The following is a 42,525-nucleotide window of genomic DNA, read 5'->3' as shown; positions in this document are numbered from 1 at the left end:
GAGCACGAGGTACTGGAGGAGCTCGAACTCCTTGTAGGTGAAGGGGGTGCTCGTCGTGTCCGTCAACGGTCAGGGATGGGCTGCGGTTCGGTGCGGACGTCGGAGGCAGCAGACGGGGCGTCCTGGGTCAGGAGAGAGTCGTGCGGAGCGCGGGCGGGCGCGGCGACGGGCGGGGCGGGGCGGCTCAGGGAGGATTCAGGAAAGAGAGGGTTGCGTCGTTACCGGGTCGTTATATAGTTCAAGTGCGTCGACCGTTTGCTGTGGCGGGAAGCGCGAGAAGTGATTGCAGGACACTCTTGGTGCAAGGGAATGAAGGCCGGCCGCTCGCCTCAGCGGCCGGCCTTCTGTCGTTCCCCCGGCCCCCTTCCTCCGACTCCCCTCCTCCCAGCACCCCGGCGTAGGCTGTACGGCGTCTGGATGTCAGGGAACCGCTTCCTGAGTGCCGTGAAGGAGGACCAGTGGGGTCGAGAGAGGCCGTCGCCGCCTGGGAGTCGCTCTTCCGCGCCCAGGTCCAGGTGATGCGCACCCTGAGCACCGAGTTCCCCTCGCGGGAGATCTCGATGAACGAGTACGACGTGCTCTTCAACCTCACCCGGCAGCCCGGTCGGCGCGCACGGCTGCGCGACCTGAACCGGCACGTCCTCCTGACGCAGCCCAGCGTCAGCAGGCTGATCGACCGGCTCGCCGCCCGCGGCTGCGTCGAGAAGAGCGAGGATCCGGCGGACGCCCGCGGCACGATCATCGCGATCACCGACGAGGGCTACGCGCTCTTCCGCCGCGTCGCGCTCACCCACATGAGGACCATCTCGGAGCAGGTCGGCGGCGTCCTCGACGAAAACGAGCTGAAGCAGCTGACCGCGCTCTGCGACAAGCTCCGCGACGGCATCGCCTCCGCCTGATCCGTCCCCGCTAGCACGGGCCGCAGCGACCGGCCAGGTCTTCGCCGCGGCGCGGGACTCGCGGATCATGGTGGTCACCATGAGTGACACCTCCCCCACCCTCGTCTGGCTCCGCGACGACCTGCGCCTGGCCGACAACCCCGCTCTGCGCGCCGCGATCGACCGTGGCGGCCCCGTCGCGGTCTGCTACGTGCTCGACGAGGAGTCGGCGGGCATCCGTCCGCTCGGGGGCGCCTCCCGCTGGTGGCTGCACGGCAGCCTCGCAGCCCTCGCCGCCGACCTGCGCGAGCACGGCGCCCCGCTGATCCTGCGCCGCGGGCCGGCCGAGGCCGTCGTCCTCCAGCTCGCCGAGGAGATCGGCGCCGGAGCCGTGCACTGGAACCGCCGCTACGGGAGGGCCGAGCGCACCGTCGACGCGGCGGTGAAGGAATCGCTCCGCAACGGCGGCCTCGAGGCCGAGAGCCACCAGGGCTCGCTGATGTTCGAGCCGTGGACCGTGCAGACCGGCGCCGGCGGCCCCTACTCCGTCTACACGCCCTTCGCCCGCGCCTGCCGCGCCAAGCCGACGCCGCGCGCGCCGCTCCCCCGCCCCCGCTCGCTCGACGGCGTCACGGGAGACATCGCCTCCGACTCCCTCGACGACTGGGAGCTGCTGCCCACGCGTCCCGACTGGGCGGGAGGGCTGCGCGAGCGCTGGGTCCCCGGCGAGAAGGCGGCGGCCGACCGGCTGCGCGCATTCCTCGCGGAGCAGCTCGACGACTACGCCGACGGCCGCGACCGGCCGGCGGAAGACGCCACCTCGAACCTCTCCCCGCACCTGAGGTGGGGCGAGATCAGCCCCTTCCAGGTGTGGCACGCCCTGGAGGAGGCGCACGCGAAGGGCCTGCACCGCGGCGACGGCAGCGACCGGTTCCTCTCCGAGGTGCTCTGGCGCGAGTTCTGCTACCACCTGCTGTTCCACTGGCCGGATCTGGCGACCGCGAACTTCGACACCCGGTTCGACTCCTTCCCGTGGGGACGCCCCGCCCAGGAGGCGATCGACGCCTGGCACCAGGGGCGCACCGGCTACCCCCTGGTGGACGCCGGCATGCGCGAGCTCTGGAGCACCGGCTACATGCACAACCGGGTCCGGATGGTGACCGCGTCGTTCCTGATCAAGAACCTGCTGGTCGACTGGCGGGTGGGCGAGGAGTGGTTCTGGGACACCCTGGTCGACGCGGACCCGGCGAGCAACGCCGCGAACTGGCAGTGGGTCGCGGGCTCGGGAGCCGATGCGTCGCCGTTCTTCCGGGTCTTCAACCCGGTCACGCAGTCGAGGAAGTTCGACCCGGCCGGCGAGTACATCCGCCACAACGTGCCGGAGCTGGACGGAGTCGAGGGCGCCGCCGTGCACGAGCCGTGGACGCTCGAGGACACGCTGACCGGAGGCGCGGACGGCTACCCGGCGCCCCTCGTCGACCTCAAGGAGACGCGGGCGCACGCACTCGACGCCTTCGCGCAGATCAAGAGCGCCCCGCGCGACATCTCGCCGAGGGGCGACGACTGAGCGTCGCCGGCTAGACGCGTCCCGCCGGGCCGGTGGAGCGGCCGGACGCGGCGAGCGGGTCCTCCTCCCCGCCCTGATCGCGCAGATCGCGGGCCGGGATGCCGACGAGCACCGCTCCGTCGGGCGCGTCCTTCACCACGACGGCGTTCGCGCCCACGCTGACGTCGGATCCGAGCACGAGCGGGCCCAGGACGACCGCGCCCGCGCCGACGACCACCCGGTCGCCGAGCGTGGGGTGCCGACGCTCGCGCCGGGCCGACCTCCCGCCCAGCGTGACGGAGTGGTAGAGCATGCAGTCGTCGCCGATCCGCGCGGTCTCGCCGATGACGACGCCCATGCCGTGGTCGATGAACAGACGCCGGCCGATGGTCGCACCGGGGTGGATCTCCACTCCGGTCGCCGCGCGCGCCGCCTGGCTGAGCAGCCGGGCGGGCAGGCGGAGGCCGCGCCGCCACCAGGCGTGCGCGACGCGGTGCACCCAGACCGCATGCACTCCCGGGTAGGAGAGGACGACCTCCACCGCGCTCCGGGCGGCGGGGTCGCGCTCCCGGGCGGTGCGGACGTCCTCGCGGAGCAGGGCGAGGAGCCCGGGACGCTCCGGTCCGGACGGGACGCGGCGCTCCGGCCGACCGTCGCGTCCGGAGCGGGGCGTCCCGCCTCGTCTCGAGGGGCTCAGCTGCGGAGGTCCTCGTACAGGACGGTCGAGATGTACCGCTCGCCGAAGTCGCAGACGATGGCGACGATGGTCTTCCCCGCGTTCTCGGGGCGCTTCGCGACCTCGAGCGCGGCCCACATGATCGAGCCGGAGGAGATGCCGCCGAGGATCCCCTCCTGCGCGGCCATCTCGCGGGCCACCCGCACGGAGTCGTCGAGCGTCACGTCGATGATCTCGTCGTAGACCTCGCGGTCGAGGATCGCGGGGACGAAGTTGGCGCCGATGCCCTGGATCTTGTGCGGCCCGGCGGTGCCCTGGGTGAGGAGCGGGGAGTCGATCGGCTCCACTCCGATGATCTGCACGCCGGGCTTGCGCTCCTTGAGCACCTGGCCGACTCCGGTGATGGTGCCGCCGGTGCCGATGCCGGCCACGAAGACGTCGACCTCGCCGTCGGTGTCCTCCCAGACCTCCTCCGCGGTGGTGCGGCGGTGCACCTCGGGGTTGGCGGCGTTCTCGAACTGGCGGGCGAGGATCGCGCCGGGGGTCTCGTCGACGATCGCGCGGGCGCGCTCGACCGCTCCGCGCATGCCCTCGCTGCCGGGGGTGAGCACGATCTCGGCTCCGTAGGCGCGGAGGAGGACCCGGCGCTCGACGGACATCGTCTCGGGCATCGTGAGGACGACCTTGTAGCCGCGGGCGGCGCCCACCATCGCGAGCGCGATGCCGGTGTTGCCGCTCGTGCCCTCGACGATCGTCCCGCCGGGGTGCAGCTCGCCGGAGGCCTCGGCCGCGTCGATGATGGCGACGCCGATGCGGTCCTTCACGCTGTTCGCAGGGTTGTAGAACTCGAGCTTGGCGAGGACCGTCGCCTGGTCGGCGCCCTCCAGCCGGTTGATGCGGACGAGAGGGGTCCTGCCGACGAGCTGGGTCACGTCGTCGTGGATGCGTGCCATGGTGTGCGCTTTCTGCCGGGGCCGGCCGCCCGGGGCCCTTGAGCGGTGGGTGGAACGGGTGCTGCAGCGCCCCTCGGAGCGGCGCTCCCCCCACGATACGGATGCATCGACCCGAGGTCAGCACCCCGGACGCGCCCGCTCCTGCGCATCACCCGCCAGCTCCTCATCTCCACCGGGAGGAGGACGCCCCGCGGGCGCACCCGTCACGTACCATGAACCCGGGGGATCGCGCGACTGCTCGCGAGGCTTCTCGCCACCCTCCCTCACATCTCCGCGGCCCGGCGCCGCGTCGAAAGGACGACCGCTCCATGGCACTTCCCACTGCATCCCGCCGCTCCGTCCGGCCGCTCGGGATGTCGCTGCGGGCGGTCATGGGGTTCATCGGGATGAGCGCCGTGGCGGGCGTCCTGATCACCGTCGGCGTCACGCCGGCCCTCGCGCTGACGGGCCTGGCGACGAGCAACACGATCGGCATGTTCCAGAACCTGCCGGGCTACCTCGACGTGGGCCAGCTGATGCAGCGCACCAACGTCTACGCGAGCGACGGGACGACCCTCCTCGCCTCCGTCTACGACCAGAACCGCGTCGAGGTCGGCTGGGACGACGTCGCGCAGTCCGCGAAGGACGCGGCCGTCGCCGGCGAGGACCCGCGCTTCTACGAGCACGGCGGCATCGACCTCCAGGGCACGCTCCGGGCCATCGCCGTCACGCTCACGGGCGACGACCTGCAGGGCGGGTCGTCGATCACGCAGCAGTACGTGAAGAACGTCCTGGTGCAGAAGGCGGAGTCGATCACCGACGAGGCCGCGCGCGACAAGGCCTACCAGGAGGCGACGGACCCGACCCCCGAGCGCAAGCTCAAGGAGATGCGCCTCGCGATCGGCCTCGAGAAGGAGGCGTCGAAGGACGACATCCTGCTCGGCTACCTCAACATCGCCCTCTTCGGGGGCACCGTCTACGGCATCGAGGCCGCGGCGAACTACTACTACGGCATCCCCGCGAGCCAGCTCTCGACCTCGCAGGCGGCCGCGCTGCTGGCGATCGTGAACAACCCGGCGAAGTTCCGCTTCGACAACCCGGGCGACGAGGCGAACGGCGCCGCCAACGGCTACGCCGCCACCAAGGAGCGCCGCGACTACATCCTCTCGGAGGAGCTCAAGCACGGTCGGATCGACCAGGCCGCGCACGACGCCGCCGTCGCCGAGCCGATCACCCCGAACATCACGGAGCCCTCGACCGGCTGCACCACCGCCGGCAACGCCGCGTACTTCTGCGACTACGTGCTGAACGTCCTCCGCAACGACTCCGTCTTCGGGGCGACCGACGACGAGCGCTACCAGCGCATCCGCCAGGGCGGCTTCGACGTCGTGACGACCCTCGACCTCGACATCCAGCAGGTCTCGCAGGCGGCGCTCAACGCCTACATCCCCTCCGTCGACCCGCGCTTCCAGGTCGGCGCGACGGCCGCCTCCGTCGAGGCGAAGACGGGCCGCGTGCTCTCCATGGTGCAGAACACGCAGTACAGCCAGGACGAGCAGTTCCTCGCCGCGAACCCCGGCTACAGCGCGATCAACCTCAACGTCGACCTCAGCATGGGCGGCGGCTCCGGCGTGCAGACCGGATCGACCTACAAGGTGTTCACGCTGGCGCAGTGGCTGAAGGCGGGGCACACCGTCAATGAGTCGTTCGCCTCCCCCACCTCCGGCTTCAGCTCCTACCCCCAGAAGTGCAACGTCGAGGGCGACGGCGGCTACTACGGCAGGTTCTCGCCTCGCAACGACGACCCGTCGGAGGACGCGAGCTCGATGAGCGCGCTCGGCGCGACCACGAACTCGATCAACACCGGCTTCATGGGAATGGCGCAGCAGCTCGACCTCTGCGACATCCGCACCACCGCCGAGTCGTTCGGGATGCACCGCGCCGACGGCCGCGAGCTCGCCAACGGGCCGGCCTCGGTCCTCGGGACGAACGAGATCGCGCCCCTGACGGTGGCCAACGCCTACGCGGGGATCGCGAACGACGGCACGACCTGCTCGGCGATCGTCATCGACCGGATCACCGACAGCGAGGGCAACGCCGTCGCCGCCCCGGCATCGGCGTGCACGCCCTCCGTGTCGCCCGAGGTCGCCCGAGGGATGCAGTACGCGATGCAGCGGGTGATGACCTCCGGAACGGCCTACGCCTCGAACCCCTTCGACGGGATCGAGCACATCGGCAAGACGGGCACCACCGACGAGGCCGCCGACGTGTGGACGGCGGGCGCCAGCAAGGCCGCCTCCCTGGCGGTCTGGGTCGGCAGCATCAACGGCTTCGCCGACAACACCAAGCAGAACCTTCGCTTCATCAGCCTGACGGGCGAGAAGGGCACCATCCGCGCCTCCAACGCCCGGCACGCCATCTGGAAGCCGATCATGACGGCGCTCGACGAGAAGTACGGCGGCGACGACTTCACGGCACCGCCGGCCTCGATGCTCGCGTACTCGCCGCGATCGGCGGCGAACTCCGAGGTCCCCGACGTCACGGGCGAGACGGTCGAGAGCGCCACGGCGATCCTCACCGCCGCCGGTTTCGTCGTCGGGATGCACGAGTCGGTCGACTCCGCGACGATCCCTGAGGGCTCCGTCGTGTCGACGACGCCGAGCGCGGAGGAGACGGCGGTCGCCGGCGGGGTGATCCCCCTCCAGGTGAGCACGGGCAAGGCTCCGGCCAATCCGAACGACATCTCGGACCTGAACGGCGACCTGATCGAGTAGAGGCGTCGCCCGTCCCGTGAAGGGGCCGATCCCTCCGGGGTCGGCCCCTTCTGCTGTCGCAGGCGCCGGGCCTGCGCGGGCGCCGTCGCGCCGACTCCGGGCGGACGGGCGTCCGGCGCGGCCGTGGCGCGCCTCGTCGGGGATGTCGCAGGCCTCGCCTAGGGTGCTGGTGCAGCGAGAGGATCCATCCTGAAGCGACCGAACGTCCCCGTCTTCCAGCCCCGTCGAACCGTCCACGGGGCTCTCGGCGCGCTGTTCGGATTCGTGATCGTCAGCGTCCTGGCGGGTCTGCTCGCCTCGCTCGTGGTCGCCCCCGCCGCCGCGCTCACCGGCGCGGCGACCTCCGGCACCATCTCGGCGTTCCAGTCCCTCCCGAGCTACCTCGAGGTCGGGCGCCTGATGCAGAAGAGCGACGTCTACGCGGGCGACCCGGACGATCCGACGCTGCTGGCCTCCTTCTACGACCAGAACCGGATCGAGGTGCCGGCCGACCGGATCGCCGACTCCGTGAAGGACGCGCTCGTCGCGAGCGAGGACCCGCGCTTCTACGACCACGGCGGGATCGACCTGCAGGGCACCCTCCGCGCCATCGCCAGCACCTACCTCCTCGACGGCGACACCCAGGGCGGCTCGTCGATCACGCAGCAGTACGTGAAGAACGTGCTGGTGCAGAAGGCCGAGTCGATCCCGGACGAGGCGGACCGCGACCGCGCGTACGCGGAGGCGACGGCGACCACGGCCGAGCGCAAGCTCAAGGAGATGCGACTCGCGATCGGGCTCGAGAAGGTGTCCTCGAAGGACGACATCCTGCTCGGCTACCTCAACATCGCGCTGTTCGGAGGCACCGTCTACGGCATCGAGGCGGCGGCGGAGTACTACTACGGCATCCCGGCGGCCGACCTCTCCCTCGCGCAGTCCGCCTCGCTCCTGGCGATCGTGAACAACCCCGAGAAGTTCCGCTTCGACCGGCCGGACGACACGGCCAACGGCGAGGCGAACGGCTACGCGCAGACCCGGGAGCGGCGCGACTACATCCTCGACCGGATGCTCGAGACGGGGAGCATCGTCCAGGCCGCGCACGACGCCGCGGCCGCCGAGGCGATCATCCCCGACATCACCCCGCCGTCCACCGGCTGCCAGACGGCCGGCAGCGCGGCCTACTTCTGCGACTACGTGACCCACGTCCTCCGGGACGACCCGGCGCTCGGAGCGACCGACGACGAGCGCTACGCGGCGATCAAGCAGGGCGGCATCAAGGTCTACACGACGATCGATCTCGACCTGCAGAGGACCGCGCAGGAGCTGATGGACGAGCAGGTCCCCCCCTCCGATCCGCGCTTCGACGTCGGGGCGACGGCCGTCGCCGTCCAGAACGGCACCGGGCGCATCCTCACGATGGTGCAGAACAAGCGCTACAGCCAGGACCCGGACGTGATCGCGAGCGGGCCGGAGTTCTCGGCGATCAACCTCAACGTCGACGCGTCCGCGGGCGGCGGCAACGGCTTCCAGACCGGCTCCGCCTACAAGGTGTTCACGCTCGCCGAGTGGCTCGACCGCGGGCACACCCTGCTCGAGCAGTTCGACTCGAAGCAGAAGAACTGGACCGGCTTCGCCGACAGCTGCGAGGGCACCTGGGACTACGACTCCTACAACCCCAAGAACGCCGGCGACGGCGGCTACACCGACACCCAGACGGCGCTGTACTCGACGATCTACTCGCTGAACACGGGCTTCACCGGGATGTCGCACCTGCTCGACCAGTGCGAGATCCGCAAGCAGGCCGAGGCCTTCGGAGTGCACCGCGCGGACGGGACCGCGCTCGTGCAGTCGCCGGGAGCGGTCCTCGGCACCAACGAGATCGCACCGCTCACCATGGCGACCGCCTACTCCGGCATCGCCGCGAACGGCACGACCTGCACCCCCGTCGCGATCACGGCGATCGTCGGAGCGGACGGCCGCGAGATCGAGCCGGTGGAGACGACCTGCAGCCGGGCGGTGTCGTCGAGGGTCGCCTCGGCGATGCAGTACACGATGCTCAAGGTGACCGCCGAGGGCACGGGTGTCGAGGACGATCCGAAGAACGGCATCCAGCACATCACCAAGACGGGCACCACCGACAACTCCGCCGACACCTGGGCCATCGGCGCCTCGACCGAGACCTCCCTCGCGGTCTGGGTCGGCAGCATCTCGGCACGCGCGGACGGCTCGAGGGTGAACCTCGACTCGATCGACTTCGACAGCGGCTGGGCGCCCTCGGCACGCCACCGGATCTGGAAGCCGTTGATGACGGCGATCGACTCCCGCTACGGCGGCTCCGACTTCCCGCAGGCCGACCAGTCGCTCATCGCGGCGCCGCAGGTCACCGTGCCGGACCTGTCGGGCCGGACCAGCGACTCCGCCGCACAGGCGCTGACCGCAGCAGGGCTCACTCCCGGAGCGACGTCGCAGGTCGACTCGACGCAGCCGATGAACACCGTGGCCGGCACCGGTCCGGCCGCGGGCACCCGCGTGGACAAGGGATCGGTGGTGGGCGTGCAGCTGAGCACGGGGAAGGCGCCGCCCGCTCCTGCTCCGGGCGGCTGACACCGCTGGACCGGGATGTCGCCGGTCGGCGAGGATCTGCGACGGGAACGGGTCAGGGGGAACGGGTCAGGGAAGCCGGCTCAGGGCCCGACGGCTCCGGCGGGGAGGAGCCCGAACTCGACGAGCTCGTCGTCGGTGAGCAGTCGGCTGCGGATCATGAAGCGCTTGCCCTCGGGGGCTTCGACGCTGAATCCGCTGCCCCGCCCGTTGACGAGGTCGACGGTGAGGTGGGTGTGCTTCCAGTACTCGAACTGGGAGCGGGACATCCAGAAGTCGATCGGGTCCAGGCCGTCGAGCCGGAGCGACTCGACGAGCACGTCCGAGGCGCCGGTGCGGAACATCCCGGCGGGGAAGCACATCGGGGAGCTGCCGTCGCAGCATCCGCCCGACTGGTGGAACATGAGCGGCCCGTGCAGCGCCGTCATCCGGCGGAGCATGCTTGCCGCCTCCGCAGTGACGTCGACCCTCGTGGAGGTCATGGGTGGTGCTCCTTCGCTCGTTGTGCGGAATGTCTATATGCGCCCGACCGCTGACGGCGGACGCTCCTCCGGGCGGCGTCTCGATACGCCGCTGCGCGGACTACTCGATCAACATGAGGGGGCGCCCCCTCGTCCGATACCTCGCCCGCAGGGCCGAGCACCGTTCTCCCGCGCGCCGTCAGGTGCCTCGCCCGCAGGGCCGAGCACCGTCCTCCCACGCGCCGCCAGGTGCCTCGCCCGCAGGGCCGAGCACCGTTCTCCGGCGCGCCGCCAGGTGCCTCGCCCGAAAGGGCCGAGCACCGTTCTCCCGCGCGCCGCCAGGTACCTCACCCGCAGGGCCGAGCACCGTTCTCCCGCGCGCCGCCAGGTGCCTCACCCGCAGGGCCGAGCACCGTCCTTCCGCGCGCCGCCAGGTGCCTCGCCCGAAGGGCCGAGCACCGAACGACGGATCCGCGTGCCAGCGGATCCGTCTCGGTGCGAACGCTCCCCGCTCCTCCCCACCCGGCCACGTCGGCGAGCCGACCGCGGCACGGGCGACGAGGAACGAGGAGCCCGTGCGAACCAGCTCAGAAGAAGCCCATCGGTCCTTCCGCGTAGGAGACGAGGAGGTTCTTCGTCTGCTGGTAGTGGTCGAGCATCACCTTGTGGTTCTCGCGTCCGATGCCCGACTGCTTGTACCCGCCGAACGCCGCGTGCGCGGGGTACTGGTGATAGGTGTTCGACCAGACGCGGCCGGCTTCGATGGCCCGGCCGGCGCGGTAGAGCTGGGCGCCGTTGCGGCTCCACACTCCGGCGCCGAGGCCGTAGAGGGTGTCGTTGGCGATGCCGATCGCGTCGTCGAAGTCGTCGAAGGAGGTGAGGGCGAGGACGGGTCCGAAGATCTCCTCCTGGAAGATGCGCATCGAGTTGCGGCCCTCGAACACGGTCGGGTTGACGTAGTAGCCGCCGCTGAGCTCGCCGCCGAGGTCGGCGCGGTCGCCGCCGATGAGCAGCTTCGCTCCCTCCTGCTTGCCGATGTCCATGTAGGAGAGGATCTTCTCGAGCTGGTCGTTCGAGGCCTGGGCGCCGATCATCGTGGCGGTGTCGAGCGGGTTGCCCTGTTTGATCCGCCTGACCCGCTCGAGGCCGTCACCGACGAAGTCGTCGTAGATCGAGCGCTGCACGAGCGCCCGCGACGGGCAGGTGCAGACCTCGCCCTGGTTGAGGGCGAAGAACGAGAAGCCCTCGAGCGCCTTGTCGTAGAAGGAGTCGCGTTCCGCGGCGACGTCGGCGAAGAACACGTTGGGGCTCTTGCCGCCCAGCTCCAGCGTCACCGGGATGAGGTTCTCGCTGGCGTACTGCATGATCAGGCGGCCGGTGGTCGTCTCGCCGGTGAAGGCGATCTTGCGGATGCGCGGGTGGGAGGCGAGCGGGGCGCCCGCTTCGAATCCGAATCCGTTGACGACGTTGAGCACGCCGGCGGGGATGAGGTCGCCGATCAGGTCGAGCAGCACGTGGATGGACGCCGGCGTCTGCTCGGCCGGCTTCAGCACTACGCAGTTGCCTGCGGCGAGCGCCGGCGCGAGCTTCCACACGGCCATCAGGATCGGGAAGTTCCAGGGGATGATCTGCCCGACCACACCCAGCGGCTCGTGGAAGTGGTACGCGATCGTGTCGTGGTCGATCTCGGAGACGCCTCCCTCCTGCGCGCGGATCGCTCCGGCGAAGTAGCGGAAGTGGTCGATCGCGAGGGGGATGTCGGCGGCGAGGGTCTCGCGCACGGGCTTGCCGTTCTCCCACGTCTCGGCGACGGCGAGCAGCTCGAGGTTCGCCTCCATGCGGTCGGCGATCTTCAGGAGCATGTTCGAGCGCTCGGCGGGGCTGGTCTTCCCCCAGCTCGCGAACGCTTTCCAGCCCGCCTCGACGGCGCGGTCGACGTCGGCGGCGGTGCCGCGGGCGATCTCGCAGAAGGGCTTCCCGGTGATCGGGGTGATGTTCTCGAAGTACTGGCCGCTCGCGGGGGCGACGTACTCGCCTCCGATGTAGTGGTCGTAGCGCGAGCGGAAGGAGGCGACGGATCCCTCCGTGCCTGGATTCGCGTAGACCGTGGAACCGGGCTCCTGCGGTGCCTGCTCGGCGACCTGGTCGGCGTACAGCGTCATGTGGACCTCCATCGACGTCGTTGTCGTGGGCGCGGGGTGGGCGCCCGGTCCTGACGCTACGTCGCGGGGGGTTGCACGACGTTGCACGGGTCGACGCACCGGCGGGAGCGGCGAGGACGGAGGCCGGACCGGCCGGGCGGAGACGCGGCCGCCCGAGGAGGAGGGCCCCGCGGCCCGGACCTCAGACGCTCGCGAGCAGGCGCTGGGCGATCCGGCTCATGTAGACGCCGTAGGTCACCGTGGCCGCTGCGGCCCCCGCGCCGACCCAGGACCACACCTGCGGCCAGGCGGAGCCGTCGACGAGGACCACGACGACTCCGATCGCTCCGACCAGCGTCGTCCAGGTGGCGAGCCAGAGGTCGAGGGTCCGGCCGAAGATCCTCGCCATCGGGTAGAAGTGCAGGCCCACGATCACGGCGATGGCCGGCACGAGGAACCGGTCGAGCCCGGTGCCGGTGAGGACTCCCACCGCGACACCGATCAGCACGCCCTCCGCGGCGAAGACCGCCCCGAAGAGCACGCCGTTCGGCTTCGCCGCGCGATCGGCGTCGGTGAGCTCCACCGCCATCCTCCGCCGGGCGACGAGGAGGCGGACGGCCTGCACGGCGAAGACCACGGCCGCGAGCGCGCAGACGGTCACGGCGGTCGTCGCCGCCGGTGCCGGCCAGCCGACCGTGGTGTCGCTCGCCCACCACATCGTGAAGACCGCCATCAGGAGCAGGCCCCCCGCGACTCCGCTCGCGAGGGCCCGGGGAGGTGGTGCGAGGGTGCTCATGCGTCGAGGCTAGCGAGACGGCTCCGCGGCCTCACGGCTCCGGCGGCACTCCCGGGAGCGACCGGAACGGCTCAGCGCTGCTCCGCCTCGATCGTCTCGAGGTGCGCGGCGACACCGGCACGCCGCGGCGAGCGGGGCGGGAGGACGCGCAGGAGCTCCCGCCACACCTCCGCGTCGTCGCGGCCGTCCGGGCCCTCCGCCCAGGCGAGGAGGGTCGCGGGCGCCGCATCGGCGAGGACGCTCGCCCGCACCCGCAGGCGCAGCTCGCCGGCGATCGCCCGGATCCCCGGCGCCTCGGACGAGGGCAGCGGCGCACCCCGGTAGGCGTCCAGGGCGAGGCGGTGGGAGCCGCGGTCGAGCAGGCCGAGCACCTGGCGGGCGTCGAGGTCGACCGGGCTCGCCAGGCGGTAGGGGCGCGAGAGGGGCACCAGGCGCGGGAGGGTCGGCTCGAGCGCGCGGCGCAGCCGCACCATCTCGGCGCGGACGGTGACCACCGCGTCGTCCCGGCCGTGGAGCAGGAGGGCGAGCTGCTCGGCCGAGAGCCCGGCCCGGTGCCAGGCGAGCAGGGTCAGGATCTCGGCGTGCCGGCTGCTGAGCTCGAGCGTCGCTCCGGCGGCCGTCACCAGGCCCGTCTCGCGCCCGAGGACCCGCAGGCTCGGCGCCCGGGCCGCCGCCGTGCTCCGTGCAGCGGGCCGCCGCGGGCGGAGGAGCCGCTGCACCATCAGCTCGCTCTCGACGGCGGCGGCGGTCGCCTCCATCAGCGGGAGGGTCTGCGGGGCGACGACGTCGGCGCCTCCGGTGATGTCGATCACTCCGAGGATCTCGTGCGTCTCGGGGTCGTGCACGGGGACTGCGGTGCAGCTCCACGGGTGCACGAGCGAGGCGAAGTGCTCGGCGCCGTGGATCTGCACGCCGTGATCGAGCACGAGGGCCGTCCCCGGCGCGGACGTCCCGACGTCGGGCTCGGCCCACGCGGCGCCCTCGACGAACGACATCCCCTCGGCGAGGCTCTTGAGGTGCTGGTCCCCGTCGATCCAGAGCAGCCGCCCGAGCGCGTCGCCCACCGCGACCAGCACGCCGCTGTCCTCGTCGGCGTCGCGCACCAGCAGGCGGCGGATCACCGGGAGGACCGAGGCGAGCGGATGCCCGGTGCGGTACTCGCGGAGGTCGTCGCCCGAGAACGAGAGCGGTGCCGTCAGCCGGTCCGGATCGAGGCGCCGCCGCCGTGCGCGCTCCCACGACTCCTCGACCAGCGCGCGCCGCCGACCGCTGCCAGGGCGGGCCAGCCACGGGTTGGTCATGCGCTCCGCCTCGTCGTCGGGTCGGTGGGACTCGACGCTACTCCGCGGAGCGCGCCGGCGCCTCTCTCCGCGCACCGGAACGGCCGCGCCCCCGCACCGCCAGCAGCAGCACCGCCGCCACCAGCACCGCGACGCCCAGGACGGCTCCCGCGGTCAGCCGCTCCCCCAGCACCGCCACGCCGAGGAGGGTCGCGGTCGCCGGCTCCAGGAGGGTGAGCGTCGAGACGGTCGCCGCGGGAAGCGCTCGCAGGCCGCGCGCGAAGAAGGTGTAGGCCACGGCGACCGTCACCACTCCGAGCCAGAGCACGGCCGGGATCGAGCCGGAGAGCCGCGACGGATCGCCCAGCAGCAGGAACGGGACCGCCAGCAGCGCCGCGGCCCCGAACTGGGCTCCCATGGCGGCGACGGGGCTGAGCCCGCGCTCGAGCAGCAGCTTGCCGCAGACGGCGTAGAGCGCATAGGAGGCGCCGGCGCCGGCCGAGGCGGCGAGGCCGGGGAGCGTCACGCCGCCGGATCCGCCTCCGCTCAGGAGCACCACGCCGACCGCGGCGAGCGTGGTCGAGGCGAACCAGCGCGGGCTCGGGGTCGTCCGCAGGACGAGCCACTCCAGCAGGCCGGTGAAGGCGGGAGCGGAGCCGAGGGCGACGATCGTGCCGACCGCGACTCCGTTCTGCGCGGTGCCGGTGAAGAAGGCGGGCTGGTACGCGGCGACGCCGACCGCTCCGAGCACGACGAGCAGCACGACGGCGCGGGTCGGGCGGGAGCGGCTCCGCCGGCGCAGAGCCTCCACGCCGAGGAGAGCGGCCAGCAGGGCGCCGCCGAGGACGATGCGCGCCGCCCCGAGGAGGAGCGGATCCACGCCCGCCGCTCCGAGGGCCTGGGCGGTCCCCGTCGTGCCGAAGCAGACGGCGGCGAGGAGGACGGCGCCGATCGCCGAGGTCCGGGCCCCGCTCATCCCGCCCCGCTCCCCCGGCCGCCTGATGACCGGCTCCCAGTGTCCCAGGGATGGGCGCGTGCTCTTCCGCCTCTCGCACCGGGGGCCCAGGATGGAGGGACCGGACTAGCGGAGGAGCACGACGTGGGCATCGCGGAACCGTTCGACCTCGAGGACCACCACCGCAGCGCGCACGGCGCCCTGCGCGAGCACTTCTCGGTGCGCGAGTTCGAGGAGGTGCCGCTGGACCGCGAGGCCATCGTCGCCACCGCGTACCTGCGGGCGATCGAGCACGCCACCGTGGCCCGGGTGCTCCCCCTCGCGCGCGCCCACCCCGACGAGCAGGTCCGCGCGTTCGCGTCCGTCTGGGCCGCCGAGCGGCACCGGATCGCCGACGCCCTGGGCGACGTGCTCGCGGCCTCGCCGCAGATCCGCGGCATCGACGTCCGCCCGCCGGAGCCGACGGTGAGGTCGCGCCCGCTCCTCGACCGCGCCGCGGCCTCCCTCGCCGGCCCCGTCGCGCTGGCCCTCGCGGTGGACGCCCGGGTCGCGGTGCACGGCTACCGCCGGCTCGCCCGGCTCTCGCTGCACCCCGAGATGGAGCGCCTCGCCGAGACGGTCACGGGCATCCTCGAGCGGCAGGCCGACTTCTTCACGGTGCACGCGGCGGGACGCCTCGGACGCCCGCTGCCGCGCCGGGTGCAGGCGGCCGGCCTGCTCGCCGTGCTGCGCCTCCCGATCGGCGAGGCCGACCTGCCGGAGGCTCTCGCGCGCGAGGGCCGGGAGCTCGTCTTCGGCCGGGACGACGGCGGACTCGACGGGATCGACGCGGGCGTCGTCGCGGCGTTCGCGCTGCCCTGCACGGCGGCCCGGCGGCTCGTGCACCCGTACCGGCCGGTGTCGATCCGTGCCGCGCACCGCCTCGGACGGCTCGCCGCCGACACCCGCGCCGCCGTCACGACCCTGCTGGAGCAGGTGCGCGAGTAGCGGCGGCGCTCAGCCCAGCAGCTCGCGCACGTCCTCGGCGGTGATCCCGCCGGTGGCCGCCGCGCCGTCGTCCGACATGACCGCGGCGAAGAGCGCGGCCTTCGCCTCCTTGAGGGCCATCACCTTCTCCTCGATCGTGTCCTTCGCGACCAGGCGGTAGACCATGACCGAGCGGGTCTGGCCGATGCGGTGCGCGCGGTCGACCGCCTGCGACTCGGTGGCGGGGTTCCACCACGGGTCGAGCAGGATGCAGTAGTCGGCCTCGGTGAGGTTGAGCCCGAAGCCGCCGGCCTTGAGCGAGATCAGGAACACGCCCGCCGCGCCCGAGCGGAACCGCTCGATGACCTCGTCGCGCTTCTTCGTCGCTCCGTCGAGGTAGGCGTACTCGATGCCCGCCGCGTCCAGCCGGCCGCGGACCCGGCCGAGGAACCGCGTGAACTGGCTGAACACCAGCACGCGGTGCCCCTCGCCGAGGGCGTCGCCCAGCAGCTCGTCGAGCAGGTCGAGCTTGGTCGAGGGCACGCTCTCGTGCGCCTCGTCGACCAGTGCCGCGTCGAGCGCGACCTGGCGCAGCACGGTCAGCGCGCGGAAGATCGCGAAGCGGTTCTTCTCGAAGTCGCCGATCAGGCCCAGCACGCGCTGCCGCTCCCGCGCCAGGTAGGTGTCGTAGACCTTCCGCTGCTTCGGGCCGAGCTCGACCTCGAGGGTCTGCTCCTGCTTGGGCGGCAGCTCCTTGGCGACGAGCTCCTTGGTGCGCCGCAGCATCAGCGGGCGGATGCGCCGCCGCAGCTGCGAGAGCTTCTCGCTGTCGGCCTCGCGCTCGATCGGCTTCTGGTAGAACTCGACGAACCCGGCGGGCGAGGGGAACAGGCCCGGAGCGACGATCGACAGCAGCGACCAGAGCTCCATCACGTTGTTCTCCATCGGCGTTCCCGTGATGGCCAGCTTGAAGGGCACGTCGAGCCGGCGCGCGAGCTGGTGCGTCGCCGACTGGCGGTTCTTGACGAACTGCGCCTCGTCGAGGAGGAGCCCCGACCACTGGATGCCCGAGTACGACTCGTAGTCGAGCCGGAACAGGGCGTAGGAGGTGACGACCAGCTCGGCCTCGCCGATGACGCTCGAGAGCGCCTTCCGCTTCTTCTTCGACGTCTCGTCGATCCCGACGACGCGGAGGTCCGGGGCGAAGCGCTTGGCCTCGCCGACCCAGTTGGGCACCACGCTGGTGGGCGCGACGACGAGGAACGGGCGCGGCGAGGTGCCCGCCTCCGCGGCCGCGGCGCGCTGCTCCTGCATCACCCGGGTGACCAGGGCGAGGGACTGCACGGTCTTGCCCAGGCCCATGTCGTCGGCGAGCACGCCGCCGAGCTGGTTGTCGTAGAGGAACGAGAGCCAGTCGTAGCCGAGCTGCTGGTAGGGCCGCAGCTCCACGGCGAAGCCCTCGGGCAGGACCCGCGACTCCAGCGCACCGGTCGCGGTGAAGCCGGAGAGCCCCTCCACGGAGCGGCGCCAGGCGGCGGCCTGGGCCTCCACGACGCCCAGCTCGACCAGCTCGTCCCAGAGGGAGGACTGGAACCGGCTGATCCGCAGGGTCTCGCCGGGGTCGTCCGAGAGCTCGCGGGCCTCGGCGATCAGCTCGCGGAGGCGGCCGAACCGCTCGTCGTCGAGGGCGAAGTAGACGCCGCTGGGCAGCACCATGTACTCGTCGCCGCGGGCGAGCGCGAGGAAGATCTCGGCCAGCGGGACCGCCTCGTCGTTGACGGTGACGGAGATCTCGAGGTTGAACCAGTCGCGGCTGTCGGGCTGGGCGACGGTCTGCACGGCGACCACGGGGGCGGTCTGCGCCTCGCGGTACTCGACGCGCTCGCCGATCTCCTCGATCTCGACGGTGCCGAGCTCGCGGAGCCGCTCGACCTCGCCGGTGAGGAAGCCGACGGTCTGCATGCCGCGCAGGTCGAAGGTGGGGCGCAGGCGCCTGCTCGACGGGGACACCAGGGCGGGCGTCGACTCCGGGTCGAGACCCGCTCCCACGAGGGAGTCGAGGATCCGCTGCTCGGCCTCGGGGTCGCGGTAGCCCGCGTCCTCGCCGACCCGCAGCGGGAGCCGCTCGGCGTCCACGCCGCCGCGCGCTCCCTCCACTCCGTAGCGCCACCACCACGAGCCGCGCAGGCCCGCGCCGTCGGTGTGCTCGAGGGTGAGGCCGAGGCGCGGCTCGGGCACCGCCGGCGCCTCGAAGGAGCCGTCACGGGAGACGATGTCGAACAGCCGGTGCAGCCGCTGGTAGTGCTCGGTGAGGAACGCCGACTCCTCGGCCACCGGGATGCGGATGGCCTCGCGGCTCCAGAGGAACGTGCGCGCGGAGGACAGCAGCGGCGCGGCGAACGGGATGAGCGTGACCGGGCGGGCGCGCATCTCGTCGCCGCCCTCCCACGTGTAGAGGCCGACGGCCGGGTCGCCGATGAAGCCGAACTCCTCGGGCGCCGGGTGGTCGCCGATCGCGACGAGCGAGCGCAGCTCGAGGCCGGCGGCGGTGCGCGTGACGTCGATGGAGGCGGTCGCCGTTGTGTCGAGGATCTTCAGCGGCGTCTGGTCGCGGTCGCCCATCACCAGGCCGATGCCCGCGCGGACGGCGCCGTGCAGGGCCGCCCAGATCGCCTCGCTCCGGCACTGGTCGAGGTAGAGCCAGGTGTCGGGCGAGTAGTAGCTGGAGGCGCTGTGCCCGGAGAGCAGGCCCTGCATCTCGCGGATCACGTCGATCTGGCGCTCGTCGTAGTCGTGGCTGTAGTGCAGGTAGCCGAGGTCGCGCCAGCTGGTGCCGGTGCGGACCCAGCGATCGCGGTCGCCCATCCGCACCGGGCGCACGCCCAGGCGCGGGCGCGGCTCGGGCGGCGGCCGGTAGGAGTTGTAGCGGCCGGGCGGGCGACGCACGGGCTCGCCGGGCAGCAGCTCGAACTGCAGGCCGAGCGGGATGCCGGTGTGCGAGCGCTCCGCGCCGGCGAGGAGCGGGGCGAGCGCGCTGCGCCACTCCGGGACGGCGTCGACAGCGGCCTCGCCCGGGAAGGGACCGGCCACTCCGCCCTCGCGCTCGCGGCGCAGGGCCTCGATCAGGACGGCGGCGACGTGCTTGCACTCGTGCTTGACCGGGCAGCTGCAGGCGCCGCCGAGGAGGGTCCAGTGCTCGCCCTCGTCGCGGAGCTGCACGCTCACGGCGTACGGCGAGCGCCCGGATCCGCGGACCTGGCCGAAGAGGCGGGTGCGGCCGCCGAACCACTGCAGCTCGCGCACGCGGCCCTCGTCCGCGTACGCGGTGCCCTTCTCGACGGCGGCGGTTCCGACGAGGGCGCGGATGTCCTGCTCGGAGAAGGGCTCGTGGCCGGCGGTCACCGGCCCGGGTGCGGCCGACGGCAGCACCTCACCGGGGGGACTCTGGCGGGCCATGGACCTCACGCTCTCCGCGCTCGAACGAGCGCATCCGTCTATTCAACCCGATTCCGGAGGCGCTGCGAGCCGCGGGCCGGGATCCGTGGAGGACCCACGGCCGTGCCTACGATGGAGGGATGCCCCGTCTGGCCGTCGTCTCGGCGCACACCTCCCCGCTCGAGCAGCCGTCGACGGGCGACGCGGGCGGGATGAACGTGTACCTCGCGGCGGTGCTCCCGGAGCTGGCGGCGCTCGGCTGGGAGATCGAGGTGCTGACCCGCGGCGAGGGCGTCCGGATGCTCGCGCCGGGTGTGCGGGTGGTCGGCGTGCCGGTGCCTGCGGGCGACAAGTACGCGCTGGCGTCCGCGGCGCCGGAGTTCGCGCGCGCCGCGGAGGGGGCCGACGTCGTGCACTCGCACTACTGGGTGTCGGGCCTCGCGGGGGCGCTCACCGGCCGGCCGCACGTGCACTCGATGCACTCGGGCTCGCTCGCGAAGAACGCCCGGCTCGCCCCGGGCGACGTCGCGGAGCCGCAGCAGCGGATCGACGCGGAGCGCTCCGTGCTCGCCTCCGCCGACGCGATCGTGGTGGCGGGCGCCTCGGAGCGGGAGGACGTCGTCAGCGGGTACGGCGCGGATCCCGACCGGGTCGTCGTGGTGCCGCCCGGAGTCGACGCGCGGTTCCGCCCGGGCGGCGGCGAGCGCTCCGGAGTCGTCCTGGTCGGCCGGGTGCAGCCGCTCAAGGGCCAGCTGCTGGCGGTCGAGGCGCTCGCGGCGATGGCGCCGGCGGAGCGGCCGGTGCTGCGGCTGGTGGGCGGGGCGGCACCGGGCCGGGAGTCGTACCTCGACGCGGTGCGCGCCGCGGCGGCTCCGCTGGGAGACCGCGTGCTGATCGAGGGGGCCGCCGACCGCGACCGGGTGGCGGAGCGGCTCCGGAGCGCGCAGCTGGCGCTCGTGCCCTCGGCGGCCGAGACCTTCGGGCTGATCGCGCTCGAGGCGGCCGGCAGCGGCACTCCCGTGCTCGCGCGCAGGACGACCGGCCTGGTGGACGCGGTGCGCGACGGCGGAAGCGGCGTGCTGCTCGACTCCGACTCCCCCGCGGCGTGGGCCGAGGCGATCCTGACCCTGCTGGGCTCGCCCGGCGAGCTGGCGCGACTCGGCCGCGGCGGCGTCGACTGGGCGGCCGCCCACTCCTGGCCGGCCGCCGCCGCCCGGCTGGACGCCGTCTACCGCGGCCTGTCGGCCCGCTGAGGGAACCCCGGACCGTCGAGGGACCCCGCTCCGCCGGATCACCTCGACGGGTCGGGGCTCCCTCGATGCAGGGAGGGGGTCAGTCGGCGATGGCGGGCGCCCCGGGGTCGAGGCGGGCGCCGCGAGTGGAGCGGTACCAGGGAGCGAGGCGGTCGGGCGAGACGGCGACCATCGCGGCGCCCGTGAATCCGGCGTCGTTGCCGAAGCGGGCGGGGACGATCTCGGTGCCGATGTCGAGGAAGCGGGCGAACTCGTCGAAGACGTGCGCCGCCGCGCCGCCGATCACGAACAGCTGCGGAGAGAGCAGCATCTCGAGGTGCCGGTAGTAGACGCTGAGGCGACCCGCCCACTCCTCGAGGGTGATGCCCTCGCGGCGGACGGCCGAGAAGCCGACCTGCGGCTCGAAGTCGGGACCGTCGATGTGCAGGTGACCGAGCTCGGAGTTGGGGATCACCACGCCCTCGTGGACGAGCGCCGTCCCGATGCCGGTGCCGAGGGTGGTCAGCAGGAGGAGGCCCTCGCGTCCGCGCATCGCGCCGAACTCGCGCTCGGCGACCCCTGCCGCGTCCGCGTCGTTGACGACGACGACGTCGACCCCGGTCGCCTCCGAGAGGAGGGCCTGCGCGTCGAGCCCGACCCAGCGCTGCGAGACGTGGGTGGTCTGGCGGACGACGCCGCCGCGGACGATCCCGGGGAAGCCGACGCCCACGGGCGTGCCCGCGATCGGCGAGACGTCGCGGACGATGCCGGCGATCGCCTCGGCGAAGTCCTCGGGCTCCTTGCCCAGCGGGTTCGCGACCGCGAAGCGCCGAGCCGCCCGCTCGCCGGTGGTGACGTCGACGAGGGACGCCTTGATCGAGGTCCCCCCGATGTCGACGCCGACGGCGAAGCGCGGGAGGAGGCCGTCGTGGGGCTGGGTCACGGATGCTCCGTCTGCAGTGGTGGGCGAGCGCGGGGACTCGCGAAAACGGTCGGCCCGTCGGATCCGGGATCGCGACGAGCCGAAGGCGATTCTACGAGCCGTCAGGTGCGCGCGGGCTCCGAGAGGGCGCGGAGGACGAAGTCGATCACCGGCTCGTAGAGGTGGACGGCCAGCCCGTCGTCGATCGGGACGACCACCTCGATCGAGCCCTGCGCCTCGGCGACGAACACCGCCGGGTCGTTGCAGTCGGCGATCGCGATGACCGGCAGCCCCCGCCGGCCGGCCGCGCCCGCGAAGCCGTGGTCGGCGACGACCAGGTCGGGGCGGATGCCGAGCTCGTCGAGGCGGTCGAGCAGCGCGTCCATCGGCTCCGGCGAGTGCGTGTGCTGCAGCCCTCCCCCGCGGTAGACGCAGGTGACCCCGCCGGTGCACCACAGGGCCTGGTGCTCGTCCGCGAGAGGCACGCGGATGCCGTCGGGGGCGGCGAACGGGAGCGCGTTCACGTCGATCACGCGGGCGCCCCGCTCCGTCGCGGCAGCAGCGAGGCGGCGGTAGACGTCCATCAGGGTCGCCGGGTGCGCGGTGGCGAACAGGAGGAGCGCCCCCTCGCGGACAGCGGCGGCGAACCGGTCGCGGTAGCGGGCGAGACCCGCGACCGTCAGGCGGGCGTCGATCCGGTCCTGCCCGCTCTCGAAGGAGGGGTCGGTGCTGATCCCCACGCGCTCCCCCATCAGGGCGAGCAGGCTCTCGAGCGTCCAGTGCTCGGCCACGTCCACCCCGTAGAGGTGCGCGGGCTCGCGGGCGGCGAGGCCGCGGAGGTTGCCGAGGCTGCTCGCGCGGCCGGTGAGGACGTCCCCGGCGAGGAGGGAGGAGTCGAGGTACGCCTCGAGCTCGGAGTCGGGACGCGGCATGCGGGACCTCTCGATCGACGGGGAGCTCCCAGGCTACGGGCAGTTCAGGTGTTGACATCCGATCCGTCGCCGATATATCGTTACTGCATCGCCGACAGATCGGAAGCAGCCGCTCCCGACGGGCGACCGGATCCGATCGAAAGGGATCCCCTCACGACAGAGAGCAGCACACCCATGAACTCCAGGACCTTCTTCTCCGACGACCGCCGCGACTCCTGCGACGGCGACCACTCCTCCCGCCACGAGCACCCCGGCCGCGGACAGCGCCGCGGACCCGGCGGTCACGGCCGCGGCTTCGGGCCCGGCTTCGGCTTCGGCCCGGGCTTCGGCCCGGGCTTCGGCGGCCCCTTCGGCCGCGGCGGAGGACGCGCCCGACGCGGTGACGTCCGCGCAGCCCTCCTCTCCCTCCTCTCCGAGAAGTCCTCGAACGGCTACGGCCTGATCAAGGCCATCGCCGAGAAGACGAACGGATCGTGGCGTCCCAGCCCCGGCTCCGTCTACCCCACCCTCCAGCAGCTCGTCGACGAGGGCCTCATCACGGCCGTCGGCGAGGGCCGCGGCACCGAGTACCAGCTCACGGACGCGGGCGGCACCTACGTGCGCGAGCACGCCGACGAGCTCGACGCGGCCTGGGAGGCCACCCCCGGCGCGAGCGACGCCGATCGCGCCTTCATGGAGAACGTCGGCAAGCTGATGGGCGTCGTGCAGCAGTTCCGCGGAGCGACCGAGGCGCAGCGCGCCGCCGCGTCCGCCAAGCTCGACGAGACCCGTCGCGCGCTGTACCTCATCCTCGCCGACTGACCTCGGCTCCCCTCCCGCGATCCGTCGCGGGAGCCCCCGGACGGACGGGACCCCTCGCCTCGGCGACGGGGTCCCGTCCGTTCCTCTGTCTCGGGAGCCAGCGCCTCAGCGGGCGGCGGACAGACGGTCCAGTCCCTCGTCGAGGGTGACCGACGGGCTCCACTGCAGATCGGCGCGCGTGCGGCGCTGGTCGAACCAGTGCGCGGTCGAGAGCTGCTCGGCGAGGAAGCGGGTCATCGGCGGCTCGTCGGCGCCGGGCCGCACGGCCCACACGCGCTCGACGAGCGAGCCCGCAGCGCGGGCGACGGAGGCGGGGACGGACCAGCGCGGCGGCTCGACGCCCGAGGCGCGGCAGATCCCGGCGAGCAGCTCGGCGACCGGGCGCGGCTCGCCGTTGGTGACGACGTAGGAGCGGCCGTGCACCTCCTCCGCCCGCCCGAGAGCGGCGACGATCGCCGAGGCGGCGTTGTCGATGTAGGTGGAGTCGATCAGCGCCTGGCCGTGCCCGAGGAGCGGCAGCCGGCCGGCGCGCGCCCGCTCGACGATGCGGGCGACGAGCTGGGTGTCGCCCGGACCCCAGACCAGGTGCGGGCGCACGGCGACCACCGCGAAGCCGGGGGCGTCGGCAGCGAGGGCCAGCAGCTCGGCGCGGGCCTTGGTGCGCGCGTAGTCGCCGCGGGCCCGGTCCGGATCGGCGGGCTCGGCGTCGTCGCCGGTGATCGAGGAGCCGGAGTGGGCGACGGAGGGCGACGAGATCTGGACGAAGCGGCTCACGCCGGCGCGGGCGGCGGCGGCGAGCAGACGCCGGGTGCCGTCGATGTTCACGCGGTCGAAGTCGCCAGGATCGCCGGCGAGCGAGACCTTCGCGGCGAGGTGCACGACGCCCTCGGCCGCGTCGACGGCATCCTCGACCGCGCGCGGATCGGTCAGCGAGCCACGCGCCTCCTCGACGCCCGCGACCCCGGAGGGCCGGCGCTGGAAGGTGCGGACCTCGTGCCCCTGGGCGACGAGGCCCGCGGCCACCGCACCGCCGAGCAGGCCGCTCGCGCCGGTGACCAGGACCCTCACGGCGCCACCATCCGGCCGCCGGCGAGCACGCCCTCGGCCCAGCGCGAGAGCGCGGCCCGGTCGATCTTGGAGTTGTGGCGGATGTCGGTGGGCAGCGCCGGGACGACCAGCACCGCGGCGACGGGCCGGTCGACGGCCGCGCGCACCTCGGCGGCGAGGGCCTCCTCGGCCAGCACCACGCGGCGCGCGCCCGAGCGCAGCTCGACCACGGTGACCAGCTGCGCGACTCCGCGCGGGCCGGCTCCGACGATCGCGGCGCGGGCGACCGAGGCGACGCGCGCCTCGATCCGCTGCTCGGGTCCGACCGGCGTGACCACACCGTCGGGCGTGACGACGACGTGCGGCATCCTGCCCTCGACCCAGAGGCGGCCGGCGGAGTCGGTCCGCCCGACGTCCCCGGTGCGGTGCCAGCGCTCACCCGGGACGGCGCCGACGCGGGCGGCACGGTCGGTGAGCCAGAGGCGCTCGTAGTGGTCCTCGACGTGACCGGCCGAGACGACGATCTCGCCGGTCGTGCCGGTGATCTCCTCCGGCTCGTCCGCGGCGCGGCCGTCGGCGTCGAGCGGGGCGATCCGCAGCCGGACGCCCGCGGCGGGTACGCCCACGCAGACGCCTCCGCGCGGATCGTCATCGGCGGCGGCCTCGCGGATACCCTCCAGCGACGCGTCGGTGAGCAGCAGCCCCTCGGTCATGCCGTAGGGAGTGCGGGCGGAGGCGTTCGGCATGAGCGCCTGCGCCTCGCCGAGCAGTCCCGCCGAGACGGGGGCCCCGGCCGAGAGGAAGGTGCGCACGCCGGCGAGGGCGCGGTGGTCGTCGGCGTCGAGCGCGCCGGCGGTGGCCACGACGTTGGCCAGTGCGGCCGGCGAGAGGAACAGCACGGTCGCGTCGACCCGGGCGGCGGCCGCGGCGACGGCGGCCGCGGTGAGCGTCCGGGGCGCGGTGACGTCCATGTCCGGAGTGGCGGAGCGCGTGCCCAGCGCGGGACCGAGCAGGGCGAACGGCGCGAAGCCCGCGACGAGGCCGGTGCCCGGTCCGATCCCGTACTGGCGGGCGAGCGCGTCGCGGACGCCGGCGAGCTGCCGGTGCGTGTAGACGACGCCCTTGGCGGGGCCGGTCGAGCCGGAGGTGAACAGGATCGCGGCCACGGCGTCGGCGGCGGGAGCCTCGCCCAGCGCCTCCGGGTCGGCGGCCAGCTCGGCGCGGCCGAGCTCGATCAGCTGCCCGAGCGAGGTGTCGACCCCGAGGGCCGAGGCGGAGGCGCGGGGCAGGGTCTGCGTCGAGACCCGGCCGCCGGGCCAGCGGAGGGCCCGCGCGACGGCGAGGCCGGGCAGGGCGCCGACCACCAGATCCGGCCAGGCACCGCGGACCGCGCGGGTGAGACCGCGCAGGCCCAGGCCCGCGTCGGCGACGACCACGACGGCTCCGATGCGCAGGCACGCGTAGAGCAGCGCCGTCAGGTCGGCACCGGGCGGCACGAGGAGCGAGACGCGGTCGCCCGGGGAGACGCCGGAGGCGCGGAGCCCGGCGGCGAGCTCGCGGACCCGCTGCGAGAGCAGGCGCCACGAGACCGAGCGGGGCCCGCCGCCTCCGGGAGGCGCCATCTCGACCAGAGCGAGCGAGTCGTCCTGCGCGTTGCGGTCGAGGTGCGCCCAGAGCGGCTCGACCGGCGCGGTCGGGCGGCGGACGTCGGGGGCGGGGTCGCCGCCGAACGGCTCCTCGCCGTCGGAGAGGTCGCCCAGCCAGGTGAGGACGGCGGACGAGTAGTCGACGTCCTCGGCCACCAGGTGGCCCGCTCCCTCGTAGCGGTGGACCTGCGCGTGCGGGAGGCGGTCGACGAGGTCGTCGAGGTAGCGGTCGGAGAAGATCGGGTCCAGCGGGCCCCAGAGCATCAGGGCCGGCGTCGTCAGGGCGCTGACGCCCTCGGCGATGCGCTGCAGCTCCGGGTCGCTCGGGTGGGCGGAGTCGACCGGGATGTCGGCGACGAAGCCGCCCACTCCGCCGCGGCGCGACGCGGACCGGTAGGGCGCGCGGTACCCCTCCTTCACCGCGGAGGGCAGCGCCGGGTGCCCCAGCGCGAGGGTCGTCTCGAGGAAGGCCGGCGTGCCGACCGTCGAGGCGCCGAGCACACCCGAGGCGAGCGCGAGCCGGAGCGGGGCCGGGATCGGCTCGTCGGCGCTCTGGTGGATCGCGGTGTTCAGGAGCATCGTGGCGCGCAGCTGCTCCGGGTGGTCGACCGCCCAGCCCAGCGAGACGACTCCGCCCCAGTCGTGGCCGAGGGTGACCACGTCGTCGAGGCCGAGCACGTCGGTGAGGTTGGAGAGCTCGCGCACGCGGTCGGCGAGCGTGTGCAGGGCGCCGGTCCGCTCGGAGAAGCCCATCTCGAGCTGGTCGACAGCGACCACCCGCCAGGCGGGGCCTCCGCTGCGGGCCGACTCGAGCGTGGCGGCCGCGAGGCGGCGCCAGAGGTAGGACCAGGTGGGGTTGCCGTGCACGCAGAGGACGGTGCCGACGGGCTCCGTGCCGAGGGCCTCGCCCGTGTCGAGCAGGTGCCAGCGGCGCGGCACGCCCTGGGCGTCCGGAGCGTCGACGAGGCGCGACCACGCGGGATCGAGCCCGTCGAGCCCGGCCGGGGGCAGCTGCGCGGCGGCCGTGGAGCCGAGCGCTCCGCGGATCCGCTCGGCCGGGTGGGGCGCGGTCACCAGGCGATCTCGAGCATCGCGGTGTTGATGCCCGAGCCCACTCCGATGAGCAGCACCCGGTTGCCGGGCTGCAGGGTCTCGGCCTCCTGGGCCAGGGTGATCGGGATCGACGCCGGGCCGACGTTGCCGAGGGTGGGGTAGGTCGTGGGGACGCGGCTGCGGTCGATGCCGACCGCCTTCACCAGGGCGTCGGTGTGCACGTCCGACACCTGGTGCGTGATGTAGCGGTCCATCCCACTCCAGTTCCAGTCGCGGGTGGCCTCCTTCCACGCCGAGAGGACGAGCTCCATGCCGCCCTTGAGCAGCGCCTTCGCGTCCGTGAACATGCCGTCGACGCTGCCGACGCAGAGCTCGTTGAACTGCGTGGCCGCGCGGGTGATGCCGCCGAGGATGCGGTGGCCCTTGGGGTGCTCGTCGGCCGGGCCGAGGACGGCCGCGGCGGCGCCGGAGCCGAGGGTCAGGCTCGCGAACTCGCTCATGAAGTCCTTGCGCTTGACGCCCTCGCGGCTCAGGCGCTCGATGGTGTTGACCTGGATCTCGTCGGCGTCCTCGCCGTCGATGATGAGCGCGTAGCGGATCTGGCCGGAGTCGATCAGCTGCGCGGCGAGGGTCATGCCGTTGACGAAGCCGAGGCACGCGTTCGCGATGTCGAAGTTGATGGCCGACGAGGGCAGGCCGAGCCCGTGGTGCAGGCGCACGGCGACCGAGGGCTCGAGGTGCTTGCGGGTCACCGACGTGTTGATGATCAGGCCGATCTGGTCGGCGCGGACGCCGGCCTCGGCGAGAGCGCGCTTGCCCGCGTCGATCGCCGCTCCGTCGAAGCCCTGCTCGGAGCCCCAGTTGCGGCGCTCGTGCACTCCGGCGACGCGCTGGAGGAGCCCGGTGGGGAGCCGCAGGCGCTTGAGCGCCGGAGCGAGCCGCGCCTCGATCTCGGCCGAGGTGGTCACGCGCGGAGCCAGCGTGGTCGCGACGGACAGCAATGCGACGTTGCGGTGCGTGGTCGTTGCGTTTCCGTCCAACGGAACTCCCTGTCGAGTTGTCGATCCTGGCATGTGCCTCCGTGATTTTACGCTGTCGTTCAGGCTGCGCTTCCTGGACGCCCGCTGGGCGGTCGCGGAACGCGTCCTCGGCGGCCGGGCGGGGGCTCCTCCCCCGGAACGACGGGCGAGGAGCCGCCGAGTCCACACGCGACGCGCGGTGTCAACCCACCCGCCGGGGCGTCAGGTCCCCATCGCCCACGGCTCGCGATCGCCGCGGAGGCGGGCGGCGAGCGCCATCGCCTGCTCGTCGGTCAGGGTCGCGACGTAGTCGACCACACCGCGCCCCCGGCCGAGCCGCTGCAGCGCGGCCGGGTCGGAGGTCGGCCGGCCGCGCTCGTCCGACGGGAGCCAGTCGGGGTGGTCGGCGCGCAGGCGGAAGTAGCCGTCGGTCGCGAGCTCGATCAGGTCGAGCAGCTTCTGCGGAGCCCGCGAGCCGTCGCGCGGATCCTCGAGCCAGGCGTCGAGGTGGGTCACCAGCGTCTCGAGCACCTGCGACTGGCCGCGCTGGTAGGTGGCGAAGTCCGGCCGATCGATCACGAAGCGGGTGTGCACGAACTTCAGCACGGCCACGTCGTGCCAGGCGTCGGGGAGGAGGGAGAGGTGGCCCGAGCGGACGTTCGGCTCGGCGAGCACCACCACGGAGCGCTGCAGACGGCCGATCCAGGAGGAGACGAACGCCTCGATCGCGCGCTCGGTGCGCGTCGATCCGTCGAACGGGAGCGCGAGGAGCCCCTCGACCAGCTCGGTCGACACCCGCTCCACGGAGGCGCGGAAGTGCTCGTCGCTCGCGATCCACGGGTCGCGGGCCACGAGCCTCCGGCGGAGCATCTCGAGCGAGTGCCCGGGGGCGCGCGCCCACAGCTCCTCGGCGTCGAGGGCGGCGAGCGCGTTCTGCTCGCGGAGGAACGCGCGGAACTCCACGGCGACGGCCGCCTGCTGCAGCACTCCCGCGCGGTAGAAGTCGTCGAGGTCGTGCAGCGAGTAGGCGATGTCGTCGGCGACGTCCATCACCGAGCACTCGAGGGTCTGCTGCCAGGGGGCGATCGCGGTGAAGCCGGAGCGGGCGTCGAGCAGGTCGTCGAGGTCGAGCGTGTACGCCGAGAACTTCGGCGGAGCGGTCTCCCACCGGCTGGCGGTCGACCCGCGGGGCAGCTCGGTCGGGTCGGCGGAGTCGATGCCGGGGCGGTGGATCGTCCGCCCCCACGGGTACTTGAGCACGGCGGCTCGGGAGGCGGCGGTGAGGTTCAGCCCCACCTCCACCGTCTCGCAGACGTCGAGCTCGGAGAGGATCCGGAACGACTGCGCGTTGCCCTCGAAGCCCTCTGCGAGCCCCAGCCGCTCGCGCGCGAGCCGGTCGAGCGCCTGCTCGCCGAGGTGGCCGAACGGAGGGTGGCCGAGGTCGTGCGCGCTGGCCGCGGCCTGCACGACCACCGGGTCGCAGCCGCCGAGCCGCTCGACCAGCTCGCGCTGGGCGGGATCGGTGGTGGTCAGCTGCATCGCGATCGCGCGGGCGACCGCGGTGACCTTGATCGAGTGCGTGAGCCGGTTGTGCACGACCTGGCCGACGCCCGAGGGCGAGATGACCTGGGTCACCGCGGAGAGTCGGGCGAAGTACGGCGAGAAGCGGATCCGCTCCAGGTCGACGCGGTACTCGGGGTACTCCTCGCCGGTGGCGAACCGGTCGACCGGCTCGGGGATGCGCCGGTCGCGGCGGTGATCGTGCGGGGCCGAGGCCCGCGGGGCCGTCGTCTCGGGGAGTGCCGGCTCGCTCATGGCTTCACCCTAATCAGGGGCGCGGGGGCGGAGGGACCGCGCCGCTCCGGCGGTCGGCGTCGCTCCTCCGCCGAGACACCGGGTCTGCCGGCTAAGCCCCGCGGGGACGGCGGCGCCCCGGGGAGCGCACGGACACCTCGGCGAGGCCGGCACCTCGGCGGACGCCGGGACGCCTCGCGGCAGCCCGGCCGACGGGCGAACAGGAGACGCCGGGCGCGGACTCCCGTCAGGCGGACTGCTCGCGCGGAGCGACGGCGAGGTGCACGGCCGCGGCGACGACCGCGCCGAGGACGTAGGCCGCGATGTCGAGCCAGGAGAAGGTGGTGCCGACGACGAGGCGGAGCGGCGCCCACAGCTCGACCAGGCGCGCTGCGACTCCGATCGCCTGCAGCTGCTCCATCGCGATCGACCAGGCCAGCGCGATCCCGGCAGCCGTCACGCCCGGGATGCGCGGCAGGAGCACCGCGATCAGCAGCGCCACCAGCACGACGTAGGCCACTCCGCCGGCGAGGTCGGCGAGCAGCCCCGTGAGCACGAACCGCAGCGCCAGGCCCAGGCCGAGCACGGCGACGGCCGCGAGGGCGAAGCGGAGCCGCGCCCTCACCGGGCACGCTCCTCGAGGGCGCGCTGCAGGCGGTCGAGAGCGAGGAGGAACGTGCGGTCGTCGGCCACGCGCCAGCCGAGAGCGGCCGGGGCGGCGACGACCAGGGGCACGAGGACGGTGCGCGGGCGCCGCCTCGCCGCACGCAGGACGGCGGAGACGGGCGGCGGCGCGAGGACCGCCAGGACCAGCGCGCGGACCCGGTGGGCACCCGAGGGCGAGGTGCCGACGCCCACCGAGACGATCCGATCCCACTCGGCGATGCGCAGGGCGTCCGCGCGCTCGGCGGCGAGCTCGAGTCCGTCGCGGCCGACGGCCAGCACTGCGGCGGCGGCGGCCGGAGCGGCGGAGGCGGGTGCCGCGATCCGGCGCAGCGCCCGGGCGAGCTCGGGAGTGCGCAGGACGGCGAACCCCTCGGTGACCGCGGCGAGCGCCGCCAGCCGGCGCTGCCGCTCCGGGGCGGCCTGGCGGACCCGGGCCCGGACGGCGGCCGGGGCGGGCAGGGGCGCGGCGAGCAGCGCCGTCGGCTCGAACCGCGTGCGCGGGGGCAGCGGGACCGCCGGCGGCGTGCGCGGCGGGGGCTCACCCCAGTGCGGCGTCGATGCGGGATCCATGCGCCCCTCCCTCCTCGCGCGGCTCCGAGCCGCCCCTGAGATCATCCCTCCTCCGCCCTCCCGCCTTGCCGAGAGGGCTCGGCGGGCTTACCATGGAGTACCCCCCGGGGGTATGCCGCGACCGGCGTGCCGACCGGACGCCCACCGGGCCGATCGACCGGATCGGACCGGACGCACGACACAGGAGGACCCATGAGCACCAGGATCGACCTCGGCCTGACCGCGAGCGGATCGACGGGAGGGTGCGGCTGCGGCGGAGGCGGCGCCTGCGCGTGCGGCGGCCACGGCGGCGCCGGCCGCTCCGACGCCGGCCACGCGGCGCAGGGCTCCCTGTCCGCCGCGTCCGTGCAGAGCTTCGGCGTCGCGGGCATGACCTGCGAGCACTGCGTCCGCAGCGTCACCGAGGAGCTCGCCGCCTACCCCGAGGTCTCGGCTGTCGACGTGTCCCTCGCCCCCGACGGGGTCTCGACCGTCACGGTCGGCTCCTCCCGGCCGCTCGGCCGCGAGGAGATCGCCGCCGCCGTCGCCGACGCGGGCTACCGCCTCGCTCCCCTGAGCTGACGTGGCCGAGACCACCGGCACCCCGCTCGAGCTCGCCATCGGAGGGATGACCTGCGCCTCCTGCGTCGCGCGGGTCGAGAAGCGCCTCGACGCGCTCCCCGGCGTCCACGCGACCGTCAACCTCGCCCTCGAGCGCGCGACGCTGACCCTCCCGCCCGGCACGACGCCGGCCGACGCGATCGCCGCCGTCGAGGCCGCGGGCTACAGCGCGACGGTCCCCTCCACCGGCGAGGCGGCTCCCGCGGAGGAGCAGGAGGAGCAGAGCGACGACGACCGCGAGCGGCGCGCCCTGCGCACCCGGCTCCGCGTCTCCGCCCTGCTCGCCGTGCCGGTGGTCCTGCTCTCGATGATCCCGCCGCTGCAGTTCGCGAACTGGCAGTGGCTGTGCCTCGCCCTCGCCTCGCCGGTCGCGGTCTGGGGCGCGCTCCCCTTCCACCGCAACGCCTGGCGGGCGCTGCGGCACGGCTCCACCACCATGGACACCCTGATCAGCCTCGGTGTCAGCGCCTCCTTCGCCTGGTCGGTCTGGGCTCTGTTCCTCGGCGACGCCGGGCGGCCGGGCATGAGCATGCCGTTCGAGCTGCTGGGCAGCCGCTCCGGCCACGACGAGATCTACCTCGAGGTCGCCGCCGCCGTCCCCGTCCTCGTGCTGGCCGGCCGCTACCTGGAGGCGCGGTCGAAGCGCGACGCCGGTGCGGCGCTCCGGGCGCTCCTCCGCCTCGGCGCGAAGGACGCCGTGCGCGTCGCCGCCGACGGGCAGGAGGAGCGCGTGCCCGCGTCCTCGCTCGCCGTCGGCGACGTCCTCCGCGTGCGCCCCGGCGAGACCGTCGCCGCCGACGGCACCGTGCTCGAGGGCTCGAGCGCGATCGACGCGAGCATGCTCACCGGCGAGAGCGTGCCGGTCGAGGTCGGCCCCGGCTCGACCGTGACCGGCGGAGTGCTCAACGCGCACGGCCTGCTCACCGTCCACGTCGACCGCGTCGGCTCCGAGACCACGCTCGCGCGGATGGGCCGCCTCGTCTCGGACGCGCAGGCCGGCAAGGCGCGCGTCCAGCGGCTCGCCGACCGCGTCTCCTCCGTCTTCGTGCCGGTCGTGGTGGCGCTCGCCCTGGCCACCCTCGCCGGCTGGCTGATCGCCGGCGCCGACCTCGCCGCCGCCGTCTCTCCCGCCGTCGCCGTCCTCGTCGTCGCCTGCCCGTGCGCGCTGGGCCTGGCCACCCCGACCGCCATCCTCGTCGGCACCGGCCGCGGCTCCCAGCTCGGGATCCTCCTCCGCGGGCCGGAGGTGCTCGAGGCCGGGCGCCGGATCGACACGGTCGTGCTCGACAAGACCGGCACGCTCACCACCGGCGCCTTCCAGGTCGTCGAGTCCAGCGACGACGAGAGCCTGCGGATGCTCGCCGCCGTCGAGCGCGGGTCGGAGCATCCGCTCGCCGCGGCGATCGTGGCCGGGGCCGCGCACCTCGACGTCCCCGAGGCGACCGGATTCCGCTCCAGCACCGGGTTCGGCGTGCGTGCCCGGGTCGAGGGCCGCCTGGTCGTCGCCGGCCGGCTGCGCTGGCTGGAGGAGCAGTGGGGCTTCGCGCCGGGCGGTCTCGCCGAGCGCGCCGAGCGAGCGACCGCCGAGGGCGGCACCGTCGTCGGCGTCGGCTGGGAGGGGGCGCTTCGCGGCTTCGCGGTCCTCCGCGACGAGCCGAGGCCGGAGGCGTCCCGCACCGTCCGCGCCCTGCGCGAGCGGGGCCTGCGGGTGATGGTGCTGACCGGCGACAACCCGCGGGCGGCGCAGGCCGTCGCCTCGGCCGTCGGCATCGACGAGGTCGTCGCCGAGGTGCTGCCGGAGGAGAAGCTCGCCGTGATCGAGCGCCTCCGTGCGGAGGGCCGCCACGTCGCCTTCGTCGGCGACGGTGTGAACGACGCCGCCGCGCTGGCCGCCGCGGACGTGGGGATCGCGATGGGCGCCGGATCGGACGCGGCGATCGAGGCGAGCGACATCACCCTCGTCGGCGACGACCTCGGCCGGGTGCCCGACGCCCTGCGCCTCGGGCGCCGCACCCTCGCGGTCATCCGGGGCAACCTCTTCTGGGCCTTCGCCTACAACGTGGCCGCGATCCCGCTCGCGGTGGCCGGACTCCTGGGGCCGCTCGTGGCCGGGGCCGCGATGGCGTTCTCGAGCGTCTTCGTCGTGCTGAACAGCCTGCGGCTGCGGTCGTTCCGCTGAGTCCCGGCGGGCCGTCCGGAGTTCCCTCGCGGAGCTCTTGACGGCCCGCCCGCGGATGGCGAGGGTGAGCGCATGAGCCTCTTCATCACCTGCCCGGTCGACGACGTCGAGCGCGCCACCGCCTTCTACACCGCGCTCGGCTGGACCCTGAACACCGAGATGTCCCGCGAGGACGTCTCCTGCTTCGCGATCGGTCCCGACACGTCCGTCATGCTGGCGAGCCGCGCCATGTACGAGAGCGTCGGCGCCACCGAGGAGCTGATCGGCGCCCCCGGCACCCCCTCGAAGGTGACCGTCTCGTTCGACCTCGACAGCCGCGCGGCCGTCGACGAGCTCGTCGAGCGGGCCGCCGCCGCGGGAGGCCGGATCGGCGACACCGACGACTACCCCTTCATGTACCAGCGCCAGTTCGACGACCTCGACGGCTACCACTACTCCCCGTTCTCGATGAAGCCGGGCGGCGACGCGGCGGAGTGACGGGGCCGCGCGGACTCACTCCGCGTGCCGCAGGCGGTGCCGCCGGACCGCGGCTCGGTTCGCGCAGCGGACGGAGCAGTACCGCTGCCGGCCGTTCCGCGTCACGTCGACGACGACGTTCCTGCAGTGGTCGCCCGACGCCCGACCGGCCTCACACCGCAGGAGGCGGCTCATCCCCCGGGTCGTCAGGTGCAGCGCCGTGCCCACCGCGATGACGGCGTGGAGGACGTGCGCCAGGGACTGGTCCTGGTCGCGGTAGTGCAGGTGCCAGCCCTCGTCGTCGTGGTCGGTCAAGCGCGGATACGCGGCGATCGCGGCCATCTGGTGGTTCAGCGACGTCGCCCGGTCGCTCGGAGTCGGCGCGTCGACCACTTCCAGCCACTCGTCGATCACGTCGCGCGTCCGGGCGTGGTCGTCCGGGCCGGACTCGAAGGCCATCGTCATGCCGAACTCGCGCGTGCGCGCCTCGATGCCCGCGCGGTCGGACGGCCAGTCGTTCGCGAGGGAGGCGGCGAGCAGGACCGCGTACTCGCCGTAAGGGTTGAGCTGCATAAGACCATGACAGCACAGTGGCTCCCATGCGCACCTCCACACCCTCTCCGCACCCCTCCGAGCCGCTCGCCCCCGCCGTCGATCCGCACGAGCACGGCTGGACGACCGAGTCGGCCCACCGGACCAGCGAGGGCGTCGTCGTGTACGTCCGCTGCGTCGGCTGCGGGACGCGGCGCGTGGACGTGCGGACCGGGCACCAGGATCCCCCTGCCGCTCTCAGCCGCGTCCTGCCCGCCTCCGACCACCGCTCGCGGGGTGGAGCAGCGAGCGGCCGCGGGAGGATGAGGGCATGATCGCCGACCTGACCCTCCCCTGCGACGCCGGCCCCGAGGAGAGGAGCCTCCTCCTCCGCCGCGCGGTGCTCGACGACCTCCCCGCGCTCGTCCGGCTCCTCTCCGACGACCCGATCAGCGCCGGGCGCGGAGACGTCGCCGCCGAGGAGGACGGGGCCGCCTACGAGGCCGCCTACCGGAGCATCGCGCAGGACCCGGGAAACGATCTCGTGGTCGCGGTGGACGGCGCCGGAGCCGTGGTCGGGACGCTGCAGCTGACCGTGATCCCCGGGATGGCGCGCCGGGGCAGCTCCCGCCTGCTCATCGAAGCGGTCCGGGTGGCGAGCGCCGAGCGGTCGGCGGGGATCGGCACGGCCCTGACGCGCTGGGTGCTGGACGTCGCTGCGATCGAGCTCCGCACGCCGCTCGTCCAGCTGACCTCGGACGCCGCCCGAACCGACGCCCACCGCTTCTACCTGCGCCTGGGCTTCGTCGACTCGCACGTGGGCTTCAAGCGCCACGTCGAGCTGCCGGGCTCGTAGCGGCGGCGCGGGCAGCCGTCCGGACGCCTGATCGGCGTGTCCCCCCGAGCACGGCCGGCCCGGGAGTGGACGCCCCGAGCGGAGGCCCGGACGGCCCCGCTCGCCTCTCCCCGGCCGACGTGATTGGCTGGCCCGATGAGAACCGAGACCCGCCAGGGCGTCCCCCTCCTGCTCGTCGACGACGACGGAGGCGCGCTCTCGACCCCGGACGACGCGATCGCGCTCATCGGCGAGACCTACGGCGGCGACGTCGAGACGATCGTGGTGCCCGTCGGCCGGCTCGACCCCGAGTTCCTCCGCCTGCGCTCCGGCATCGCCGGCGAGTTCGTGCAGAAGTTCGTCTCGTACGGCAAGCGGCTGGTGATCCTCGGCGACGTCAGCGGGCCGGTGGCGGAGTCGAGCGCGCTGCAGGCCTTCGTCGTCGAGTCGAACCGCGGCGACCACCTCTGGTTCGCCGCCGACCTCGAGGCGCTCGACGCCCGCCTCCGCAGCTCCGGGACCGCGACCGAGCCCGGCGCCGACGGCGGAGTGGAGCCGACGCCCGGCCCTGCCCGCTGATGCCCCTGCTCCAGCCCGGCCCCGACGGCTCTCCACCCGAGGTCGACGGTCCGGTCCGCCTCCTCCTTCTCGCCGACACGCACCTCCCGAAGCGGGCGAAGGCCCTCCCGGACGAGGTGTGGCGCGCGGTCGACGAGGTCGACCTGGTCGTGCACGCGGGCGACTGGGTCGACGAGGCGACGCTGGACTCGCTGGAGGAGCGGGCGGCGCTCCTGCTGGCCGTGTGGGGCAACAACGATCCGGAGCCGCTGCGCGCCCGCCTGCCCGAGGTCGCGCGCGCCCGCGTCGCCGGCCTCGACGTCCGCGTGGTGCACGAGACCGGAGCGGCGACCGGCCGCGAGACCCGCGCCGACGCCGCCCATCCGGGTGCCGACGTGCTCGTCTTCGGGCACAGCCACATCCCCTGGGACACCGTCTCCCCGGCGGGTCTCCGCCTGCTCAATCCGGGCTCCCCGACGGATCGGAGGCGCCAGCCGGCCTGCACCTTCCTGACCGCCGTCGCCGACGACGGAGGGCTCCGCGACGTGCACCTGACCGCCCTGCCGCTCCGGGCACGAACCATTCCCGGCGGCGGCGCAAGGGGGTCACAGAGCATTTAGGTCGGCCTAAGCTCACCTGGATGAGCAGCTCACACGACCACCCCGACTCCGCGCACCTGCGCCCGGAGGGTCTCGACGACGCCACCGTGGCGGCGCTCGGGAAGCTCTCGGAGGCGCTCGAGACGGTCGAGCACGCCCGCGGTCTGCTCTACGGCTTCCACCGGCTCACCGGCGCGGCCGACCTCGCTCTGGGCGAGGCCGTCGACGCGCTGCGCGAGGCCGGCCACGCCGCGACCGCCGAGCGGATCGAGGCCGAGCTCGTCGGCCGCAACGTCATCGAGGGGCGCTGGACCTTCCAGATCGTCGAGGACTACGACGACACCTACTACGCCGCGTTCCGGGAGCAGGAGCGCGCCGCGCGCGACGAGCTCGCCGGCGGACGCCGCCACCTCTTCGAGTCCGAGATGAAGGAGGACCGCCGCTCCGGCGGCCGCCGCCACCACGAGTCGCGCCCGGAGGCGGGCTCGTGAACGCCGTCATCCGGATGCACGCCTCGTCGCTGCGGGTCAAGGCGGTCACGCCGGGCCGCGGCGGACGCGGCACGCCTCCCGAGCCCGAGGCGACGATGCGGCGCACCACGCTCAGCATCGACGGCCGCCGTTTCCTTCTCGCCGTCTCCCTCGACACCGAGGAGCTCGAGAAGCGCCTGGTCGAGGCCGTGCGCAACCGCGGCGACATGGTGAGCTTCACGGTCGCCGGCGAGCGCGAGGTCTGCGTGCTGGTCTCCCCGGGCGTCGCGGTCATCCTCGAGCACGAGGACGTCCCGGTCGAGGATCCGGACGCCGAGGACGCGCCGATCCTGTACGACGACGTCGAGTACCTGACCTGATCCGTCGGCGGCCGGTCCCGGCCGCCGGTCCGGGCGCGGCTCTCGACTCGGGTCGTCCACCCGCTCAGACCGCTCCGGTACTCGCCCACAGGTGGAACGCCGCGTGCGCCCGGTGCGGCCGCCACGCCTGCGACGCCGCCTCCGCCTCCGCCGTGCTCACCCGGCCGAGCGCCTTACGCAGCACCAGGTCGCCGGCGGGGAAGGCGTCCGGATCGCCGAGGAACCGGAGCGCGAGGTAGTCGGCCGTCCACGGCCCGATGCCCGGGATCGCGAGGAGCGCGCGCCGCTGCTCCGGCAGGTCGCCCGCGCGGTCGAGCACGGGTCCGGCGGCGAAGGCCTCGGCGACGGCCCGGACCGTCCGCGCCCGGGCGTTGGTGATCCCGATCGCCGAGCGCAGCGCCTCGAACTCCGGGGCGAGCAGGGCGGCGGGTGCGGGGAAGGCCAGGAGACCGCGCTCCCCCGGGGCGCCGAAGGCCGCGGCGGTGCGTCCGCCGAAGGTCCGGGCCGCGGCGACGGACACCTGCTGGCCGAGGACCGCCATGACCGCCGCCTCGAACGCCTCCGGGTACTGCGTCGCGCGCAGCCCCGGCCGGGCCGCGACGGAGCGGGCGAGCAGCGGGTCCCGCGAGAGCTCGGCGCCGATCGCCACCACATCGGAGTCGAGGTCGAACCAGGCACGGACGACCGCGGCCGCCGGCGTCAGCACGTCCGGCTCCGCCTCCACCCGCAGCCCGGTCTCCGTCACCTCGAGCGCGATCGGCCGCGTCGCCCCGTCGAGGGTGAGCAGGCGCTCCAGGCGCCGGCCGTCGGCCGAGACCCGCTCCACTCCGGGGAGGGCGTGGTTGCGGAGGAGGCTCGCGGCGCCGGCGGGGTCGAAGGGCCCGAGGGCCGGCAGGTCGAGGGAGGACGTCTCGTTCAGGGGAGCAGGACCGTCTTGCCGCGCGCGCGGCCCGACTCGACGAGGGCGAGCGCGGCGGCCGCCTCGGTCAGCGGGAAGGAGGGCCCGAGCACGACCTCGAGCTCCCCGCGACCGGCGCGGTCGAGCAGGCCCGGCCGGGCGGCGTCGCGGAGCGCGGTGCCGGGATCGGCTCCCGGTCCGCCGCCGAGCATCAGGATCCCGCCGAGGCGGGCGGCGTGCTCGAAGCCGGCCACAGTGGCGATGCGCGAGCGGTCGGCGACCAGAGCCACCGAGGCGTCCAGCGCCTCGTCGGTGCCCGCCGTGTCCAGCGCGACGTCGACGCCGCCGGGGGCCAGGGCGCGCACGCGCTCCTCCAGCCCGGCGCCGTAGCGGACCGGCTCCGCGCCGAAGCGGCGGACGACCTCCTCGCCGCGCTCGCTCGTGGTGCCCAGCACCCGTGCTCCGCGGGCGACCGCGAGCTGCACCGCGAGCGAGCCGACGGCCCCGCTCGCCCCGTGCACCAGGACGGTGTCCCCGGAGGAGACGCGGGTGGCCTCGACGAGGTGCTCGGCGGTCGTCCCGGCCAGCAGCAGGCCCGCGGCCGCCGCCCAGCCGAGCCCGGCGGGCTTGGGCAGGACCGCGCTCGCGGGCGCGACCAGCTCGGCGGAGTAGCCGCCGGAGACCCGGAACGCCACGACCTCGTCGCCCACGCGGATCGGGCCGAGCGGCCCCTCGGCCCCCTCGCCGACCGCGGTCACGACTCCGGAGACCTCGCTGCCCGGCCGGACCGGCACCCGACCGCGCCCGAACATCCCGCGCAGGAGCTTCGCATCGGCCGGGTTCACGCCCGCGGCGCGCACCGCGATCCGCACCCTGCCGGGCGTCGGCTCCCCCGGATCGACCTCGACGGCGCGCAGCGCCTCCGGCCCGTCGAATCCCTCGGCCTGCATCGCGACGACCATGCGTCCGCCTCCCGTTCCCGGGCGCCCGCGCGCCCGAGCGCGACGCTAGCAGCAGCGCCCGGCCCCCGGACCCCCTGCGGAGAGCGCGGCCGCCGACCGAGAACGCCCGTTCTGGTACCGCCTACCATGGAGGGATGTCCCCGATCCTCGACGAGCGCCCTCCCCGCGAGGCGATCCTCGCGGCCGCCGACCGGCTCTACTACGAGCGCGGCATCCAGTCCGTCGGGATGGACGAGCTCCGCACGGCCGCGGGCGTCTCGCTGAAGCGCCTCTACTCGGAGTTCCCGAGCAAGGAGTCGGTGGTGGTCGCCGTCCTGCACGGCCGGCACGAGCAGTGGACCCTCGGCGTGACCACCCGGGTCGCCGCGGCGGACGGACCTCGCGGCAAGCTGCTCGCGATCTACGACTTCCTCTTCGACTGGTTCTCCGAGGACTCGTTCCGCGGCTGCGGCTTCATCAACGCCTTCGGGGAGCTCGGCTCGTCGAACCCGATGGTCGCCGAGATGGCGCGCGACCACAAGGAGACGTTCCAGCGCTTCCTCGCGACCCTCGCCGAGGAGGCGGGTGGCGGCGCCGAGCTCGCCGCGCAGCTCGCGATCCTCGCCGAGGGCGCCCAGACCACCGCGGCCATCGCCGGAACCCCGGAGGCCGCCCTGCACGCGCGTCGCGCCGCCGAGATCCTCATCGACGCGGAGACGCGCCCCGTCTGAGGCACGCCGCGGGCGGGATCAGGCCTCGCCGCCCCCGGGCGGGCCGACCACGAGCAGCGCCGCGAAGACCACGGCGACCAGAGCCAGGACCAGCGCCCCGGCGAGCACGGGCCGCGCGAGCGCCCAGCGGAGGAGTCTGCTCGTCACACGCCGGTCGCGCGGGTCGTCCGTCGCGTGCGTCCGCCACGGGCCCTCCAGCAGGCCGCGGCGCTCGAAGCCGCGCTCCAGCGGGATGGTCGCGTAGGGCACGACCGCGCTGACGACCGCGAGCGCCGTCGCGCCCGCCGACCACCGCTGGTTCACCGCGAGCACCAGGGCCGCGGCTCCGTAGGCGAGGAACGCGAACCCGTGGATCGGCCCGGCGACGCTCACCGGCCAGTCGCCGGCTCCGGCCGCGTACTTCAGCAGCATCCCGACGATCAGGAGAGTCCAGGTCACCGCCTCGACGATCGACAGCAGGCGGAAGAGGCGGCGCGGGCTCATGGGATCGGCTCCGTTCGGTCCGCGGCGACGCGGCTCGGGGTCGGTCGAGGGTCGCCCGGAGCCTACGGGAGCACGCTCGCGAGGAACCTGAGCGGACGAGGACCGCTCGGGGCGCTCAGCCCAGCCAGCCGGTGAGCGAGAGGGCCGTCACCGCGCCGACCAGGCCCGCGGCGACGAGGGCGACCGTGCCCGTGACTCCGCTGCGGGAGGGGGCTGCGGCGGGGCCGCCGGCCAGGCGCGCCCAGAGCCGGCGTGCCACCTCCTCGGCGGAGGGGCGGTCGGCCGGATCGAGAGCGGTCATCGCGGTCAGCAGCTCGCGCCACTCCGCCGGGACCGACTCCGGGACGACGGGCGCGTGGTGGAGGCGCTGGATCGAGATCTCGAGCGTCGTGCCGGTGTAGGCCCTGCGGCCCGAGACGGCCTCGAGCAGGACCAGCCCGAGCGAGTAGACGTCGGACGCCGGTCCGACCGGGCCGGAGCCGAGGCTCTCGGGGCTGAGGTACGCGGCGGTGCCCACCAGCACGTCGGAGCGGGTGAGCCGGGCGTCGTCGACCGAGCGGGCGATCCCGAAGTCGCTGAGCTTGGCCTCGTGCGCGGAGAAGCCGGATGCGGTGGCGCGCGAGCGGACGAGGACGTTCTCGGGCTTCACGTCGCGGTGGAGGACGCCCTGCGCGTGCAGGTGCGCGAGAGCATCGGCCACCTGAGCGCCGACCTCCGCGACGAGCCGCTCATCGCCGGAGCCGAACCAGTCGGCCGCCGGGTCGCTGCGGTCGAAGTACTCGAGGACGAGGAACGCGAGGTCGCCCTCCTCGCCGGGGATCTCGCCCTGGTCGAGGACGTCCACCACGGAGGCGTGACGCGAGTCGATCAGGAAGCGGATCTCGCGCTCGCGACGCGCCCGCTCGTTGGGGGTGTCCGGGACGTCGCGGTGGACCTTGACCGCGACCTGGCGGGCGAGGCGGAGGTCGCGGGCGCGGTAGACGACGGCGCTGCCGCCCTCCCCCACCCGCTCGAGCACGAGGTAGCGACCGGCCAGGGCGGAGCCGACCAGCGGATCCACGACGTCGGCCAGGAGCGGCTGCAGGCGGTCGAGTTCGTCCAGCACGGGCAGCTCCCTTCGCGAATGAGTCACTAGCTCGTCTAACTAGTAGTCCCTTCGTAGTGGTCGCCGCCCTTCCAGGCAAGCACCTCGGGGGAGGTTGGCTTGTCTAGATGTTCTTGCTACGAGACTGTCTAGACTGTTCGGCATGGATGAGGTCACGCTGAAGCGACCCGGGGCCTTCTGGTTCTCGGGTGAGGCGACCGAGCCCGGAGCGGTGGAGGTCCTCGCCGCGATGCGCGCCTTCCGCACGGCGGAGGCCGCGATGCGCCGACGGACCCGCGGATCCATGGGCATGGGCGAGAACGACCTGCTGGCCGTGCAGTTCCTCATGCGCCGCCAGCAGAAGGGCGTGCACGTCAGCCCGAAGGACCTGGCCTCCTACCTCGGCATCTCCTCCGCCTCCACGACCGTGCTGATCGACCGGCTGGTCAAGAGCGGGCACGTGGTCAGGGAGCCGCACCCGAGCGACCGCCGGGCCATCCGCATCGTCGCCACCCCCACCTCCCACCGCGAGGTGCGCGAGACGCTCGACGAGATGCACCGCCGCATGCTCGAGGCGGCCGAGACGCTCAACCCCTCCGAGGCCGGGACCGTCATCCGCTTCCTGCAGACGATGCGCGACATCGTCGAGCGCCCGGCCGACTCCGAGACGGTCGACGC

At 73.9% G+C, this 42,525-nt stretch carries 39 protein-coding genes (1 of these 39 only partly in view); 18 read left to right on the top strand and 21 right to left on the bottom strand.

The features are described 5' to 3' along the window. The first annotated feature begins 518 nt into the window (after window positions 1–518). Window positions 519–899, top strand: a complete 381-nt coding sequence (locus C5C57_RS03610) for a MarR family winged helix-turn-helix transcriptional regulator (protein WP_104257198.1) — start codon at window positions 519–521, stop codon at window positions 897–899. Window positions 900–978: 79 nt separating this feature from the next. Next, window positions 979–2,445 carry a deoxyribodipyrimidine photo-lyase gene (locus C5C57_RS03605; protein ID WP_104297319.1) on the top strand — a complete coding sequence of 489 codons (1,467 nt, stop codon included), beginning with the start codon at window positions 979–981 and terminating at the stop codon, window positions 2,443–2,445. A gap of 10 nt (window positions 2,446–2,455) precedes the next feature. Here the strand turns inward: C5C57_RS03605 and epsC are convergent, their stop codons facing one another. Both epsC and cysK read right to left on the bottom strand, forming a co-directional pair. Continuing rightward, the gene (gene epsC / locus C5C57_RS03600) at window positions 2,456–3,022 is read right to left on the bottom strand and encodes a serine O-acetyltransferase EpsC (RefSeq protein WP_104297318.1); all 567 of its coding nucleotides are present in this window, start codon (window positions 3,020–3,022) and stop codon (window positions 2,456–2,458) included. A 95-nt stretch (window positions 3,023–3,117) separates the two neighbouring features. Further along, complete coding sequence (cysK, locus tag C5C57_RS03595) at window positions 3,118–4,053, bottom strand: cysteine synthase A (protein WP_104237779.1); 936 nt, start codon at window positions 4,051–4,053, stop codon at window positions 3,118–3,120. Window positions 4,054–4,361: 308 nt separating this feature from the next. Between cysK and C5C57_RS03590 the strand changes: the two genes are divergently transcribed. After that, window positions 4,362–6,806 (top strand): penicillin-binding protein, encoded by a 2,445-nt coding sequence (locus tag C5C57_RS03590; protein ID WP_181028729.1) that lies wholly within the window; start codon window positions 4,362–4,364, stop codon window positions 6,804–6,806. A gap of 264 nt (window positions 6,807–7,070) precedes the next feature. Further along, entirely contained in the window at window positions 7,071–9,389 is a 2,319-nt protein-coding gene (locus C5C57_RS03585; RefSeq protein WP_104297309.1) for a transglycosylase domain-containing protein, read from the top strand. An 80-nt stretch (window positions 9,390–9,469) separates the two neighbouring features. On the opposite strand, the gene C5C57_RS03580 is transcribed toward C5C57_RS03585, so the two are convergent. The 5 genes from C5C57_RS03580 to C5C57_RS03560 form a co-directional block, all read right to left on the bottom strand. After that, window positions 9,470–9,868: a DUF779 domain-containing protein gene (locus C5C57_RS03580; protein ID WP_104297308.1), complete on the bottom strand. Its 399-nt coding sequence runs from the start codon at window positions 9,866–9,868 to the stop codon at window positions 9,470–9,472. A 566-nt stretch (window positions 9,869–10,434) separates the two neighbouring features. Beyond that, entirely contained in the window at window positions 10,435–12,009 is a 1,575-nt protein-coding gene (locus tag C5C57_RS03575; RefSeq protein WP_104261473.1) for an aldehyde dehydrogenase family protein, read from the bottom strand. A gap of 181 nt (window positions 12,010–12,190) precedes the next feature. Further along, on the bottom strand, window positions 12,191–12,784 hold the full coding sequence (locus C5C57_RS03570; RefSeq protein ID WP_104233438.1) for a hypothetical protein: 594 nt from the start codon (window positions 12,782–12,784) through the stop codon (window positions 12,191–12,193). Window positions 12,785–12,855: 71 nt separating this feature from the next. Beyond that, window positions 12,856–14,085 (bottom strand): GAF domain-containing protein, encoded by a 1,230-nt coding sequence (locus C5C57_RS03565; protein WP_104233439.1) that lies wholly within the window; start codon window positions 14,083–14,085, stop codon window positions 12,856–12,858. A gap of 37 nt (window positions 14,086–14,122) precedes the next feature. Continuing rightward, window positions 14,123–15,040, bottom strand: coding sequence for an EamA family transporter (locus C5C57_RS03560; protein WP_104297307.1), 918 nt, complete (start codon window positions 15,038–15,040; stop codon window positions 14,123–14,125). 123 nt (window positions 15,041–15,163) lie between these two features. Between C5C57_RS03560 and C5C57_RS03555 the strand changes: the two genes are divergently transcribed. Further along, entirely contained in the window at window positions 15,164–16,006 is an 843-nt protein-coding gene (locus C5C57_RS03555; RefSeq protein ID WP_104249760.1) for a hypothetical protein, read from the top strand. Window positions 16,007–16,015: 9 nt separating this feature from the next. Here the strand turns inward: C5C57_RS03555 and C5C57_RS03550 are convergent, their stop codons facing one another. Continuing rightward, on the bottom strand, window positions 16,016–19,441 hold the full coding sequence (locus C5C57_RS03550; protein ID WP_104224188.1) for a DEAD/DEAH box helicase: 3,426 nt from the start codon (window positions 19,439–19,441) through the stop codon (window positions 16,016–16,018). A gap of 119 nt (window positions 19,442–19,560) precedes the next feature. Here C5C57_RS03550 and C5C57_RS03545 point away from each other — a divergent pair, with 119 nt between their 5' ends. Beyond that, window positions 19,561–20,673 carry a glycosyltransferase gene (locus C5C57_RS03545; RefSeq protein WP_104297306.1) on the top strand — a complete coding sequence of 371 codons (1,113 nt, stop codon included), beginning with the start codon at window positions 19,561–19,563 and terminating at the stop codon, window positions 20,671–20,673. Between the two features lie 79 nt (window positions 20,674–20,752). Here C5C57_RS03545 and C5C57_RS03540 read toward each other — a convergent pair whose 3' ends face one another. Continuing rightward, complete coding sequence (locus C5C57_RS03540) at window positions 20,753–21,595, bottom strand: ROK family protein (RefSeq protein ID WP_244229583.1); 843 nt, start codon at window positions 21,593–21,595, stop codon at window positions 20,753–20,755. 101 nt (window positions 21,596–21,696) lie between these two features. Continuing rightward, complete coding sequence (locus tag C5C57_RS03535) at window positions 21,697–22,506, bottom strand: phosphatase (protein WP_104247013.1); 810 nt, start codon at window positions 22,504–22,506, stop codon at window positions 21,697–21,699. 174 nt (window positions 22,507–22,680) lie between these two features. Between C5C57_RS03535 and C5C57_RS03530 the strand changes: the two genes are divergently transcribed. After that, window positions 22,681–23,307, top strand: a complete 627-nt coding sequence (locus C5C57_RS03530; RefSeq protein WP_104224185.1) for a PadR family transcriptional regulator — start codon at window positions 22,681–22,683, stop codon at window positions 23,305–23,307. Window positions 23,308–23,412: 105 nt separating this feature from the next. Here C5C57_RS03530 and C5C57_RS03525 read toward each other — a convergent pair whose 3' ends face one another. From C5C57_RS03525 to C5C57_RS17975, 6 genes are all read right to left on the bottom strand, one after another. Further along, window positions 23,413–24,375 (bottom strand): NAD(P)-dependent oxidoreductase, encoded by a 963-nt coding sequence (locus C5C57_RS03525; protein ID WP_104247011.1) that lies wholly within the window; start codon window positions 24,373–24,375, stop codon window positions 23,413–23,415. After that, on the bottom strand, window positions 24,372–27,074 hold the full coding sequence (locus C5C57_RS03520) for an alpha/beta fold hydrolase (protein ID WP_258072366.1): 2,703 nt from the start codon (window positions 27,072–27,074) through the stop codon (window positions 24,372–24,374). The genes C5C57_RS03525 and C5C57_RS03520 overlap by 4 nt, the downstream gene beginning before the upstream one ends. Then, window positions 27,071–28,126: a 3-oxoacyl-ACP synthase III gene (locus C5C57_RS03515; RefSeq protein WP_104224183.1), complete on the bottom strand. Its 1,056-nt coding sequence runs from the start codon at window positions 28,124–28,126 to the stop codon at window positions 27,071–27,073. Before C5C57_RS03515 ends, C5C57_RS03520 begins: the two co-directional genes overlap by 4 nt. Before the next feature lie 168 nt (window positions 28,127–28,294). Then, window positions 28,295–29,887: a deoxyguanosinetriphosphate triphosphohydrolase family protein gene (locus C5C57_RS03510; protein ID WP_104247010.1), complete on the bottom strand. Its 1,593-nt coding sequence runs from the start codon at window positions 29,885–29,887 to the stop codon at window positions 28,295–28,297. 226 nt (window positions 29,888–30,113) lie between these two features. Then, window positions 30,114–30,491: a DUF2809 domain-containing protein gene (locus C5C57_RS17980; RefSeq protein ID WP_181027128.1), complete on the bottom strand. Its 378-nt coding sequence runs from the start codon at window positions 30,489–30,491 to the stop codon at window positions 30,114–30,116. Next, the gene (locus C5C57_RS17975; RefSeq protein ID WP_181027127.1) at window positions 30,488–31,102 is read right to left on the bottom strand and encodes a hypothetical protein; all 615 of its coding nucleotides are present in this window, start codon (window positions 31,100–31,102) and stop codon (window positions 30,488–30,490) included. The genes C5C57_RS17980 and C5C57_RS17975 overlap by 4 nt, the downstream gene beginning before the upstream one ends. Window positions 31,103–31,294: 192 nt before the next feature. Between C5C57_RS17975 and C5C57_RS18410 the strand changes: the two genes are divergently transcribed. The 3 genes from C5C57_RS18410 to C5C57_RS03490 all read left to right on the top strand — a co-directional run bounded on the left by C5C57_RS18410 (window position 31,295) and on the right by C5C57_RS03490 (window position 34,358). Then, a complete protein-coding gene (locus tag C5C57_RS18410; protein WP_104233449.1) occupies window positions 31,295–31,663 on the top strand; it encodes a heavy-metal-associated domain-containing protein in 369 nt (122 codons plus the stop codon). A gap of 1 nt (window position 31,664) precedes the next feature. Then, complete coding sequence (locus C5C57_RS03495; protein WP_258072019.1) at window positions 31,665–33,881, top strand: cation-translocating P-type ATPase; 2,217 nt, start codon at window positions 31,665–31,667, stop codon at window positions 33,879–33,881. Window positions 33,882–33,953: 72 nt separating this feature from the next. After that, on the top strand, window positions 33,954–34,358 hold the full coding sequence (locus tag C5C57_RS03490; RefSeq protein ID WP_104247008.1) for a VOC family protein: 405 nt from the start codon (window positions 33,954–33,956) through the stop codon (window positions 34,356–34,358). A gap of 15 nt (window positions 34,359–34,373) precedes the next feature. On the opposite strand, the gene C5C57_RS03485 is transcribed toward C5C57_RS03490, so the two are convergent. Then, window positions 34,374–34,910: a CGNR zinc finger domain-containing protein gene (locus C5C57_RS03485; RefSeq protein ID WP_104247007.1), complete on the bottom strand. Its 537-nt coding sequence runs from the start codon at window positions 34,908–34,910 to the stop codon at window positions 34,374–34,376. 26 nt (window positions 34,911–34,936) lie between these two features. On the opposite strand from C5C57_RS03485, the gene C5C57_RS03480 reads away from it, so the two are divergent. The 6 genes from C5C57_RS03480 (at window position 34,937) to C5C57_RS03455 (ending at window position 37,710) form a co-directional block, all read left to right on the top strand. Then, window positions 34,937–35,203, top strand: a complete 267-nt coding sequence (locus tag C5C57_RS03480) for a hypothetical protein (RefSeq protein ID WP_104247006.1) — start codon at window positions 34,937–34,939, stop codon at window positions 35,201–35,203. After that, entirely contained in the window at window positions 35,200–35,724 is a 525-nt protein-coding gene (locus C5C57_RS03475; protein WP_104247005.1) for a GNAT family N-acetyltransferase, read from the top strand. The genes C5C57_RS03480 and C5C57_RS03475 overlap by 4 nt, the downstream gene beginning before the upstream one ends. A 135-nt stretch (window positions 35,725–35,859) precedes the next feature. Next, complete coding sequence (locus tag C5C57_RS03470; RefSeq protein ID WP_104247004.1) at window positions 35,860–36,282, top strand: DUF4180 domain-containing protein; 423 nt, start codon at window positions 35,860–35,862, stop codon at window positions 36,280–36,282. After that, the gene (locus tag C5C57_RS03465; protein ID WP_104247003.1) at window positions 36,282–36,881 is read left to right on the top strand and encodes a metallophosphoesterase; all 600 of its coding nucleotides are present in this window, start codon (window positions 36,282–36,284) and stop codon (window positions 36,879–36,881) included. The genes C5C57_RS03470 and C5C57_RS03465 overlap by 1 nt, the downstream gene beginning before the upstream one ends. Window positions 36,882–36,901: 20 nt before the next feature. After that, the gene (locus C5C57_RS03460; RefSeq protein ID WP_104224173.1) at window positions 36,902–37,351 is read left to right on the top strand and encodes a hypothetical protein; all 450 of its coding nucleotides are present in this window, start codon (window positions 36,902–36,904) and stop codon (window positions 37,349–37,351) included. Beyond that, on the top strand, window positions 37,348–37,710 hold the full coding sequence (locus C5C57_RS03455; RefSeq protein WP_104224172.1) for a hypothetical protein: 363 nt from the start codon (window positions 37,348–37,350) through the stop codon (window positions 37,708–37,710). Before C5C57_RS03460 ends, C5C57_RS03455 begins: the two co-directional genes overlap by 4 nt. 64 nt (window positions 37,711–37,774) lie before the next feature. Here the strand turns inward: C5C57_RS03455 and C5C57_RS03450 are convergent, their stop codons facing one another. Together C5C57_RS03450 and C5C57_RS03445 are read right to left on the bottom strand one after the other, a co-directional pair. Then, window positions 37,775–38,605 carry a DNA-3-methyladenine glycosylase gene (locus tag C5C57_RS03450; protein WP_258072727.1) on the bottom strand — a complete coding sequence of 277 codons (831 nt, stop codon included), beginning with the start codon at window positions 38,603–38,605 and terminating at the stop codon, window positions 37,775–37,777. A gap of 20 nt (window positions 38,606–38,625) precedes the next feature. Beyond that, the gene (locus tag C5C57_RS03445) at window positions 38,626–39,570 is read right to left on the bottom strand and encodes an NADP-dependent oxidoreductase (protein ID WP_258072018.1); all 945 of its coding nucleotides are present in this window, start codon (window positions 39,568–39,570) and stop codon (window positions 38,626–38,628) included. Window positions 39,571–39,704: 134 nt separating this feature from the next. Here C5C57_RS03445 and C5C57_RS03440 point away from each other — a divergent pair, with 134 nt between their 5' ends. Further along, window positions 39,705–40,280: a TetR/AcrR family transcriptional regulator gene (locus C5C57_RS03440; protein WP_104224170.1), complete on the top strand. Its 576-nt coding sequence runs from the start codon at window positions 39,705–39,707 to the stop codon at window positions 40,278–40,280. An 18-nt stretch (window positions 40,281–40,298) separates the two neighbouring features. Here C5C57_RS03440 and C5C57_RS03435 read toward each other — a convergent pair whose 3' ends face one another. Beyond that, complete coding sequence (locus C5C57_RS03435; protein WP_104247001.1) at window positions 40,299–40,763, bottom strand: DUF3817 domain-containing protein; 465 nt, start codon at window positions 40,761–40,763, stop codon at window positions 40,299–40,301. A gap of 115 nt (window positions 40,764–40,878) precedes the next feature. Continuing rightward, complete coding sequence (locus C5C57_RS03430; protein WP_181027126.1) at window positions 40,879–41,868, bottom strand: serine/threonine-protein kinase; 990 nt, start codon at window positions 41,866–41,868, stop codon at window positions 40,879–40,881. A 142-nt stretch (window positions 41,869–42,010) separates the two neighbouring features. Here C5C57_RS03430 and C5C57_RS03425 point away from each other — a divergent pair, with 142 nt between their 5' ends. After that, window positions 42,011–42,525, top strand: partial view of a MarR family winged helix-turn-helix transcriptional regulator gene (locus C5C57_RS03425; protein WP_104224167.1) — the 5' portion only. Its footprint extends 70 nt past the window's final position; the window shows 515 of its 585 coding nt (coding positions 1–515); its start codon is at window positions 42,011–42,013; its stop codon lies beyond the right edge, outside the window.

The organism is Rathayibacter sp. AY1C5, assembly GCF_002931705.1.
Taxonomy (GTDB): Bacteria; Actinomycetota; Actinomycetes; order Actinomycetales; family Microbacteriaceae; genus Rathayibacter.
Note: the sequence above shows the minus strand (reverse complement) of the source record. Positions and strands in the feature narration are given on the sequence as shown.

Coding starts and splice junctions, on each gene's coding strand:
- C5C57_RS03465 (WP_104247003.1), top strand. CDS start 36,282: ATGCCCCTGCTCCAGCCCGGCCCCGACGGCTCTCCACCCGAGGTCGAC.
- C5C57_RS03605 (WP_104297319.1), top strand. CDS start 979: ATGAGTGACACCTCCCCCACCCTCGTCTGGCTCCGCGACGACCTGCGC.
- C5C57_RS03530 (WP_104224185.1), top strand. CDS start 22,681: ATGAACTCCAGGACCTTCTTCTCCGACGACCGCCGCGACTCCTGCGAC.
- C5C57_RS03550 (WP_104224188.1), bottom strand. CDS start 19,441: ATGGCCCGCCAGAGTCCCCCCGGTGAGGTGCTGCCGTCGGCCGCACCC.
- cysK (WP_104237779.1), bottom strand. CDS start 4,053: ATGGCACGCATCCACGACGACGTGACCCAGCTCGTCGGCAGGACCCCT.
- C5C57_RS03480 (WP_104247006.1), top strand. CDS start 34,937: ATGCGCACCTCCACACCCTCTCCGCACCCCTCCGAGCCGCTCGCCCCC.
- C5C57_RS03460 (WP_104224173.1), top strand. CDS start 36,902: ATGAGCAGCTCACACGACCACCCCGACTCCGCGCACCTGCGCCCGGAG.
- C5C57_RS03610 (WP_104257198.1), top strand. CDS start 519: ATGCGCACCCTGAGCACCGAGTTCCCCTCGCGGGAGATCTCGATGAAC.
- C5C57_RS03510 (WP_104247010.1), bottom strand. CDS start 29,887: ATGAGCGAGCCGGCACTCCCCGAGACGACGGCCCCGCGGGCCTCGGCC.
- C5C57_RS03445 (WP_258072018.1), bottom strand. CDS start 39,570: ATGGTCGTCGCGATGCAGGCCGAGGGATTCGACGGGCCGGAGGCGCTG.
- C5C57_RS03435 (WP_104247001.1), bottom strand. CDS start 40,763: ATGAGCCCGCGCCGCCTCTTCCGCCTGCTGTCGATCGTCGAGGCGGTG.
- C5C57_RS03565 (WP_104233439.1), bottom strand. CDS start 14,085: ATGACCAACCCGTGGCTGGCCCGCCCTGGCAGCGGTCGGCGGCGCGCG.
- C5C57_RS03470 (WP_104247004.1), top strand. CDS start 35,860: ATGAGAACCGAGACCCGCCAGGGCGTCCCCCTCCTGCTCGTCGACGAC.
- C5C57_RS03590 (WP_181028729.1), top strand. CDS start 4,362: ATGGCACTTCCCACTGCATCCCGCCGCTCCGTCCGGCCGCTCGGGATG.
- C5C57_RS03515 (WP_104224183.1), bottom strand. CDS start 28,126: ATGCCAGGATCGACAACTCGACAGGGAGTTCCGTTGGACGGAAACGCA.
- C5C57_RS03575 (WP_104261473.1), bottom strand. CDS start 12,009: ATGACGCTGTACGCCGACCAGGTCGCCGAGCAGGCACCGCAGGAGCCC.
- C5C57_RS03440 (WP_104224170.1), top strand. CDS start 39,705: ATGTCCCCGATCCTCGACGAGCGCCCTCCCCGCGAGGCGATCCTCGCG.
- C5C57_RS03580 (WP_104297308.1), bottom strand. CDS start 9,868: ATGACCTCCACGAGGGTCGACGTCACTGCGGAGGCGGCAAGCATGCTC.
- C5C57_RS18410 (WP_104233449.1), top strand. CDS start 31,295: ATGAGCACCAGGATCGACCTCGGCCTGACCGCGAGCGGATCGACGGGA.
- C5C57_RS03475 (WP_104247005.1), top strand. CDS start 35,200: ATGATCGCCGACCTGACCCTCCCCTGCGACGCCGGCCCCGAGGAGAGG.
- C5C57_RS17975 (WP_181027127.1), bottom strand. CDS start 31,102: ATGGATCCCGCATCGACGCCGCACTGGGGTGAGCCCCCGCCGCGCACG.
- C5C57_RS03490 (WP_104247008.1), top strand. CDS start 33,954: ATGAGCCTCTTCATCACCTGCCCGGTCGACGACGTCGAGCGCGCCACC.
- C5C57_RS03535 (WP_104247013.1), bottom strand. CDS start 22,506: ATGCCGCGTCCCGACTCCGAGCTCGAGGCGTACCTCGACTCCTCCCTC.
- C5C57_RS03485 (WP_104247007.1), bottom strand. CDS start 34,910: ATGCAGCTCAACCCTTACGGCGAGTACGCGGTCCTGCTCGCCGCCTCC.
- C5C57_RS03560 (WP_104297307.1), bottom strand. CDS start 15,040: ATGAGCGGGGCCCGGACCTCGGCGATCGGCGCCGTCCTCCTCGCCGCC.
- C5C57_RS03545 (WP_104297306.1), top strand. CDS start 19,561: ATGCCCCGTCTGGCCGTCGTCTCGGCGCACACCTCCCCGCTCGAGCAG.
- C5C57_RS03570 (WP_104233438.1), bottom strand. CDS start 12,784: ATGAGCACCCTCGCACCACCTCCCCGGGCCCTCGCGAGCGGAGTCGCG.